This window comes from Synechococcus sp. H55.7, from assembly GCF_047462395.1.
Classification (GTDB): Bacteria; Cyanobacteriota; Cyanobacteriia; order Thermostichales; family Thermostichaceae; genus Thermostichus.
The window spans coordinates 1-53,872 of record NZ_JANSJD010000005.1; the positions used below are offsets into that span (position 1 = coordinate 1).

Below are 53,872 nucleotides of genomic sequence, written 5' to 3' on the forward strand. Positions count from 1 at the left end.
ATAAACACGAATCTGTCGCGCTTGAGCCAGTCATCGACGATGTCGAACCATCCTCGCTCCTGGCGTACGCGCCCTACCGCGATGGTCATCTCAACTTCTCCCAAAAAAGATCTAAATGAATGAGAACGCTAATGAAACTACAAAGTTTGCTTCCTTGAAGCAAGAGAAGAGCCTAGGTATAAAGACTCAACTCGCGGGTCTTTTGCCTCACCTTCTTTTAACGGCTCTTTGGCCAGAGCTACTCAGGAGCTCTTACAAGTAGGACTCCCAGTGCTCCAAGACCCTGTCCAGAACCGTTTCCAGTACTCAACAACGGCCCAATGAGCCATCTGAGAGCTACCGGACAAGCTTTACGGCTGTAGGCATTACAATCTAGCCTATGCCGGTAAAGACTTGTAAATTGCTTTCATTATAGAGGCGGGTGACGCGCCTCCATCAAGTCCGAGGTGGCCGGGATCTTCACAGACTGTAATCTTTGCGGTTTTTCTCTCCTGAGATATTGAGCGTGAGGGGCCGCCTCACCCCGGGGAAGGCCGAAGGCCCAAGATCCGATATCCTTAAAGGGCGAGGCAATCCACCTGAGAGGAATCTATGGCTAGTGAGATCTTCACCATTGCTGGGCTCTCCATTGTCCTGACCCTAGTGGGCGTGGCGCTCGGGTACGGGATCCTGCGCGTCACCCAGGGCGGGGCCGAGTAGGGATTTCCTCGCTTGGTGAAACATGAAAATCGGCATCGTTGGCGCCGGGGCAGTCGGGGGGCATTTGGCCGTCCGCCTGGCCCGAGCCGGTTTTCCAGTGAGTGTGGTGGCACGGGGATCCCACTTGCAGGCCATCCGCAGCCGAGGGTTGAAGCTGATCCGGCAGGGGGATCCCCCTGAGGCTTGGGTGGAGCGGCTGACAGCCAGCGACGACTTGGCTGAGCTGGGGCGGCAAGATGTGGTGATCGTTGCTGTCAAGGCCTACAGCTTGCCCCTGCTTGCCCCACAGTTGGGATCCCTGTGTGGCCCGGACACCCCCGTTGTGGTTGTTCAGAATGGCGTTCCCTGGTGGTACTTTTACCGGCATGGCGGCGAGTTTGAGGGGCGCTCCTTGACTTCGGTGGATCCGGGCGGGGTGATCGCCGCCCATCTGCCGATCGAGCGGGTGATCGGCTGTGTCGTGTACATCGCCGTGCAGTTGGCAGAGCCGGGGGTAGTTTTGCACACCGGCGGCGGGCGCTATATTCTGGGGGAGCCAGATGGATCGTTGTCGGAGCGGCTGCGCTCTCTGGCGGCCATCTTTGAGCAGGCGCAGCTTCCTGTAACTCTCACCTCCCAAATTCGGGTCGAGATCTGGCAAAAACTGTGGGGCAACGCCGCTTTCAACCCCATCAGCGCCCTCACCCGCGCGGCCCAAGACGAAATTGCCCAGTACCCGCCCACCCATGCGTTGGTTGAGTCGGTGATGCAGGAAACCGAGGCTGTGGCCCAAGCGCTGGGGATCCGGCTGCCGGTCTCTCTGGAAGAACGGCTCAAGGATGCAGCCCGCGTGGGATCCCATCGCACCTCGATGCTGCAGGATATTGAGCGGGGGCGACCGACGGAGATCGAGAGCATTGTCGGCGCCATCGCGGAGCTGGGGCGTTGGGCAGGGATCCCGACTCCCCATTTGGATACACTCTATGCTTGCGTTAAGCTGCTGGAGCGCTCGCTTCAGGCGGGGAAAGCGGCCCGTTCCCAGCCGCAGATCCCCCAGTAGCCCCTCAACTCTTGCGGACTATGCTGGAAAACGCCATTGTGCTCATCACCGGTGCCAGCAGCGGCATCGGGGCAGCCTGTGCCACGCTTTTTGCCCGTTCTGGGGCCAAGCTGATCCTGGTGGCCCGCCGTCAGGAGCGTCTGCAGGAGCTGGCTATGGAGTTGCAGCAGGCTTACGGCGCTTCCTCATACTTGCTGACTTTGGATGTGCGGGACAGGGCAGCCGTACAACAGGCGCTCCAGTCTTTGCCGCCGGTCTGGGCTGAGATCGACATCTTGATCAACAACGCCGGCCTCAGTCGCGGCTTGGACAAGCTCCACACCGGTGCTCTGCAAGATTGGGAGGAGATGATCGATACCAACATCAAGGGCTTGCTGTATGTTACCCGCGCCGTCTTGCCCGGCATGGTGGAGCGGGGCCGCGGCCATGTGGTGAACATCGGCTCCATTGCCGGTCGGCAGACCTATCCCGGCGGCGCCGTCTATTGTGCTTCCAAAGCCGCCGTGCGGGCCATCTCCGAGGGCCTGAAGCTGGATCTGCTGGGCACCCCCATTCGCGTCACCGAGATCCAGCCCGGCTTGGTGGAAACCGAGTTCAGCCAGGTGCGCTTCCACGGCGATCGCGAGCGGGCGGCAGCAGTCTATCGGGGCCTCACCCCCCTGACGGCGATGGATGTGGCCGAGGTGGTGCTGTTTGCCGTTACCCGTCCCCCCCACGTCAACCTCAGTGAGGTCTTGCTGGTGCCCACCGACCAGGCCAGCACGACAATGGTGCATCGCCGATAAGGATGCGAAGATCCCGATCCCTTCGCTTGTTCGGTATTCACCCCCCCATCCCTGGGCGACAATGGCGGCAAAGGGGGTGGGCCCATGGGAGTGGAAAGCGGGATCCTCATTGGGTTGGGCATCGGCCTACTCGGCACGCTGATTTTGCTCTGGCAGAGTCGGCGCCGCTTCGTCCGCCAATTGCAACAGTTGGGATCCCTGCTGCACGTGCCCCTGCCTCTGAGTTCGCCAGAACAGATGCTCAGCCGGCTCAGCCGCCACCTGCGCCAACAAGAACTGGAGTGGGCCAGCCAAAAACGACACCTGCAAGACTGGCAGTATCTCAGCCACCACCTGCCCTGGGGATACCTGCGGGTGGACGAGAACAACGTGGTCCTGGAGTGTAACCCTGCCGCTCAACGCCTGCTGCACATTGGCCAGTGGCAGCCGGGCGTCAAGCTCCTGCTGGAGTGGGTGCGCTCCTATGAGTTGGATCAGCTCATCGAAGCCACCCGCCGCCAGGGGGCCAACACGCCCATCCAGAGCCGCGAATGGATCTTCTACCCTTCCGGCGGCGAGAATAAACCGGTTCCGCTGCGGGCTTGGGGGCTGCCACTGCCGCAGGGGCAGGTTGCCATCTTTTTGGAAGACCGGCTGGAAGCTACCCTGCTAGCCCAACAACGGGATCGCTGGGCCTCGGATGTGGCCCACGAGCTGAAAACCCCCCTCACCTCGATTCGTCTGCTGGCCGAAACTTTACAAAGCCGGGTCGACACCGCGCAAGCGGTTTGGGTGGAACGATTGCTGAACGAGACGCTGCGCCTCAGCCAGTTGGTACAAGACTTGTTGGAACTGAGCGCCCTTAACTTGGGGGCCGGATCCCGCTCCCAATGGCGCTGGGTGGATCTGGCAGCCTTAGTGCGCGAAGCCTGGCAGAGCTTAGAACCGCTGGCCAAGCCCCGTCACCAGGAACTGCACCTGAGCAGCCCCTCCCAGCTCTATCTCTGGGGAGATGAACAGCGCCTCTACCGCCTCATCCTCAACCTCTTGGACAACGCCGTCAAATATGGCGCGCCCGACTCCCCTGTCCACGTGCTGCTCTTGGAACAGGGATCCCAGGTGCGGCTGGAGGTGTACGACCACGGCCCTGGCCTGCCGGAGGATCAATTTGAGCTGGTCTTTCAACCCTTTTACCGCACCGATGCGGCGCGGGCCCGCAGCAAAGGCGGCACCGGCCTGGGGCTGGCGATCGTGCGGCAAATTGTGGAACTTCACGGCGGCACAATCCGCCTGCGCAATCACCCACAAGCAGGTGGGCTGTGGGTGCAGGTGGAACTGCCCCGGAAACGCGCCGATGCCCTGTGAAAGCTGCCCAGAAGCGCTCCCGTCAACATCGCCAAACCCTTCGGCCTGAGAATTGCCGCAGATTTTCCTGCGGCGGGACTATCCATCTTGGAGGGGATCCCCTACAATTGGGGTAGGTAATCTTTACAGTTCATCCTACAGGCATTCGGAATGGGCGCCGACTATCATTCCGCTGATTTGTTGTCGGAGCGGGAACTGCAGGTCATCGAGTTGATTGCTGCAGGGCTGACCAATCAGGACATTGCGGAGCGCTTAGAGATTAGCAAACGTACCGTTGACAATCACATCAGCAACATTTTGAGTAAAACCCGAACTGCAAATCGGGTGGCTTTGGTACGCTGGGCTCTGCAATGGGGAAAGATTTGCCTGGACCAGGTCAATTGCTGCACCCTAGTGGATGACAAAATTGCCTAGCCCCATCTTGCTTTGCCAGTAGCCAGATGCCCAACGTAGAGTCTTAATCAGGGGATTTTTTTGCGTTTTGCACCGCGATTGCTTCTGGGAGCGGGGGTGAGGGGAAGAAAGAGGCTGCCGAGAGCCCTTGGGAAGTCTTCCAGTTTGGCTAGAGGTAGCTACATTTTGAGTTGTGTAGGTTGAGTTGTCATCCGTGAGCATCCCTGAGCTGAAACGTTACGCTGTTCGCTACGATTCCATGCCCCTGATGGTTTATCGGGAAGTGGCTGCCCATTTGGCCTGTGTTTCAGGGGTAGAAACGGAGCTGGAGTGGAAAAAAGACTCCAGCTTTCGCTACCAAGACAGCCAAGTAGAGGCGTTGCATATTTGTCAAAAACCCGGTGCCGACCCAGAGCAAATTAAGCGCATTCTCGACCACTACGGAACGTGGCAGTATAGCCCCTTAGAAGAATAGCCCTTTCTGCAATTAAATAAAAAAGGGAGCCCCAGGGGTGGGGATCCCTTGACGATTCCTCTGCAAGTTCTGGGACAGAAGCCGTTCAGCCAGTAGCCTGGCTTTGGTCAGACAGATGCAATCTACGGGCCAAACCCAGTCTTGCCAGCACCCAAATGGCCCAGTAGGTCATGTCGATCTCCCACCAACGCAAGCCTGCTTTCACGCGCTTCGGGTCGGCGTGATGGTTGTTGTGCCAGCCTTCACCATAGGTTAAGATGGCCGCCCACCAAAGGTTACGGGCATTGTCGTCGCTCTCGAAAGTTCGGTAACCCCAGAGGTGGCTGGCAGAGTTGATCAACCAGGTGCAGTGCAGCAGCAACACCGTCCGCACAAAGATGCCATAGATGACGAACGACCAACCCCCCAGCAAGTAGAGCACGGCAGCCAGCGGCAATTGCAGCAGCAGCCCATACTTGTCCAGCCAACGATAAAAAGGATCCCGAGCCAAATCCGGCGCAAAAGCAGAATACTTCTCACGGTTAAAAAACTCTTCCCGTTGGTAAATGAGCCAGAGCATGTGGCTCCACCAAAAGCCTTTGCGAGCAGAGTAGGGATCTCGCTCTTCGTCTTCAGTAAAAGCGTGATGCTGACGATGGCCGCCCACCCAGAAAATCGGCCCCCCTTGGATGGCGAGAGCGCCGAAGGTAGCAAAGACATATTCCAGCCACTTGGGCACTTGGAAACTGCGATGGCTAAGAAGACGATGATACCCTAGGCAGATGCCCAAGCTGCCGAAGCACCAGTGAAGCAATAGAGCCACTCCCAGGGCCGGCCAGGAAAAGTAAAAAATGCCGCCCACCAAAGCGAGGGCGTGAAAAACAATGAAAAAGAGAACAAATTCCCAGGCAAACCGGAAAGACTTTTGGGGCTCAGGCTGAGTGAGCGAAGCAGAACGGTCAGGATTATCCAGCGATTGGGAAGGAAGGGAAACGGCCATGAACCAGCAAAACCTCAGAAAAAGAGAAAGGGCAGCGCAGAATCAAATACCTCCTCACAAAGTTGCTTCTCATGCAAAGACCACCGAATCCCTGACTCAGCTCACAAGGAGCTCACAACCCTGAAAGGCAAACCGGGATCCCTGAAGGCCCGCCCAAGCAAGCCCCAGCAGTGAAAGCGGCTACAAGAGAGCAGAAAAGCAGCAGGTTTGATCTCGCCTGAGGCTAAGCTTAACGATATTTCACCTCGAATGCAAGCGCTACTTGCAGGCTGCTGCCGTTCTCTAGGGTTTTCTCCTAACTCCTTACCCCATCACCCACCATGGCACGTTCTTCCTCTCGGCAAAGGCTGCTAGACGCGGCTCGGGAGCTGTTTGTTCGTCAGGGCATTACCCAGACCACCACCCGTCAAATCGCAGACCTAGCCGGCGTTAATGAAGTCACCCTATTTCGGCACTTTGGCAGCAAGCAGGGGCTGCTCTTGGCCGTGTTTGGTGAGCTGGGGGTCTTTTCCGGCATTGCCGATCTTCCTCTCCAGGGGGATCCCGCCTCATTCCAAGGCTCTGGGCTGCAGGCCATTCTGCTGCGCTATGTCCACACCTGTTTTCGGGCGCTGGCCGATAATCCTGAGCTGGTGCGCTCTTTGGTTGGAGAAGCAGGCTTTTATTCCGAGGAGCATCGCCGCGCTCTGAGGCTCGGCTTTTCTCAGGCGCAGGAACAGCTAACACAATACTTGCAACAGTTCCCCGGCTCTGAGTTCCAATCGGTCGAGCCCGAGCGCCTTCACCGAGCCGCTGGGGTTTTACACCTGATGATTTTGGGGGCAGCCGTGTTGGCCGTCACCGCCGGCCTGCCCTCGAGCGGCGAGGAGAAGTTGTCCCATGGCCGCTCATCAAACGCTGAAAGCGAACCAATCCCAGACCTACTCCAAGCCTGCGTAGAGCTGTGGATGGCAGGCTTGACCGACGTGAAAAAGGCAGAGAGCTAGCCTCCTCTCATGCGGCTTTAGGACTCCGTCCTGCTATCGCGAGTGGCGGGACGAAAACAGGCGATGGGCACCAAAAAGAGGGGAAAAGAGAGGAGGTTGTAAGCCGGGTTCTGTAGTGGGGCGTTCTTTCAAAACTTTCAAGAACTAACCCGCACTGGCGATCATCCATCTGGGAGTGATGTTGCCATCACCCTCTAGCGGCTCACCACCATCGAGAGCACCCTTCCCCAGCGTCTACTGGGTACCGTGATCTCGATGCAGCCGACAGGGGCGAAGAACAGCCATGATCCTGCGGCTGCGGCCTTGCTTTCCACCGGGGTTTACCGAGCCAACGCCTCTCGACGTTGCTGGTGGGCTCTTACCCCACCTTTGCACCCTTACCTGTGCTGGGATCCCAGCCATCGGCGGTATGTTTCTGTGGCACTGTCCTCGCGGTTACCCGCACTGGGAGTTTCCCCAGCGGTGTGTTCTTCTGAAAGCCCGGACTTTCCTCATCCCGCTGTCTGGTGGCGACAGCAAAGACGCGATCGCCTGCCCCTCCTCTCTCTTCACCTCGATCCTACTGCATTTCCCAAACCCGGAGATCACCTCCATCACCACAGCCGCCGCGCTTTCGGTGCCATGCCAAACAAGCAGATTGAGGATCTGGATGGCAGCAGCTCTCATACCTGAGGTAACACAGCGGCAGAGCGAGCAAGCTCTGTAAAAGAACTCCCCTCTCCCTTGGGGAGAGGGGCTGGGGGTGAGGGGGGTGGAGAGCCTTAGTAGCGATGCACCAGCTTATTGATGGGCTTGAAGATATCCGCTTCAAACCCTTTGCCCTTGAGCATGCGGTTCCAGTACAGCCAGGGCAACAGGTGCACCTTGGCCAGGTACATGGAGTAGCGCTCTCGTGTTGGATCCAGGGGGAAAGAGGGAGCTAGCTTTGCGTCATAGGCAAACTCCGCCATGATCAGGGAGTTGTAGCCGGTGATCAGGGGGCAGCAGGTGTAGCCGTCGTAGCGGGCCGGCAGCGGCTTGGACTGCATGGCCGCCAAGAGGTTTTCTGCCAGCACCGGCGCCTGCTTGCGGGCTGCGGCTGCCGTCTTGGAAGTCGGCAGGGAAGAGGCATCCCCCAAAGAGAATACGTTGGGGTAGCGGGGGTGTTGCAGCGTCCACTTGTCCACCTCCACCCAGCCACCAGGTCCCGCGAGGGGGCTGCGCTTGACAAAGTCCGGGGCGCTCATGGGCGGAGCCACGTGGATCATGTCGTAGTGCAGGCTTACCTCTTCCTTGCCCTTGTCGGTGGTTACCTCAAAGATGGCCTCTTGCGCCTCGGGCCGGATGGCCTTGAGGTTGTGCCTGAACTTTACCTGGATCCCGCGGCGCTCCACCACTTTCTCCAGGGCGGCGCTGTATTCCGGCACCGCGAAGAGGGTGGGAGTGGCAGTACAAAAGATAACTTTGGTGTTGACCCCAACGCCGCTTTTGCTCTTAAAGACGTCGTCGGCCATGTACATGATTTTCTGGGGCGCGCCGCCGCACTTGATGGGAGTGGCGGGGTAGGTGAAGATGGCCGTGCCCCCCTGGAAGTTGCGGATGGTCTCCCAGGTGTAGGGGGCATAGTCTTTGGAGTAATTGCTGGTCACGCCGCCCTTGCCCAATGCTTCCGGCAGACCCTCGATCAGGTGCCAGTCAATTTGGATCCCGGGGGCCATGATGAGGTAGTCGTATTCGATAACTTGGCCGGCCTCGGTGATGACGCGGTTGTGATCCGGATCCAGCTCGGCCACCCGCGCTTGAATCCACTTGGCTCCCCTGGGGATGACGGTTTTTTCATCGCGAACAAACTTGGCCAGCGGCGCAATGCCCCCGCCCACCAGCGTCCAGCCGGGCTGGTAGTAGTGCTTGTCGGAGGGCTCGATGATGGCAATGTCGAGGTTGCGCTGGCGCTCCAGCAACTGGGCTGCTGCACTGATGCCGGCTGCCCCTCCCCCGACGACGACAATCTGATGGTGAATAACTGTAGGAGAACTCCCAGAAGCAGCCCCCTGCACCTCGGAGCGCGCGCCGTTTTGCGGCACTGCTGCTGACTGGGCTTGCAACTCCCTTGGCTTTGTAGTCGGTACTACCATAACTCCCTCAAAACAGAAACAAAAAAAGCTACCGCTAGACTCAATTGGCCATATTAAAAAACAGCAAAAGAGCCAGCTCACCTGTCCAGGAGCCCGGACAGTTCAGCCGAAGCCCTTTGGCTCCCTACAAGCTCTAGCTAATCATTCTACCTAATAAGAATATGTTCATCCTTTCTATCTATTGAGAATTTTAAGCAAATCTTAGCCGGCTGCCTAAACGTTGTTGACGCTTGTCTTGGTAAAGAGCCCCCCGAAGGACACCTTGCCGGGAAGGGCCCATGGCATTGGTTAGGCTATCAGAGATAAGGAGGGCAGGCAGCCCATCCAACCCTCGCGGTGTTGTAACTCAAGATTCCGAACATGGCCGAATCTTCATCCCCTGAGCTGCTCCCGGCCCTTGCCTGGCATGCCCTGCCGGAGGAGCAAGCCATCCAGGAACTCCTCGGAGAGGAGATGTCTTTGGCGGGGCTGTTGGAAAAGGGCCTCTCTCAAGCTGAAGTGGAGAAGAGGCAGCAGCAATACGGCCCCAATGAGCTGAAAGCCAAAGCTGCAACGCCGGCCTGGGTCAAATTTCTGCAGCAGTTTAACCAGTCGCTGCTCTATATCCTGATGGTGGCTGGGGCGGTCAAGGCGTTCCTGGGATCCTGGCGCAACGCCATCGTGATCTGGGCGGTGGTGGTGATCAACGCCCTCATCAGCTACATCCAAGAGTCTAAGGCGGAGGAGGCGATCGCCGCTCTGGCCAAGTCGGTGGTGACTGAAGTCACGGTGATGCGGGAGGGGCAGAAAGTGCGGCTGCCCTCGCGGGAGCTGGTACCGGGGGATGTGGTGCTCTTGAGCTCGGGAGACAGGGTGCCCGCCGACCTGCGCCTGCTGAGTGCGCGCAACTTGCAGGTGGACGAATCGGCCCTCACGGGAGAATCGGTGCCGGTGGAAAAACGGCTGGGATCCCTCCCTGAAGACACGCCTTTGGCCGACCGCCAGAACATGGCCTACGCCGGCAGCTTCGTTACTTTTGGCCAAGGGGCGGGGGTGGTGGTGGCCATCGGCAACCAGACCCAAACGGGCCGCATTTCCAAGTTGATCGAAGAGGGGGAATCCCTGCAAACTCCCCTGACGCGCAAGTTTGAGGCGTTCAGCCTGACCTTGCTGAAAATTATCCTCACCTTGGCTGCGCTCACCTTTTTGGTGGGCCTGGTGCAGGGCCAAGCGGCAGTGAGTGTCTTTGAGGCGGCAGTGGCGCTGGCGGTGAGCGCCATCCCCGAAGGCTTGCCGGCGGTAGTTACCGTAACCCTGGCCATTGGGGTCTCCCGCATGGCCCGCCGCCATGCCATCATCCGCAAGTTGCCGGCGGTAGAAACCCTGGGCAGCGCCACGGTGATTTGCTCGGACAAAACCGGCACCCTCACGGAAAACCAGATGACGGTGCAGGCCATCTACGCCGGATCCCAGCTCTACCGGGTCGCCGGCAGTGGCTACAGCCCCCAGGGCCAGATCCTATCCCAGGAAGCCAATTCCCCTGTCGAAGTGCGCCAATGGCCCTCGCTGGAGGCCTGTCTACTGGCCGGCTGCCTCTGCAACGACACCCGCCTCCAACCCAAGGACAACGGCCAGTGGGAAGTGGTAGGGGATCCCACTGAGGCGGCTCTGCTCGTGGCGGCGCAGAAGGGGGGTCTGGATCGAGACGATCTGCAGTGCCGCCGCCCTCGCCTGGACAGCATCCCCTTTGAATCCGAGTTTCAGTACATGGCCACCCTGCACCGGTTGGGGCCGGAGAAGCACTGTATCTACGTCAAGGGATCCGTAGAAGCTCTCTTGCCCCGCTGCGGCAGCCAGATGGGATCCCAGGGGGAGATCCAGCCCTTGGAAGCAGAGCGGATTCGCCAGCAGGTGGAGGCCTTGGCGCGGCAGGGGCTGCGGGTTCTGGCCTTTGCCCAAAAAGCCGTACCCCCTAGCCAAACGCAGGTGGATCACTCAGATCTGCAGGAAGGGCTGATTTTCTTGGGCTTGCAGGGGATGATTGACCCGCCGCGGCCGGAGGCCATTGCCGCCGTACGCTCCTGCCAGACTGCCGGGATCCAAGTCAAGATGATCACCGGCGACCATGTGCTCACGGCCCAAGCCATTGCTGAGCAGATGGGCCTGGGCGGCGGCAAACCGGTAAAAGCCTACAGCGGTCGGGATCTGGAGCAGCTTGGCCCAGAGGAGTTTGTAACCGCCGCCAACCAGGGATCCGTCTTTGCGCGGGTGGTGCCGGAGCAAAAGCTGCGCCTGGTGGAAGCTCTGCAGTCGCGGGGTCAGATCGTAGCCATGACCGGCGATGGGGTCAACGACGCCCCGGCCTTGAAGCAGGCAGATGTGGGCATTGCCATGGGGAGGGGCGGCACGGAAGTGGCCAAAGCCGCCGCCGACATGATCTTGACCGACGACAATTTCGCCTCCATCGAGGCCGCCGTCGAAGAGGGGCGCACCGTTTACAACAACCTGCTCAAGGCCATTGCCTTCATCCTGCCGGTGAACGGGGGGGAGTCGATGACCATTCTCCTCAGCGTCCTCCTCAACCGGGAGCTGCCCATTTTGGCCGTTCAAGTGCTGTGGCTGAACATGATCAACTCCATCACCATGACGGTGCCCCTCTCCTTCGAGCCCAGCACGGGGCGGGAGATGACCCAGCCGCCGCGGGATCCCGATGCCAACTTGCTTTCTCCTCGGCTGCTGCAGCGCATCCTGCTGGTGTCGGTCTTCAACTGGATCTTGATCTTCGGGGTTTTTGAGTACATTGAACAAACCACCGGCAATATCGACCTGGCCCGCAGCATGGCCATTCAGGCGCTGGTGATCGGGCGTATTTTCTACTTGCTCAGCCTCAGCCAAGCCATTCCCACCCTGTTGGGCCGCGGACGGGCCAGCCAGTTGGACCACCACGAACGCCTGATGGATACGGCGGCTGTTGGCATCGGCATTGGGGCGGCCATCCTGCTGCAGATCCTCTTCAGCCAGTGGGGCGTGATGAACATCATTTTCGACACGGCACCTTTGTCTTGGGATCAGTGGGGCTTCTGTCTGCTGGTCAGCCTGCCGATGATCGTGGTCTCAGCGGTGGCCAATCGAGTGGATCCCGAGTGAGCCGCATTGGCAACTCGCACCCCCATCTGAAAGGGCGCGTCGGCGGCGTGGAGCGCCTGAGGAGTATCTGAGTTGGGTTTGAAATAACCCTTTGCCTGGATGTTGCCGACTTCCCCCAGGAGCTGAAAAGGCCCACCGAGCTAGGTCTGATGGCATGCTGCTCTTGGCCATCTTTCCGACCCATTTTTGCAAGACAATAAGAGCCGCCGCGCCGATCTCTGCAGTGGGAAATCGTGCTCATTTTCTACCGGAAGTCACAGAAGCTGTGCTCAGAGATTGGGGCGCTCGACGAATGAGAAAGAAAAGCCTCAAACTTTTGGTTGCAGGAGTACATCATAAGGCTATGATCTTAGGGGAAGGATGTAGGACATTAAAAAATGTCAGATATACCACCACAACCTTTAACCGGGAAGGCTCTCCTTCAGAAGGTCGAAGCGCTGGGGCATCTTCCGCGCCGGGAAACGGCAAAGCGCTGCGGCTACGTGACCGTGACCAAGAACAACAAGCTCCGCGTCAACTTAAATGAGTTTTATGACGCGGTGCTGGAGGCAAAAGGTCTGAGCCTCAGCCCAGGTTCCAGCCGCGACAAGCGCGGTCGCGAGCCCACCTTTCGCGTCAGCGTTCACAAAAATGGGCAGCTCATCATCGGGTCCGCCTACACCGAAAAGATGAATCTCAAGCCCGGCGATGAGTTTGAGATTCAGTTGGGCTACAAGCACATTCACCTCAAGCAAGTGTTAAACGGCCAGGTGATGGAGGACTCAACCTCAGACTCAACCTCAAAAGAAGAAGCTGCCCCCAAAAAGACACGGGGCCGCAGGAAAAAAACGGCAGGAGCCTGAACTTCTTCTGGAGTTGGGCGGAGGGAGTCCAGTTGAGAAACTGTCACTGCGGGGCTTTCTTCCCTCTTCACCCTCCCTAAGATGGGATCCAAAGCCTGGGTTTACCGACGGCGACAACCCTAGATTTGAGGATCCCTATGCAGCAGACCGTTCAACCTCCTCTCAAATTTCTGCCGCCGCGATTGACACCGTGGGTGGTTCGTTTTGCCCAAACGGGTTTGCCCTTGTGGTTGCGATGGGCCAAAGGGATCCCGCGCATTGAGGTAGAAGGGGGCGAGCGTTTGGCTCAGCTTTATCAGCAATTTGAGGCAGGCAAGATTCGCCTGTTGGTTGCCTTTCGCCACCCCACCCTCGACGATCCTCCCTGCTTGATGTACCTGTTTTCCCACCTTTTGCCTCGGGTGGCCCGGCAAGAGGGGATCCGCCTGCGGCAGCGGCCCCACGTCTTGTTTGTCTACGACCGTGGCCTGCCGCTGTGGCTGGGCTCGATTGCCCGTTGGGGATTGCCCCGGCTGGGCGGGATCCCGATTTTACGGGGCCGTCTGGATCGGGCAGGACTGAAGAGCTCTCGCGAGCAGTTTGTGTCGGGCCAGTACCCCCTGGCAGTCGCTCCCGAAGGAACGATCAACGGCATGAGTGGGCTGCTCAACCCGCTGGAGCCGGGAGTGGCCCAGATGGGTTTTTGGGCGGTAGAGGATCTGCACAAGGCGGGACGGCCAGAGGAGGTGCTGATCTTGCCGGTGGGCATTCGCTACTCCTACTTGAGGGATCCCAGCCCGGTGCTGGACAGGTTGCTCCACCGCATGGAGGCCGATTGCAAGCTCCCGGCCACCCGCTCGGCCCATGTCGGCAAGGGGTTTCTGATGGCCCGCCTGCTCCGCTTGGCCGAACATCTGATTCAGGTGATGGAGCGTTTTTACGAGCGCTTCTACGCCCCAGCTTTGCCCGACGCGGCGCGGGTTAACCTGAGAGGGGGAGGGGATCTGTTGGCACGTCTGCAAAGCCTATCAGATCTGGCCCTGCGCGTGGCCGAGCAGCACTTTGGCCTGCAGCCCCAGGGAGACTTGATCGAGCGGCGGCATCGCATCGAACAGGCAGGCTGGGCTTGGATCTACCGGGAAGATATTGCCGACATTGCTGCCCTTTCGGCTTTGGAGAAGGGGTTGGCCAATCGCGTCGCCTCGGAGGCCGGCTTCCACCTCTGGCACATGCGCCTGGTGGAGACCCTGATGGTGTTTGCTGTGCGTCCCCTGCCGGAGCAACCCAGTTTGGAGGAACTGGCCGAAACCGCCCTGCGGCTGTGGAACCTCTTGGCCTGGATCAAGGGGAAAAACCCCGTCGGTGCTGACCCCCCCAGGTTGGGGCCGCGGCTGGCCCGTTTCAGCATCGGGGATCCCCTCTCGGTTTCGGAGCGCTGGCCCGCCTACCAGGCCAACCGCCGGCAAGCCGTACAAGCCCTGACCCAGGATTTGCAAGCAGAGATGGAGCGGCTGCTGCACGGGATCCCGCGCTCCCCAGCGGCCATGGCTGCCCGCTGATCTCTCGGCTGGTTGACTTGAGGTGGGTTGAGCGGACTGGGAAGCCTTGGGCCAAAACGGATCCCAGCTCCCTCTTGAGAAGTGCACAGCTTCCTTCTCCAACAATTTCTCCGATGTTCTTTAAGAAGTTTTAGGGAAGCCAGACGAATTTTTGCGTTATCTGACAAGAAGGTGAGGAAGAAGGGGAAATTTTGGCTCCTGCGGTAGAAAGGTAGTGAGGCGAGTTGGCCTTGTCTATGTCCGATGAGCTGCTCCGCGCAATTCGTAGGCGCGACCTAGAGGCCGCCACCTCAGCCGTGCAGCACTTGCGCTCCCGACATCTCAGTGAGGCAGTGATTACCTCGATGGTGATGGTGGCCGTGGAGCGATTGGCCTGGGACGAGGGCGATCGGGCCGCCGCCAGTTGGCTGCTGCGCCGCTGCTCCAGAAGGCGCTGAAGGAATCCAGGCCGAGCGAACGCCTAGAGCACCTGCTGCTCGCGGAGAGCCTCGACCAGCAACGCCGCCAGGGAATCGAAGGAGGAGAAGCGCTCGTTGGGGGATCCCAGATTCGCAATGTGAAAACGGCGATCCCGACCATCGAACACCAGCTCCTCTGCCTTTTTGAAGAGGACGTTGTTGATCTGAAGGCCGTTGGTGAGCCGCAGCAGCGCAACGTATTCTTTGGGAACCAGTTGGCCAAGCTCCCGTTGCGCCTCTGTTTGCACTGCTCCCTGCGCGGATAAACCCAGTGAGCGGGCATTGGCTCAGCTCTGCTGGCGTGGCTAGGGTCTCGGCCAGTTCCACCAGATTTTTTTATTCTTGTTTATTCTTGATCGGCTCGTCAGGGTTCTTGTTCGGATCGTCAGGATGCTGACGATCTTCCTCAAAGAACATCAACCTCTGAAGACGAGCTGAGCGGTAGTCGGAGATGCGCAGCGCAAGGGAGCGCCACGCTCCTTGGCTGCCCAGGCTGGACTTCTCGTAAAGCAGAGCCGCGCTGGGAGCGAAGCCGAAGTCATGGGCATCTTTGATGGCAGCCAGATCGGCGCTCAAGAAGACAAACTGCCAGCCGTTTTTCTCTTTTTCTTTGATCATCTTTTCAATTTGCTCTTTGCGGAACTCGCGACTGGCGTTCTCTTGGCCATCGGTTACCACCACCATAAGCACCCTGGCAGGGCGATCTGCTTCGCCGAGTTTGCTGAGGCTGCTTTCCAGATCGTTGATGCCGCGACCTATGGCATCCAGCAAGGGAGTAGAGGCCCGGGGCACATAGGTCTCGCGGGTTAGCTCGGGAACTTCGGCGATGGGCTTGAAATAGTGGATGACCTCATAGGGATCCTGCGAGTCAAACTGAACCAAAGTGAGGGTGGCAAACCCCGGCTCTGACTTCTGCTGCTGAAGAAAAGCGTTGAATCCGCCAATCGTATCGTCGCGGATCGCCTCCATCGAGCCGGTGCGATCCAGGATAACGGCAATGTGGGTGTAGTCTTGTCTCATGGTCGCTTCCCTCCTGTAGAAAATCTAACTCCGGCTCAGGTGCAACAACCCGTTTGTAAAGGCTTATTCGCAACTAGCACATAAACATTAAAGTTCGTATTTAATCTCTTTGCATTTTCAAGCTAAACTTCTAGGCAATGGCCCCGTAACGACTTTGGAAAAACCAGGGAGTGGCTATGTCTTTTCGCGTAGGTTTACAACCTTTTGCCTTCGCTCTGCTAACAGCGCTGCTTGTCAATGCGGGGCCAGCCCGGGCCGATCTGCCAGGAACGGCGGATCCGCCGGGGCTCAAGCGCTTTGCCGGCTCCAGCATTGTGTTTCAATCGCGGGCCGACTACGACCGCCTCAAGTTTGCCCTTGAGAAAATCGTCTTCAGTGGCGCGATGGGAGCTGTGCAGCCGTATCGGTCTCAAACTGTTGAGGGGCGCCGCATCACAACCTATTACCGATTGCCGGAGCGGGTTGCCCCCCTAGAGGCGCTGCGCAACTACGAAACCGAACTGAAAGAGTCTGGTTTTGAGATCCTCTTCTCCGGCTTAGGGGAGGAGATCGAGACCCTCGGCTACAACAACCAGATTGCCCACGAGATCCTCGATATGAAGGGCACCTACGGCACGCCGGAAGAACGGGCGCAGTGGCCGTTCCAGAACGCGAGAGAAAACACTGCTGCCTATTTAGCCGCACGTGGCAAGTCGCCCGAAGGCGATGAGCGATTCGTAAGCGCCTACTTTGTGGTCAATACCGATGACTGGGAGGTCACGCGCGGCAGTGGACGGATCCCGACCGGGATTACCCTGGGGCGGGTGGATGTCATCGATGTCAAGACTCGCCAGCAGCGCCTGGAACTGGTGACCAGCAGCGAGCTGGATCAAGCCATCAGCCGCGATGGCCGGATCGCTCTCTACGGCATTCTCTTTGCCTATGACTCGGATCAAATCGAAGCGGCTGCCGAGCCCACCCTTGCCGAGATCGCCAAGCTGATGCGCGAGCGCGCCGACCTCAGCATCCTCGTGGTCGGCCATACCGATGCAACCGGCAGCTTCGACTACAATCTTGGCCTCTCGCGGCGTCGGGCCGAAGCTGTGGTCAACCGCTTGGTTCAGCTTGGCATTGAGCAGCGCCGACTCTATCCGGTTGGTGTGGGATTCTCCGCTCCTGTTGCCAGCAACGCCACTGACGAGGGCCGGGCAAAGAATCGTCGCGTGGAGTTGGTGGATCTGGCCGGCGGCAGGCTCCCCTAGGGGGGAGTTGCCGAGGGTTGGGGCAGGACAGGCATTGTTGAAAGTCTGGACACTGCGGCTGTGGCGAACTAGCTTAGAGGCAACTCTTTACTTCAAGCTAGTTCGTGGGGTGGGATCCATGCTGAGGCCCAGTCTTTTGTTCTCCGGATCGGCGCTTCTGGGTTTGCTGTCTTGGCTGTGTTTGGGCGGCGAATGTGGCTGGTTGGTCTCGTCTCGTCAAGAGTGGGGTTCTGCCACTGAAGTGTCTCTGGAAGCTGGGGAGCTCTCTCTGCCGTCATCTCTCTCTCTATTCTCTGCCCAGGTGGATGTTCGCCATGAGCTGGCGTGGCTAACCCAATCGATTGAACAGGAGCCGGGGAACGCGCAGCTCTATCTGCAGCGGGCTCGGTACTTCTGGGATCGGTTGCAGGGCGCTCCCTTGGCCTTGGCCGAGCCAGACCAGGCGACTGCTGTTGACCACCTGCTGAGCTTGGCGCTGCGGGATCTGGACATTGCCATTGCTTTGGATCCCTATTTGTCTGAAGCTTACTTGCTCAAGGCCAGGATTCAACACGAGTATTTTGGGGAGCTGGAGCAGGCTTTGGCAACGTTGTCCCCCCTGGATCGCATTGCCTATCGCAACCCCCAACTCCACTTGTTGCGCTCTCGCATCTGGGCGGAACAAGGACATCTGGAATCGGCGTTTGATGTGTCGCACCTGGCTATTGAACTGGCCGAGCAAAACCAAAGCCCTGCCGATCTTTTCGATGCCTATGTCCATCGCGGCCTGATGTGGGCCAGCATTTGCGACTTCAACTTGGCCGTTCAGGATTTCAGCCGAGCTATCGAGGTGCAGCCGCAGCAAGCCGAGGGCTACTACCACCGCGGCATGGCGCGCGCCTATCAGGGAAAGGATAGGGCCGGTGCCGCTGCCGATCTGGGCCGTGCTTTGACACTGTGGCAGGCTGCAGGCACGGGATCCCCAGAGTTGCTGGAATATGTAGAAGCAGTGCGGATGGAACTGTTGCGGTAGCTCCTGTAGCTGGCCGAAGTCCTCACTAGCAAGCCAAGCCTCTTGTTTGATTGCTCACTTTCAACGGCGACGAGCATCGAGGACAAACAGAGCACTGCCTACGACGAACAGGAGACTGGCGCCTATCCCAAGCAGGGCTTGGACAACCTTTGGGTTGAGAAGGGTTGGAGCTGCTGGATCCCACAGAGATGGGTCACTGCCCAGGTTTATCACCTCGCCCAGCGCAAACAGGCTGCTCCCCAGCAAAAACAACCAACTGGCCAGCTCGTAGGGGTGATTGCCTCTCATGTCTCCTCCGACTGCAAGCGCCCGTAGGCCTGGGCAGCGGCAGCCATTTCTGCAGCTTTTTTTGAGCGACCTTCACCGCGGCCCCAGCACCGTCCTTGCCCCCAGACTTCCATGGTGAACTGAGGCGGATGCTCCTGGGCGACCACCAGGCGATACTCCGGCAGACTGCCCCAAAGGCGTTGGGTGAGTTCTTGTAAGGCTGCTTTGGGGTTGCGTCGAGTGGGGTCTTGAAACCATTGCTCCACTCGCCGGCGCAAATAGGGATCCAGCCAGGGATGCAGCCTGGGCAGTGTGTAAATACCCCAACTGAGATAAAAAGCCCCCAGCAAAGCCTCGAAGGCATCCGCCAGCCGCCGACCCCGTCCGACCAGGTCGTTTTGGGAGCTGGATCCCACCTCCAGGTAACGATCTAGGCCGTGCAGGTCTGCCAGTTCCGCCAGGTGAGCATCGCTGATCAAGTCGGAGCGAATTGCGGTTAGCTCTCCCACCGACAAGTGGGGATAGGACTGAAACAAGAATTCTGTGGCCAGAATCCGCAGGACAGAATCCCCCAATAACTCCAGCCGATCGTTGTTCCGCCGGCTGTCCAGAGAAGGGTGGATCAGAGCCTGATCCAGCAGATCCCAGCGCAGTTGTGCCAACACAGCAGGATCCCTAAATCCAAGACGAGCCAGTAGGTGCTCCAAGGCACGGCGACGGGACGGGATCAACTCAACCATGGCCCACAACCCTTTTGACCGGGGTCATTCTGCTCAGGCAGAAAGCTGGCTATACTACAAAAGTAGTATAGACCTTGCGAGGGAGGATCCCTACATGCCCATCCGTGCCAATTCTCCCACTGCCACGACCCAGATGGAGGTAACCAGCATTCGGCTAGAGCGTGAGCTGAAGCAGCGACTGAAGGCGCTGGCCGGAAATCAGGGCTACCAGGCTCTAATACGGGAAATTCTTTGGAGTTATGTCCTGCGTCATTCTCAGGGAGCTGCCACCCTTAGCCCTGAGGATATTCGGGCCAGCTTCCCGGCCACAGCCCATCAAGCCCAATGCTGTGCTCTCACTGGCCAGGCTATTCAACCGCAGGAACCGATGCTGCTGGGGTGGACCAGCGATGGAAAGTTGGTTGCCCTCAGCTCTTCCTGCTTCTAACCTTCTTTGGGGGGTACCTCTCAAGCTGGCAGAGGGATCTGCCCCTTCAAGTGCCACGAATTTCTCGATATTTTCTGGCCCGTTCTTCGAAGGGATCAGGGGCTTTGGCTTTGGAGACTGCCTCCTCCAGTTGGGCCATCACCGTCTCTGCGGGCTCAGCAGAGCGGACGACATAAAACATGAGGTTGATGGCTTCGTTGGCCGTTAGTTTGAGGTTTTCTTTTCCCTTGGGCACCAGCGCGATCTTGCCATCTGTGGTCGGGATAGCGGTATGGGATCCCTTGGCCAGAATTTCCCCAGCTTTTTCCAGAGTAACCAGCATATCCGTAGCTCACCGCAGCGGGACACCTACCATCCTATCGAATGTCTTGGGGCAGGGGTTCCAGAAGGGTCTAAGCCATTTGGCGGATTAGGTGTGTTCCCATGAGTTGCCCCGCTCGGCCAACCAAGCGTACAAGTGAGGAAACAACTTTTGATTGGCCCCCGGGAAGGGAAATGCCGACAGATCCGCCGGGCTGACCCAGCGCACCTCGCTGCATTGCAGAGCTTGGGCTTCTCCGCCTAAGTAGCGACAGATAAAAGCGATCAAAGTAATGGTGAAATGGGTGTAGGCATGTTCGATGGTGGCTAAGGGCGCCACCACCTCGATATCGATACCGATTTCTTCTTTCACTTCTCGGACTACACACTCGGCAGCCGTTTCTCCCGGCTCAATTTTTCCTCCGGGAAACTCCCACAGCCCGCTGAGCATGGAGCTTTCCAGCCGTCGATCGATGAGGATTTCTGTTCCCCGCAGAACAATGGCAACGGCAATTTGCTTGTGAGGACGAGGGGTACGGGGTGCAGACATAGGCAATTGCTGGTGTTGACCTCGATTGTAGGCGGCGCAATCTCCTTGCCAAGGGCATTGGCCGCAGCGAGGCTTTCGGGGACGACAGACAGTCGCTCCCAAATCCATCAGGGCCTGGTTAAAAGTCCGCGGCTGCACGGGATCCAACAATTGCTCAGAAAGCTGCCACAACAGAGGCAGACACCGGGCCGGAGGCTGCTGCAAAGCCAGCAAGCGAGCCAACACCCGCTTGACGTTGCCATCCAAAATCGGCAAAGGCTGATCGAAGGCAGCGCTGAGAATGCCGCCAGCCGTGGTGCGCCCGATCCCCGGCAGCGCCAGCACCTGCTCCAGATCCCTGGGAAACTCGCCGTTGCCTTCCTGCACCAACATTTGGGCGGCTTTGTGCAAGTTCAGCGCCCGGCGGTAATAGCCCAGGCCCTCCCATAGCTTCAACACCTGCTGCTGGGGGGCTGCCGCCAAGTCCGGGATCTTGGGCAAGGCCTGCATCCAGCGCTGAAAGTAGGGGATGACCGTCGCCACCTGGGTCTGCTGCAACATCACCTCCGCAACCCAAATGGCATAGGGATCCCGACTGCGACGCCAAGGCAGATCCCGCCCGTGGTCGCGGTACCAGTGCTGCAGAGACTGCCGCAAGCGCTGCACGACAGCCTCATCCCAACCTTCTACCTCGTCTGGAAGGCTGACAGTGCAGGAAAGACTGCCCTTGGCTTGCGGAATAAGCTGAGATCTCAAGCCACGTAAGCAAAGTGCAGAGCCCACCAGATCAAGGCCGAGACCACCCCGGCCACAATTCCTGCCGAGATCAAAACAACAATTGGGCTGTCTGCCCCCTTGAACTTCATGATGCCGCGATTGTAGTCAGCCATCTGCGCCTCCCACCAGCTTTGGCGTTCGGGTTGTTATGGATGTCGATCGGGATCCGGGTCTGCCAGCTCTATCTCCAGAATAGCCAATCTGTCTGGGATCCGATCGGCTCGCAAAATCAGGGTTATTTCAAATCGGGAGCAAACTTCAAGAATCCCCCGCCTTTTTCCCCTTCCCGACCCACCTCACACAGCCTTGAGCGGGCGATCCCTGCCTCGGAAGAAAGCCTCCACCTCAGCTAGAAACCGCAGGAGCCCCGCGCTCTGGCGCAGCCGGTCGCGAAGCGGGACGGAGTCCTTGCGTTGGGAGGAATGCGAGTCCGCGGCAGTTTGTGCACTACAAGGCAGCAAGAGCAGGGATCCAGATTGTGGTGGTGCCGCCTGCCTACAGCTCGCAGACCTGCCACCGGTGTTTGTGGCTTGGGCAACAGGAAGAGAAGCATTTTCGTTGTGTGAACCCGGCCTGTGGCTGGGAAGGGGATGCGGATTTGAACGGTGCCAACGTGATTGCCCTTTTGGGGGTCGCTGTAAACCGGCCCAGGGGCCTGTGGTTGGCTTGCCAACTGCAGGGCTACCATTCGCGTCAGCGGCGCGTAGCGCTTAAGCCCGCTCCCTACCGCTTAGCGGTCGGAGCCGGGTAGTTTACTTCCAAGACAACTTCGGCAAGACGCCCTGAGAGGGTTTGCAAGGCAAGCTGGGCATCGGTAACCTTGGCAACTGTGTCGGCCACTCTGGTTACAGCTTCGGCCAACTGGACAAACCGCGTCTCGATCTCTTCATTCGTCATAGCCGGATCCGTCTAGCGGTGGCTAACCGATCGTAACTTTGGATCAGAGCGGGCTGTAATCCGGAAGAACTGGCTGGCCAACGTGAGTTGTCAACCCAGGGATCCAGCCTTACAAGCTAGCCAGTCAGCGCCAGCAACGTGGTGTAGATCCCCTGCAGCGAGGCGAGGGCTTGATGCCAGAGGGTGTGGGTCGGCGCCCACCTGTCCAGACCCATAGCCCCACACAGCAGCAGCAAATAGAGGTTGGCGAAGGTGAAAAGGGAGGCCGCCCGCTCCCGATTGTGGGGATCCTGCAGCAACTGCACCGCCTTCCAAACCAAGAGGGATCCCAGCAGCGCCGCCACACTCAAGTAAAAGGATCCCAGCACCCGCAAGGGGTAAACCAGCAACAAGCTGACCGGAAGTATCAGCAGCGCGTAGAGGAGAATCTGGGCGGCAGTCAACCTTTCTCCGGCCACCACCGGCAGCATCGGCACGCCGGCGCGGGCGTAGTCTTCCCGCTTCAGAATGGCCAAAGCCCAAAAGTGGGGCGGGGTCCACAAAAAGATGATGACAAACATCACCCAAGCAGCCCAGCTCAGCTCGCCCGTGGCCGCCGCCCAGCCCACCAAGGGCGGGATCGCTCCTGCCGCTCCCCCGATGACGATGTTCTGGGTGCTGGAACGCTTTAGCCAGTGGGTGTAGACTCCCACGTACACCAGGATCCCCAACATGGCCAAACCGGCGGCCAGCAGGTTGGTGAAATAGGCCAGCAAACCAAAGGAAGTCACGGCTAGGATCCCGGCAAACAGGAGAGCATGTCTCGCCTGAATGCGACCGGAAGGCAAAGGGCGATGGCGAGTTCGCTCCATCATGCGATCGATATCGGCGTCATACACCATGTTGATGACGTTGGCCGCTGCCGCTGCCATCCCGCCCCCCACGAGGGTGACGCCAAACTTCAGGGGATCGCTGTTACCCGCCATCCACATCGCGCCGGCCGTGGTCATCAGCAAGAGGGCGATGATCTTCGGCTTCACCAACTGGCTATAGCTGCGCAAAACCTGGGATACCGTTCGGTGATGGCAGACTTGGGAAGGGATCCGTGTCGGTGCGGCTCGGTAACGGTCTTGGAAAACATCCTGCATGGAAATCACTCACCGGTCATTTCTGCGGTCATGGCCATCCACCGGGCTTCTTCCCGCTGAGTTCGCATTTGCCAGGCCAGAACCGTAAAGCTCAGCAAACAGGCCAGCAAAGCTGCACCGATCATCTGATGGGCCACCGTCAGCGGCTCCACCTGCAGCCGGTAGCGATAGGTCAAGATGCCGATCCCCACCTGGGCCAACAGCAGGCCGACAGACCCGTGACCCAAGAACTTGAGGAGCCGCGGGATCCGCTTGCGCCTTAGCCCGGTGGCCACCGCCACTGCCAACACCCCAAGGGTAGCCGGAGCCACGCCCAGCAAGTGGCTGTTCATCACCCCGCACAGCTCGCCAGCAGCAAAGCACTGGTGCAAAGCCCATTGAGAAGCCACCAGGGCGCCAAGAAGGCTCTGAACATAGATCAGCAGCACCGCCCCCAAGCCCAGCCAAGGCAGGTAGCCGATAGAAAATGGCCCTTCACCTGGCTGCCCCCGCAGGACAGAGCCCTCAGAACCGGATCTTGTCAAGGCCAGCAATCCCAGGGTGAGCAGCGTGGCAAAGAACAGCAGGCCCGTGCCCAAGTGGGCCGTTACAATGTCAAAGCGCAGCAGCTCCGTCACCGTCAGCCCACCCAGGATCCCTTGCACCAAGACCAGAACAAAAGCCCAGCTCAAGCCCCAGGGCAGCCAAGTAGGCAATGCCCGGCGCTTCAGCCAGGCAAACCCCATCAGAACCAGGGTAGCCAAGCCTATCGCAGAAGCCACCATGCGGTGAAACCATTCCAAAAAGACTTGTAGGTTCATCTGCTGAACAGGCACAAGCTCCCCATAGCAAAGGGGCCAATCCGGACAAGACAGCCCAGCGTTCATGACTCGGGTGGCACTGCCCAGCCCCATCAACAGCCAAGTGGCCACTGCCAGCCCCAGCAGAGCTTGCCCCATGCGCAGGGAAAGCCTGTCAGAAGGCACGGGATCCCGCCGGGAAGAAGGCTGGAATTGAGAGATCGAAGAATCCATCGCAGTTGAGGGCAGAAGATCAAGCCAACAGTTCAAGCAGGCTGTACGGCAGGGATGGGTCGAGCCGACAAAGCCTGGCCGGTTCGGTCTCAACAAGAATGCAAGTTACCCGGCATCCAACCCTAGTCACGAATCTTAAATGCGGTTTTGCGGCTGGCGAAGGCTTTTTAAGAATTTCTTTCTGGAGGCGCACATGCTTCAGCTAGAAACTGCAGGAGCCCCGCCCTGTACCCGTAGGGTCAGGGGCGGGAGGAATGCGGACGATGGATAATCGTGACATGGCCCAAGTCCTGACTATCTCCTGCAAGCTCAAGGTGTCTGCTTCGCAAGCCGTGAAGCTAGAGGCAACCTTGTCGGCTTTTGCACAAGCACTCCTCGCGCCAGCGGGCCGTAGGCCTTACTGGGTCAACCAAAACACACCAGAGAAGGTGGTCAACCCAGTCAAGCTCCAATCTCTCTGCTACCGCGCAATTCGTACCCGCTTTGGGCTATCCAGCAACCTGGCACAACAGGTATGCAGAAGGTTGGCCGCTGCCCGCAAGGTTGCCCAGCAAAAGAATCGTCCGGTCAAAGCGTTCAAGGGCGGCTTTGTTACCTACGATGCCCGCATCTTTTCTTTTCGGGAGAAGGACTGGACGGTATCGCTGACCACCGTTGAGGGGCGGGAACGCTTTGAATTGGCAATGGGCAACTACCAGCAGGGCGTGTTGGCAGGCACCAATCCCAAAGCGGCCACGCTCATCAAGCGCAAAGATGGTTCTTACTACATCCAGATTGGCGTGGAGCACGACCCACCGGAGCCACGAGACACCACCGGGGCGATTGGTGTGGACTTGGGTAGGAGAGATATTGCCCATACTTCTGAGGGGGATAACTGGAATGGACAGCAGTTGAACCAGGTCAGAGACCACTACTCCCGGTTGAGAGCGGCTCTGCAACGCAAAGCCAGTAGGGGCACACGCAGCACTCGGCGCAGGTGTCGGGAGCTGCTGCAACGGCTGTCTGGTCGGGAGAGGCGCTTTCAAACTTGGGTGAACCATCGCATCTCCAAGTCCATTGTTGCTAGGGCACAGGCGACCCACAGCTTTATTGCCTTGGAAGACCTGACTGGAATTAGAGAACGTACCAACCAACAGCCGCCCAGCAAGACGGAGCGGCGGCGGTCAAACAGTTGGGCGTTCTACCAGTTGCGGCAGTTTGTGCAGTACAAGGCCGCCAGAGCAGGAATCCAGGTTGTGGTGGTGCCGCCTGCCTACAGCTCGCAGACCTGCCATCAGTGTTTGTGGATTGGGCAACGGGAAGGGAAGCATTTTCGTTGTGTGAACCCGGCCTGTGGCTGGGAAGGGGATGCGGATTTGAACGGTGCCAACGTGATTGCCCTTTTGGGGGCCGCTGTAAACCGGCCTAGAGGCCCGTGGTTGGCTTGCCAACTGCAGGGCTACCAGAAGCCCGCTCCGTACCGCTTAGCGGTCGGAGCCGGGTAGTTTACGCATCCCTGGGAAATTAGGCCAACCCAGTCTTTTGCCCCTGCCGTCAAATCTCTGTGCCGGAACGGTTTTCCAGAGGGTTTGTCAAACGTGCCCATAGGTCGCCTGGTCGGCCAAGACCTCTGCTAAGGTGCAGAAAGGTTGGGTTCCTCCGCACCGGCATTCGTGAGGTTAAGCTCATGTCCTCTGTGCTGTGGCAAGCCATTGGGTACGCCGGCGGGATCTCGTTGGGGATCCTGACGCTGGTTGCCCTCATTAACTTTCTTTGGCAGCGCCTGGAGCAGCAGGCGGAGAAGGCTGCCGCCCAGCCAGCCGAGCCGACCTCGGCCCCAGAACCTGGCAGTACCTCAGAGGGATCGGCATCAACATGAGCGACAGGGTTCGCGTTCACGTTTGGGTACGCGGGCGAGTGCAGGGGGTGGGGTTTCGCGCCTACACCGAAGCGATGGCCCGCAACGCCGGTGTTGGCGGCTGGGTGCGCAACTTGCGGGATGGGCGCGTGGAGGCCGTTTTTGAGGGATCCCCGGCGGCGGTGGAGGCAATGCTGCGCTGGTGCCAGCAAGGCAGCCCCGGCTCGCAGGTGGAGGCCGTTGAACAGCGTTGCGAGCTGCCCAAGGGCCTCTCCACCTTCGAGATCCGTCCCACCGTTTGAGAGGGAAACCGGCGACATCCCACTAGAATGGGGAAACAGCATTCTCTTTCCGAAGCTATGACGGTTGCTGCCCCTGCCAAAGTGGAATACGAAGCTGTGATTGGGTTGGAGGTGCACTGCCAGCTCAGCACCCGCTCCAAGATCTTCTCCAGCAGCGCGACGGCCTTTGGCGCTCCCCCCAACACCCAAATTGATCCCATCTGCATGGGCCTGCCCGGCACGCTGCCGGTACTCAACGAGAAGGTGCTGGAATACGCGGTCAAGGCCGGCTTGGCCCTCAATTGCACCATCGCCCCCTACAGCAAGTTCGACCGCAAGCAGTACTTCTACCCCGACCTGCCCAAAAACTACCAAATTTCCCAGTACGACCTGCCCATTGCCACCCAGGGCTGGGTCGAGATCCAGCTCAGCGATGGCCGCAGCAAGCGCATCGGCATCACCCGTCTGCACATGGAAGAAGACGCGGGCAAATTGGTGCACGCTGGCAGCGATCGGCTCTCAGGATCCAGCTATTCCCTGGTGGATTTCAACCGGGCGGGAGTTCCCCTCATCGAGATCGTCAGCGAGCCGGATATCCGCACCGGGGAAGAAGCAGCCGAGTATGTGCAGGAGCTGCGCCGCATCCTGCGCTACGCCGGGCTGTGCGACGGCAACCTGCAGGAGGGATCCCTGCGCTGCGACGTCAACATCTCGGTGCGCCCGCTGGGGAGCCAGACCTTCGGCACGAAGGTGGAAATCAAAAACATGAACTCCTTCAACGCCATCCAGCGGGCCATCGAGTACGAGTTCAACCGCCAAGTCAAAGCCGTGGAAGCAGGCAAGCCCATCGTGCAGGAAACCCGCCTCTGGGAAGAAAACAGCCAGCGCACCATCAGCATGCGCAAGAAAGAGGGATCCAGCGACTACCGCTATTTTCCTGAGCCGGATCTGCCGCCCATCCGCGTCACCGAAGCGCAAAAAGCCCGCTGGCAGGCGGAGCTGCCGGAATTGCCCGGCGTGAAGCGGCGGCGCTACCAAGAGGTGTACGGACTTTCGGTGTACGACTCCCGCTACCTCAGCGACGAACGCAACACCGCCGAGTACTTTGAGGCCGTGGTTGCCGCTGGCGCCGACCCGAAGGCAGCCGCCAACTGGATGATGAGCGACATCGCCAGCTACCTCAACACCCACAAGCTGGACTACCCGGACATCGCCCTGAAGCCGGAAACCCTGGCCGAGCTAATCGGCCTCATCGAGCAGGGCGTCATTTCCAGCAAAATTGCCAAGGAGATCCTGCCGGAGCTGCTGGAAAAAGGCGGTTCGGCCCGCGCCCTGGTGGAGGCCAAGGGCCTGACCCAAATCTCCGATGGCAGCCTCTTGGAGCAGATGATCGCCGAGGTGCTGGCGGAAAACCCCGAGCAACTTGAGCAGTATCGGGGGGGCAAAACCAAGCTCTTCGGCTACTTTGTCGGGCAATTGATGAAAAAAACCGAGGGGCGGGCGGATCCCAAGTTGGCCAACGAGCTGCTCCGGCAGCACCTGGACGGCTAACTCCAGGCCTCGGTGAGGGAATAGCCCAGCTCCTGGATCATGCGCCGCAGCAGGGGCAAACTGAGCCCAATGACGTTGCCAGGACACCCCTCGATCCGCTCCACGAACAGGCTGCCCCGACCGTCGATGGCAAAGCAGCCAGCACAATTGAGCGGCTCGCCGGTGGCCACGTAGGCGCGGATCTCTTCGTCGCTGGGCTTGGCAAAAAACACCCGTGTGACCGCATAGTGGACGAGGCGGCGGCTCTGCCTCGTATCAATCAAGGCATGGCCCGTGTAGAGCTCTCCCACTTCGCCCCGCATTTGCCGCAGGCGCCGTTCCGCTTCCAGAGCATTGGCCGGCTTGCCCAGGATCTCGCCACCTAGGTAGAGCACCGAGTCGGCCCCGATAACCAAGACGGGCTGCCGTTGTTGGGCCGCCACCACTTCGGCTTTGGCCGAGGCCAGCTTCTGCACCAGCTCCACCGGATCCGAGCTTTGGATTTGGCTTTCGTCAAAATAGCTGGGTTGAACGCGAAAAGGGATCCGGGCAGCTTCTAACAATTGGCGGCGGGCAGGAGATTGCGAAGCCAGGACAATGGGAGGCAACATCGATTCAATACTCAACTCAAGCCTAGACGTTTGCAGGAGCGAAGTTCGCTCCACTTACCAGTTTCCATTACCCTAGTCAAGGTACGCCCAATAGGCGCTGAAAGGAAACTCTCTCGATCTCTCCCAGCTGGATCCCGTTTGTGACCACCCTACCCTCCCAGGCCCCCCCTCAAGCCGAGCTTGTCCCTGCTGGCCTCCTCCAGCGGTATTGGGGGGATCAAGACACTCCTGAAAGCCGCTGGGTGAACTGGCTGGTGGCGGGGTTGGTTCTTTGTTCGTCTGCCTTTTTTGTGGTACAGACCTACCCCATTTCTCCCCAGGTGCGCCTTGGGCTGGAGCGGTTGGATCGCCTCATCCTCGGCCTGTTTGTGGTGGAGTATCTGCTGCGCTGGGCAGCGGCTCCGCAAAAGCTGCGCTACCTCTTTAGTCTCTATTCGCTGATTGACTTGCTGGCGATTTTGCCTTTTTTTGCCGGGCTGACGGATATTCGCTTTATCCGCCTCTTGCGCTGGTTCCGCATCTTGCGGCTGCTGCGCCTGGTGGAGGGCAAGACCCTATTTGGTCAGGTAATCTCCGCTGACACCCGCATCTTGTTGCGCATCCTTTTTACTCTCTTTGCGATTGTCTTTGTCTACTCTGGCCTCATCTACCAGGTGGAACATCCGGTCAATCCCGGCGCTTTTGCCACCTTTTTGGATGCTTTCTACTTTTCTGTTGTCACCATGACCACGGTGGGGTTTGGGGATCTCACCCCCACCTCTGAGCTGGGCCGGCTGTTGACGGTGCTGATGATCTTGACCGGTGTTGCCCTGATCCCTTGGCAGGTGGGAGAGCTGATCAAGCAACTGGTGAAAAGCAGCACCTCGGTGCAGTGGACCTGCCCAGGCTGTGGCCTCTCCCAGCACGATGAGGATGCCCAGTTTTGTAAGCGCTGTGGCACGCCGCTCTATCCCACGGATTGAGGCCGTTGGCCAATGGGGGGCAAAGACAGGATAGGCTAGGACAGATTGGGCGGAGGATCGGCGATGTGGGCCCACCCTGAGCTAACCATCCCCGGCAAGTTAAATGTGAAGGCGGGAGTGGCGATGCTGGTCGCCGCCATCGCTCTCGGCTGGATCCTCGGCCAGGTTCAGCCGCTGCTGCCCGCTCCGCAAGATTTGCCAGGGATCCCTGCCGAGCCCCTTTCCTGGCAAGAGGTGCCCAAACAAAAGTACGCCTGGCACATCTGCTACGCCTTTTTGGGCAATATGGGGCTGATCAACATCGGCGGCGGGCTGGCCCTGGTGACGCTGGGATCCCGCTTCACAGCCGGGCACCTGTTTTCCCAGATTCTTCTTTTGGGGGGAATGCTGCACCCTGCCTCTTGGGCCTTGGTGGCCCTGACGGGGCTAGAGGAGTGGGGCTGGCTGGGCAACGTTGGGGCGGCGGCAGTGGCGATGGTGGTGCTGGCCCTGTTCGTTCACCTGATCTGGGCCACCTATCGCGCGGCGAAAGCCATCCGAAGGCTGACTCGATCCCGCACCCGCCGTTAGTCCAATTGGGGAAGGCTGCCGATAGGATCCAGGTGCTCAGAGGCATTGGGCAAGAGTTAAGAGGATTCTTGCGGCACTTCTGCGCTTTGATCCGAGCCAACAACCCCAGGCCGGCCCTTTCGGATCCCTTGCACCACGGTCACTGTGAGCAGATGGGAGAGCAAACCCACCGGCCCAGCAAACAAGCACAAAAGCAGAGAGTGAGTTGTCCAAACTCGCTTTTCCCAGCCTTCCAAGAAGATCCAGCGGCCCACAAATAGATCCATCACAATGTAGTGAACCCATCCCGTCGCCATGACCGAGGGCTGGCTGAATAGAGAAGTCAGGCTGTTCAGAGATAGCTGAGGATTGGAAAACTCCTGGAGAGCATTGGCGTTAAATCCGGTAACCAGAAGATAGAGATAAACTGTTGCCAAAAGGGCAATGGGCAAAAGCGACTCCATCACCCTACGGGTCACTTTCCAGCCCGGCAGCAGGATCATCAAAGCCCAAAAAGGCAAAGCAAACCAATTGGCCGCGTTGAAGAGGGTCTCCAGCATATCCAGCAACTCCTGACGCTTGGAAAATGTCTTCACATGTTTGCAACGATGGTGTTGTTGAGCTCCATTTTGAAAACCCAGGCTCTGGAGCGGACAAAAAGGCGGGGCACTCTTGAACCTTGCCTTGAGCCCAGACGGGTCACAGCCGGGCAGACACTGCTTTCCCCAAAGCCAGAGGGATCCCAGCTTCTATTCCGGCTGGCGCAGTCTGGCAGTTGCAATGGCACTGATCGCACGGCCACTGTCGGTGGCGGAAGCAATGCGGGAAATCCGGGATCCCGTATCGGCCATGGCCCAGAAGCTGCCGATGCTTTTGGCCGTAGAGGTGCCCAGGGGAAATTCCACTGCATTAGAGTCCGGGGATTGCTCCTGAGAAGAGATCAACACTGCTGCTTCCCCACCTTGCCCAGCTACTGCTGGAGTGGAAGGTTCCGGCGTGGGCTGAGAGGCTTCTGCTGGGCGGGGAGAAGGTGGCTGCAGCGGCATCTCGCCAGGGAGGGTTTGGGGGGCCTTGCCAGGGGGTACGGGGGGAGCTTGGCCGGCGATCTTTCCCCAGAAAGCTTGGAGGAGTTGCCACATGGCTAAGTTGGCTCCTGAGCGAAAGGGCAGTGAGGAATGGTGCTATCCTGCCATGCTCTGACCTGAGAATCCACTCCCTCTGCAAGCCTTGCTAGAGCAAAGTCATAATGAGTATGATTAAGGAGCTTACCTAGGGAGAAAATTCACCATGGCGCACATTCGCGAGATTCCCCTGGCCAAAATTCGTCGCCCCTTGCCGCGGCAGACGGATCCGGAGAAAGTGCGGGCGCTGATGGCTTCCATCGAAGCAATCGGGCTGCAGGAGCCGATCGAAGTTTTGGAAGTGGAGGGAGAATACTATGGGTTCTCCGGCTGCCACCGCTACGAGGCATTTGTCCGCTTGGGCAAGGAGCGGATCCCCTGTCGGGTGCGCAAGGCGCCGCGTTCTGTTTTGCAGCTACACCTGGCCTGAAAGAGAGTCCGGCTCCTCTTGGGCGCTGTAGCCTCGCTCATAGGCAAAGCGCACCAGTTGCGAGCGATTTTCCAGAGAAAGCTTGCTGAGGATGTTGGTCAGGTGAGTTTGCACAGTGCGCGGGCTGATGAACAGCTTCTCGCCGATTTGCTTGTTGGTGAGGCCGCGGATCACTTCCCGGAACACCCGCTCCTCAGCAGGGGTAAGGGGAAGATCTGCCAAGGTGGGACGGGGGGCAGTTTCGGCTTTGGCCTGGGTTTGCTGCTGGATCAGGCGCAGAATCTCCAACTGGGTGCGGCGGGATCGTTCGATTTGCGCCTCGATCTTGGCCACCAGCTCCAGCGGCTCGAAGGGCTTGATGATGTAGTCGTCGGCTCCCCACTCGTAGCCCTGAACGCGGTCGTCCAACTCGCTGCGAGAGGAGAGAAAGATAAAGGGGACGAGTTCGCCGCCCCGCTGTTGCCGCAGTTGCCGGCAAAACTCGAAGCCATCCATTTCCGGCATCACCACATCCGACACCACCACATCCGGCTGCTCTTGGGCAAACAGGCGCAGCCCTTCTACACCCGAAGTGCCCGTACAAACCCGATAGCCGTGCTGAGTCAAGTGGCGGCTCAGCACCTTTAAAGAGAGGGGATCGTCATCTACGACCAATACGCGCTTCATGATGACTAGCGGGAGAGGCTGTTGAGGAATGACTAAAGAGATGATCTGAGGGCGCTATTCACCTCTTGCCGCAAGTTTAAGTCCAGATAGGATGCTGGCGATCAACTAACCCCTGCCCCATAATAGTCGTTCCAGAAGCAGTCTTGCTGCCGGCTCAGGCGGACTGGGAAATAGGTTTGTTTAGGCTCCCATCCCGGAGTAGCGTTGCAAACCCTTGCGCCACAGCCAGCGGTTGACCAGCCAAAACAGCCCCAGCCAGGCCAGGCCCATGGCAAAACCGCGCGGGATATCTTGTGGGATCCCCACCCAGAGGCCGGCGGGAAAATGCACCAAGTAGGGAAAGGGCGTCCAGGCCAAGACCTGGCGCACCGCCGGTGGAAACACCTCCAGAGGGGCGATCACCCCCGACAAAAACAGGTACACCAAGAAATGAAGCTGCTCCAGAGCCGATATCCGCTCCACCCAAAAGGCCAGCAGCGCCAGGGTGTACTGCATAAGAAAGCGCAGGGCAAAAGCCAACAGAATGGCCAGGGATCCCAGTGCCACCTGTTGCCAAGACGGGATCCAAAAAGCACGGGGGTAGAGCAGAAAAAAGAGGGCAATCAAAGCCACGGTAAAGGGGAGGCGGGCCAGGCGCTCCATCAGGTGGCTGGCGACGTGGTGCCAAGCGGGATCCAGAGGCTGCAACAGACGCGGCGATAACTTGCCTTCGACGACCTCCCGCTCAAAGTCCCAGATCACCCAGGTGATGCTGAACTGGCGCACCAGGAACACGGCCAGAAAATAGCGGCTGAACTCCAGGGAAGAGAGCGAGAAATCTCCTGAACGGGCGGCTTCGCTCCAGAGCCCCATCATGATCAAGGGCAGGGATCCGGCCAACACCCACAGGATCAGCTCCGCCCGGTACTCCAGCATGTAGGCGTAGTAGGCGGCAAAGAGCGCCCTCAGCTTGCGAAAAAAGGCGTTCATTGAGGCTCTGAAGGGGCAAGCGGACATAGAGTGGGCAACAGGCCGGCCAGATTGACCACCGCTCCCACCACGACAATGGCGGGCGGTGCTACAGGCGAGGGCTGACCGGCTAAAGTCTCCAAACGGAGCAGATGAATCTCTTGCTCCGGCGTGGTGCCCCAGCGGATCAGGGCAACGGGGGTGTCGGGAGCTCTGCCGCCGGCCAACAATTCGGCGGCGATGTGGCCGAGGTTGTGCATACCCATGTAGATCACCAAGGTTTCTACGGCCTCGGCTAGGGCGCGCCAATTGACCTGGGGGCGGTATTTCCCTACTGCCTCATGGCCGGTTACGAAGGCAACCGAGGAGCTGAGGTCGCGATGGGTGAGTGGGATCCCAGCATAGGCGCTGGCGGCCATGCCCGCCGTAATTCCCGGCACCACTTCCACCGGGATCCCGGCCTGCACCAGGGCCAGCATCTCCTCGCCCCCCCGCCCGAAGATGAAGGGATCCCCGCCCTTGAGGCGCACCACCACGGCTGCCGTCTGGGCTTTCTCGATCAGCAAGGCCGTGATCTGCTCCTGCGGGAGGGTATGGGCGCCGCAGTGTTTGCCGGCGTAGATTCGTTCTGCTGTGGGTGGGATCAGATCCAAAATGGGGGATCCCACCAGGGCATCGTAGATGACCACGTCCGCATGGGCGAGCAGCGCTTTGCCCTTGACCGTCAGCAGTCCCGGATCCCCAGGCCCTGCCCCCACCAGATACACTTTGCCCATCTCAAATCCCAATAGCTTGTCGGAAATATCTATTCTGCTGGAACAGGACAGTTTTGACCAACCAACCCTACTTCCCGGTCAGACAGGCCGTCTGCAGGGTCTCCTGGATGGCCTGTACCACCTGGGGATCCCGCCAGAGGGGCGGCTCCACCGTAATCTGCAGCAAGGGCCATTCTCGCTGTAGCCGCTGAGCTTGTTCTTGTAAAGCGCGCAGCAGACCGCCCGGAAAAAGAAAAAACGGCAGCACCCGCAGGCGATACTGGCTCAGACGCAGGCAATGGATTACAGCCGCTTCCAGTGTCGGGGGCTGGGCGGCAAAAGCCAGGTGGATGGGAATTCCGGGCAGGCGCTGTTCCAGAGCTTGGATCCCGGCCTGGAGCTGGGCGGCAAATCCCGGCAGGCGGCTGCCATGGCCAAATAGGATCCAGCCGTGGGTCAGTTCCCCCAACCGCTGCGCCGCAACCACGCGAGCCGCCACCAAATCGATCAGGGCTGGGTGCTGGCCGATGGGGGGCGTCAGCAGCAACTGCAGGCGCGGCCAGCGAGCTTGAACCTGCTCCACCGCAGCCGGCAAATCCTCCTCCACATGGGATCCCCCGCCCATAAACAGCGACAGCAGCACCACCGGCCCATCGACTCTATCCAGACAGGAGGCCAATTGTCTGTGAATCTGCTCTGCCAAGGTCAGGGGCTGACCTTCCAACTGGGCCAGCTCCACCGGCTGAGGAGACAGCCGCTGCCGCACCCGGGCCAGCAAATCCGCCGCCGCCTGTTGGTATTCCGGATCCCGGCTGCCGTGACAAACCAAAAACACCAGTGGAGCTAAGGACATGGCAGAAGTCAGGGATCCAGAGGCAACTGTTCTATTTTGCTACTTAGAAAGGTTCCGGCAACGTCTCGCGCCGGATCTGCGCGTATGATTTGATAAAGTACACATCCTTTTTTCAGACTCGTCGGCCCTTTCCCAGGATTTCATGTCATTTGAGAATCGTTCCACCACCCCCGAACTGTTGATCCATGTTTTGCGGGAAGGGTTGACCGAATCTATCCATCATTGCCAAGCGGTCGTGGCCGATAGCCGCGGGCGCTCCCTGGCCATGGCCGGCAACAGCACCACCCCTGTTTTTGCCCGTTCTGCGCTCAAACCTTTCCAAGCGCTGGCCATGCTCTCCACCGGCATCCGCGAGCGCTACCGCCTCAGCGAGAAGGATATCGCCATTATGTGCGGATCCCATCAGGGCACCACGGCCCATGCGCGGCAGGTGTTCAGCATGCTCTGGCGCGCCGACCTGTCTCCCGAGCTGCTGGTCTGCCCCACCCCACCCGGCAAGCCCAGCCCCCTGTGCCACAACTGCTCCGGCAAGCATGCTGGCATGCTGCTAGCAAGCCGCGCCCAGAACTGGACCCTGCCGGACTACGCCCAGCGGCAACACCCCGTTCAGGCCCTGGTGCGGGCTAAGTTGGCGGATCTATTGCAGATGCCTTCGGAAGAGTTTTTGTTTGCCCGCGATGACTGCGGCGTGCCTACCTACCAACTGCAACTGAACCATTTGGCCTCTCTATTTGCCCAACTGACTGCCGGCGAGCGGCCCGACTTGGAGGCCATCGCCCGCGCCATGACCCACCACCCGGAAATGGTGGCCGGACAGGGATGTTTCGATACAGAATTGATGCGGGCTACCCAGGGAGAGCTGGTCAGCAAGTCCGGCGCCGAAGGGATCCAGTGCATTGGGCGCGTCGGAGAGGGGATGGGCCTGGCCATCAAGGTACAGGATGGGGCCGCGCGGGCCAAATATGCCTTGGCTTTGCATCTGCTGCAGCGCATGGGCTGGATCCAACCTGCCGCTGCCGAAATGCTAGGGGAGCGCTTCCTCGCCGTCGGCCCCTACACCCGCCTGGAGGTGGAAGGGGAGCTGCGCATGCCCTGAGCCCTCAGCGCTGAAAGGGATTTTGGTAGGGGTTGGGGCCTTGGCCCTTGTTGCGGTACTTGGGATTGATGGTCAAGGTGCCGGAGCCCAGGCCCCGCTGCGCCAAAAACTCCAGGTTGCGGCGGCGCATGATGGTGTCGTAGTCATCCTTAACGCGATCTTCCAGGATAGCCACCTGCTGCAGCGCGCTCAGCAAAATGGCAGCCGCCTGTTCGGGGCTGTAGCCATTTTGGGAGGCATAGCGCACGGCAAACTCGTCGGCTGCCACCTGGGCCTTCTGGCCTTTCTCTGCTTTACGCAGCAGAAACACCGCCGATGCCGCCAAGCCGGCTGCCAGGCCCACGCCGAGGTTATCCCCCATTTGTAGCTCCACCAAAATGCCCATGCTGCCGGCCCCGATCAAGGCGGGATACAGCAACAGGGCCGACCAGTTATCCCCCAAGGCCAGCTCGGTGGCCATCACCGCTTCCCGTAGAAAATAAATCTTTTGTTGGTCAGGGTTCAGCTTTTGCCAGCGGCTGAGGTCGATGGCGAAGCGGGTGTACTTTTGCCAGGGAAAGCGCCAGAGCGGCTGCACAACCCGAGATTGGTCAGGGGTGCCGATCTCGATCTGCACCTCGGGTCGGATCTCCACCGGGAGAAACTGGATCAGGCGGTCAAAGTCGGAAATGGTGTACATGCTGGCAGGGTGCGGTTATGAGGAGCGGTTGGAGATCATTACTCATACATAGTAAGGGATCCTAGCCTTCCTTGCAGGCTAGCTCCAAGGGAAGCCTTTTGGCGGGAGGGCCGGGGCAGCTGTCGTCCTAGTTTGAGGAGGGATCCCGGCTGGGGTGTTTGAGATCCGTCAAATCGTTGAGGCGGCGCAGGATCCCCCATCCTTGCAGGGCTTCCAGCAGGGCTTCCCGCACAACGGCTACCGTCTCTTGGTCGAGGGCCAGCCGCAGATAATCCACTGCCAGACGGGTTTGCTCGGGCTCCAGGTGACCCATTAAACTCTGCAAGCGGCGAACCCCTGCCAGCCGTTTGAAGGCGTCGGGAGAGGCAATGTCGCTGAGATGGCGCTCCAGTTGAGAACGCTGCCGCTCTTGTCGGCGGCTGAGCCACTCCCCAAACAGCAACGATAACAACGCCAGCGTGGCCAATCCCTGCAAAATAGCGCCGGTGGCCAGCCAACGCTGGTTGGATTCCGCCCAGATGGAAACGAGGGTGTAGGTGCCGAAGGTGGCGGCTGCCCCCGCGCCAACCGCCAGCAAAAGCGAGCGATCCGCCTGTCGCAACCAGGCTTGCCACTCCTGCCAGCGGCGGCTGAACTCGGGGCTGCGCACCCCGTAGAGCCCCAACATGACCGAGGTGCCCACTCCCAGAGAGAGGGCCAGCCGCCCATTCCAAAAGGCCAGCCCCGCCAAGGCCAAGCCCGACAGGGCCAAAACCCGCCATTGCGGCCCCGCTAGGATCCACAGCGCCACTTGGGATCCCGTCTCCATTGCCCCACGCCCCACCCGCTGCAGATACTCTGGCCAGGATCCCTGGCCGGTAGAGGGGCGACCCGATTGATGTTTCACCGCTGGCTACTCCCAAAACTTTGTCCCATCCGGCCTTCTGTAAGGTGGCAAGATGTAGACGCTTTTTTCTAACTACTAATAACTAATAAATTATGCTGGTTGCGTTTCGCCGAGACGACCGAGATAGATTTTCCACCCTTGGGTTTGCAACTGGGCATTTTTCTGCTGTACCGTCTGTTTGAGGCTTTCCCGGTAAGCGATCACCCGCCGCAGCAGGTCGGCATCCCCACTGGCCAAGATCTGCACCGCCAACAGACCCGCATTGTGGCCGTTGCCAATGGCCACCGTGGCCACCGGGATCCCTTTGGGCATTTGCACAATTGAGTACAGCGAGTCTATCCCCTGCAGAGGTTGGCTGAGCACCGGCACCCCGATCACCGGCAGGGGGGTGAGGGAGGCCACCATTCCCGGCAGATGGGCTGCCCCGCCTGCCCCGGCGATGATGACGCGGATCCCTTGGGTATGGGCGCGGCGGGCAAACTCCACCATCGCCTCCGGGGTACGGTGGGCACTGAGGATCTGCATCTGGTAAGGGATCCCAAACTCCTCGCACACCTGGGCGGCGGGTGCAAGGGTGGGCAGATCGGAGTCGCTGCCCATTAGGATGGCCACGAGAGGGGAGGGTTCCATAGGCTGCTGGCCCGGTGTAGCCGATCCATCATCGCATAGCCCAACCCCGTCGAGAGGGGTGGGGGTTCTGCCAACAGGAGCGTGGCATCCCCTTCATCCAGACGGCGCAAACTGGCAAAGAGGGCGCGGGCGGCTGTGTTGGGATCCGAGCCCAAGCATTCCACACTGAAAAGAACTCCTGGCCAGTGGCGGGAGAGGTGGTTTAGCAAAGCCTGGGGATCCGCGGCAAAACTGAGGATGCCCAGGTGGGAATGACCGGTCGCCAGGTGCTGTATCTGTTGCCAATCGCCGGGCTGAAGCTGGGCAAAGGCGGTGGGCAAAAGCCAGAGGGGCTTGCCAGGGGCATAGTGGCTGCTCAGCCGTCCCGGCGCCTCCGGCACTCCAGGGGCCTGTTCCGGGGCCAAGTGGATGGGTAGGCCCAGGTGGGCCTCCAGGGCTTCCAGCGGGATCCCCCCTGGGCGCAGCAGCGTCGGGATCCCTTCCGGGCTGAGCTTAAGCACGGTGGATTCCAGGCCCACGGCACACGCTCCCCCATCCAAGATGTAGGGGATCCGCCCGCCCAGCTCTGCAGCAACCGCTTGGGCTGAGGTGGGGCTGATGCGACCAAAGCGGTTGGCACTGGGAGCGGCCAGAGGGGTTTGTACTGCCTGCAGCAAGGCTTGAGCCACCGGGTGAGCGGGCACCCGCAGGGCAACGGTGGGCAACCCACTGCTCACCAGATCCGGCACAGTGGGGCACTTGGGCAGCACCAGGGTCAGAGGCCCCGGCCAAAAGGTGTCGATCAGGGATCCCAGCCGGGCGCGGGCGGTGGGAGTAAAAGCCGATACATCCACCAGCCATCCCTGCAATTCTTCTAGGGTCACCCCAGCCGGTAGATGTAGGATCAGGGGATCGAAGCGGGGGCGCTCCTTGGCGGCAAAAATACTCGCCACCGCCTGCTCATCCAAGCCATTGCCTGCCAAGCCATAGACCGTCTCCGTGGGCATGGCCACCAACTGGCCCTGTCGCAAGGCGGCAGCCGCTACGGCAATGTGTTCAGAGGTGGGAGAGAGAATTTCCGTTTCCATCCATGAGTTGGATTGGGGGCAAGGGCTAGGACAGATCCATTTTGTTGCTACTTTCAACGCTCACACGAGCCCGATCCAAAGCTGCCATCACTGCCCCCATGGCTCCAGAGCCCAAGAAGCCGGCAGTAGCCGCAGGGTTAGCCAGACCAGCTCTTGCCGAGAGCTCCGGCGGGGGGAACGGGATCCTCAGCGCCTGCAGCCGCTCAACCAGTCGCTCCAACAGCTTTATGGTTCAGCTCCTCAGCCCACTGCGGCAGGTACCCGGAAAAATCCTGTTTTTTGACAAACCGAAAAGGCCCCGACAGGGATCCCCAGATCACTTGATCGGTCTGGGGATCCCGCCCTTGGTCTAAGCTGTGAAAGTAGTCGGCCCCGATCTCAAATTCGCTGTACAGGTAGGTGGTTCTGCCTTTGCGTTCGACAATACAGCCTTTGCCGGGCACGCTGCGGCCCCGATAGCAGGATCCCGTCCATTCCACCTGAGTAATGCAGCCGGGCAAGAGTTCCAACTCGGCTGCTGTCAGGCTGGCCAATTTCTGCAACTCTCGACCGGCACACTTGTAGGAGTCAGGAGCCGTCAGCGCATAATTTTGAATCCGGATCCCTTCTGAGGTCTCGAAGAGGTGGATCACCCGCTGCCGGTAGGGCTGTTCAGGGTAAATATCGTACAGTTGCTCCACATAAAACCCCACCCCCTGCAACACCGACCAAGGCAAGGGGCATTGGTACACATGAATATTGGCGAACCAGACGGGCTCGGCGATCGCCTGTTGTAGGTTATTGAAGTGGCCTGCCATCCAGGTGGCCAGTCGAGCCAGTTGTGGGGAGACGGACATAGGTTTAGATGGGTTTAATGGGTTCAAAAGATGCAGATCGAGGGCTCTCTTTCGCGTCAGCGGGACGTAGTCCTTACTGTTTCGGATCCTCTACAACACGCTCTACAGAAATACACTCTAGTACTTTTGGGCAAGAGGGAACCACCTCATCGACGCGCTGGTGGGAAGGGGGTCGGGTCACGGGAACAGGCTAGAGTGGAGGAGCCAGACCACCTTTTGAGAGCTCGTTTGAGATGGACTGATGTCGGCCCTACCCACTCCTCTGCTGGGGCAATCCTTATCTGCCCTGAAAGACTGGGCAGTTGCCCAAGGACAGCCGGCCTATCGCGGGCAACAACTGCACACTTGGATCTACCAAAAAGGGATCCGCTCCCTGGAACAGGTGACGGTGTTTCCCAAAGCTTGGCGGGAGGCGGTGCAAAACTACCCGGTGGGGCGCTCGCGCATCGTGCAACGGACAGAGGCCCGCGATGGCACTGTGAAGTTTCTGCTGGGGCTGGCGGATGGGCAGTTGATCGAAACGGTCGGGATCCCAACGGCCAAGCGTCTGACGGTCTGTGTCTCTTCTCAGGTGGGCTGCCCCATGGCTTGCGATTTCTGTGCCACCGGCAAGATGGGCTACCGGCGCAACCTGGAGCTGCACGAGATTTTGGATCAGGTGCTGACGGTGCAGGAAGATTTTGGCCGTCGTGTCAGCCACGTGGTTTTTATGGGCATGGGGGAACCGCTGCTCAACCGCGATACGGTGGTGCAAGCCATCCGCAGCCTAAACCAAGATATCGGCATCGGCCAACGGCACATCACCCTCTCGACGGTGGGTGTACCTCGGCAAATTGCCTGGCTGGCGCAGCAGGATCTGCAAATTACTCTGGCGGTCAGCCTGCATGCCCCCAATCAAGAGCTGCGGCAGCGGTTGATCCCTGCGGCAACCCACTACCCTTTGGAGGCTCTGATCCAGGATTGCCGCGACTACATGCGGCGCACCGGGCGGCGAGTCAGCTTTGAATATACCCTGCTGTCTGGGGTGAACGATCTGCCCATTCATGCCCGCCAACTGGCGCACTTGTTGCAGCAGGCCAGCCGGTCAGGGGTGCAACTGCACGTGAACTTGATCCCCTACAACCCCATCTCGGAAGCCGACTATCAACGCCCCCATCCCGCACGAGTCGAGGCGTTTGTCCGCCAGCTTGAAGAGCACCAGGTGCAGGCCAGTGTGCGCCAAACCCGTGGCTTGGATGGCAATGCCGCCTGCGGCCAACTGCGGGGATCCTTTCTGCGCTCTTTGCCACGGGATTTGCCGGGCAACGCTTGCGCGAGTACATCAACTGAGTCCACAGGCGCGCTTTAACCAGGCGGCATCCTGTTCTGACAAGGTGGCGTGGTGGATGGCATAGACCTGCCGGTGATACTCATCAAGCCAAGCCCGTTGCGCCTCGTCTAAGAGATCCCAGTCGATCAGGCGCCCATCAAAAGGGATCCAAGTCAGGGAACGAAAGCCCATCCAGCCCTCCGGCTCCGGGATGGGGATCACCTCGTAGAGATTCTCCAGGCGGATCCCACCCCAGCCCGGCTGGTAGTAGCCCGGCTCGATGCTGGTGATCATACCCACCTTGAAGGGGGTGCTGGCGCGGCGGTGGATCCCGTTGGGCCCCTCGTGGACGTTCAAGAAGGCGCCGACGCCGTGGCCGGTGCCGTGGCCGTAGTCCAGCCCTGCCTGCCAGAGGCTGGAGCGGGCAATGCCGTCCAAGGAGACGCCGTAGGTATCGGGGGGAAAGATCTGGCGGGCGCACTGGATGTGGGCTTTCAGCACCTCGGTATAGCGCCGCTGGCACAGGGGATCCGCCGGTTGCGAGCCAATCCAGATGGTGCGGGTAGCGTCGGTGGTGCCCCCCAGGTAGTGGGATCCCGAATCCAACAAAAACAACTCGCCTGGCTGCAAGAACTTCTGGGGATCGGGGGTGCCGTAGTGGACAATGGAGCTGTTGGCGCCGGCCCCGGCGATGGTGTTAAAGCTCAGGCCCACCCAATCCCCTTCCTCGCGGTAGTGGGCCTCCATAACAGCAGCCACATCGGCTTCGCTGATGGGGATCCCCGCTTGAATTTGCCGGTCAATCCAGGCCAGGGTGCGGATCTTGGCCCGGCTGGCCTTGCGGTTGGCCAGCCGCATCTGCTCCAGCTCGGTGGGGTTTTTTACCGCCTTGAGGAGATCCACGGGGTGATCCAGCTCGCGACAGGGGATCCCTTGCAGCAGCTCTTGCGTGCCCTGAGTGGTTTGCTTGGGATCCAATCCCACCGGCCCGTAGCCCTTGGCCCACTGGGGCAGCTGTTCTGGGTAAGCCTCGTAAGGCCAGAGCTCGACCTCGGCTTCCACCAGCATTTGCCGAGCCGAGGGCGTGAGGCGCTCCAGGTCAGTAAGCAGGGCAGCCCTCTCCAGGCCGACCAGCGCGTAGGCGCAGAATACCGGGTTGTAGGGGATGTCAGAGCCGCGCAGGTTAAACAGCCAAGCCACCTGATCCAGTTTGGTTAGGGGCAACAATCCCACCCGCTTGCGGCGCATCTCCTGGCGCACCTGGGCCAGCTTGTCGCTGGCAGTAGCCCCGCAGAGGTGGACAGGGACAGGATAGATGGGCTGATCGGAAAGGGCCTGACGGGATCCCAGCTTGTCCACGGGGTTTTCCGCCACTGGAATCAGCAGCACCCCCCCGGCTTGGGCGTGGGTCTGCAACTGCCGGTAGCTGGCCACTGACACCGTGAAGGGATCCACTCCTAGGCGAAAGCCGGATCCCAGCTCTTCTACGATCTCCATCAGGCTGGGCTGATCCGGCAGGCCGCCTTTGATGACGGTAAACAGGTTGGGATCCACTTCCCGCTCCGCCTGCTCGTGGTAGCGGGGATCCACCCACAGCCAGGCCCTGTCCCGGCTGATCAGAGCATCCCCCACCGAGCCGGTAAAGCCTGTAATCCACTGCCGCCGCTTGCGATGTTCCAGCAAATACTCATTGAGGTGCTCATCAGCCGAGGGCACCCAAAAACCATCTAGATTTTGTTCCTGCAAAAGCTGGCGCAGCTGCTGCAAACGGGTGACAATCTCCGAACGGGGCAGGGTTTGGAGCATGGCAAGGACAAGAGGGAGATCTGGGCCGATGGCCCTAGAGACCAATATAGTTCTCTTTACCCTGGGAAAGCAGACGGGACATAGAGGAAGCGGCTACTGGGGCCGCTGCTCAACTCCAAAGCAGGAGCCAAGGGCTTCCGCGCCGCGTTTTTCAGCGATCGGGTGCAACCCTTGCCGCACTGCTTCTCCCAACCAGCACCGAAACGGCTGGCTACCTCGTTATTGAACGCCGTCGCGAACGCACCGCTCTAACTCCCCTCTCCCGGAGGGAGAGGGGTCGGGGGTGAGGGTCGTCCCTGAGGGAGAGGGGTTGGGGGTGAGGGTCGTCCCTGAGGGAGAGGGGTCGGGGGTGAGGGCTAGGATTCGGGAAAGCCGGCCTCTCGCCAAGCGCGGATGCCGCCGTCCATGGAGATCACGCGGCGGTAGCCCATCTTTTGCAGGTTGTCGGCTGCTAGCGCCGAGCGAAAGCCGCCACCACAATAGAGGACAATTTCTGCTTCTTTGTCTGGGATCACCTTCTCGATATCCCGCTCGATGATGCCTTTGCTTAAGTGAATGGCGCCGACAATGTGGCCGGCCTGCCACTCCGACTCTTCCCGCACGTCAACCAAGTAGAAGGGATCCCCTTGCAGTTGTTTTTGCCTCACCTGTTCAACGGTGAGCTCTTGGATGCGGCTTTTGGCCTCGTTAACCAAAGCCAGGAAAGCAGGGGAGTGGTGGGACGCCATGCACACCTCGCAGAGAACCCAGCTCCCAGGATAAACCCAGGCCCAATCCAGTGAGGCAACGCCAAACCTCAAAATCGCTCCCCCCATGGCCAACCTGGACTCGGAAACCTCAAAACCTCGATCCTCAGCAAGCTAAACTAAGGGCAGATTTGCCGCCGGAGGCCCCCAGTTTGAGCTCTCGATTCACCCTTTCCCAACTGCTTGGGTTCCTTGCTCTGACTTTGAGCTGGGGGATCCCTTTCCCAAGCAAGGCACCGGCCCAGGCTGCCCCCATGCCTCTGGAAAGCGGGCTCCAAAAACAGGTCTCCGCCCCGGCACCGGCTCCCCTGGTGGAGTGGCTGAAGGAGCAAATGGACGCTGCCAACCGCCGCGACTTGCCGGGGGTGATGGCCGGCTACAGCCCCGACTTCCGCCACCGCGACGGCCTGGATCGGCAGGGAGTGGAAGAGGCCATTGGCAAGCTATGGGAGGCCCATCCCCAGTTGACCTACTCGGCGGAAATTGTCTCTTGGCGGCAGGTGGGCCCTGAGATCGTGGCCGAGATCGCCAGCCAAGTGCAGGGATCCCAAGCTTCAGCGCGGGGGGAGTTTCAGGTAAAGGCTTCCGCCCTGGTGCGTAACCGCTACCGCCCGGATGCGGCCAATCCAGGACAACTGCTGCTCGTAGACCAAGAAGTACTGCGGGAGGCCAGCACCCTCACCTCCGGCTCAGCACCTCCCACCGTCACCTTCGAGTTGCCGGAGGTGGTCAAGCCGGGATCCACCTACTCGCTGCAGGCCATTGTGGCAGAACCCCTCACCCAGTCCTTGCTGCTGGGCGCTGTCGATGAGCGGCCCGTGGCCGCGGCCAGCTACCTGGATCTGACCTCGTTTGCCCTCGAACCTCTGCAGGCGGGCGGGCTCTTCCTGCAGGCGGATGCCCCTCCAGAAGCAGGGGCTGAGTGGATCTCAGTGATGCTGGTCAACCAAAGTGGCCTTGTCGTCGAGAGCCGGCGTCTTACCATTCAACCCTGAGGGAGCCGACGTCTCTCAAGGGAGCCTTGTAGGACATATCGACTCCAAGCCCTTGCGGTCGTCGAAAACCTACAAAAAACTATCCGCTCTCTCCCACCGCCTAGGAGATAACAGGCGATCCGGGAGAGAGCGGCCTAGCGGGCCTTCAACTGGAACCTGACTGCCGGGAGGAACTCCAAGCGAGCCAGAACGCGAAGACTCCTCAGCAAGCTAAGGATCTGAGTTCAGGCCGTTAGAGAACAGCCCCGGCGCACAGCCGGCTGAACCCAACTTGACGACCCTTACAACTACTACTGTCTGGCATCCGCAGGAACCTCCCTTACTCAACAACATCCTGAGGCTAGCACAAATCTTTACCAAGGTGGCGGGCCGGATCCCTTCTCCCCAAGAGGGCTCCAACAAGGGGGAAGTCAGGAGGCAGCGCTGAGGAGAGAGCAACAGCGTAGGATAGAAGGACGCCCTTTAGCCTGCTCAAATTGCCGTGGACTACAAAAGTACCCTCAACCTGCCGCAAACTCAGTTTCCCATGCGGGCGGAGGCCGCCAAGAGGGAGCCCGCCATCCAAGCCTTTTGGCAGGAAGAACAGATCTATCAGCGTCTGTCGGAAACCAATCCCGGGGATCCCTTTGTGTTGCACGATGGGCCGCCCTATGCCAATGGCGACATCCACATGGGCACCACCCTCAACAAGATTCTCAAAGACATTGTGAACAAGTACCACATTCTGCGGGGGCGCAAGGTGCGCTATGTGCCCGGCTGGGATTGCCACGGCCTGCCCATTGAGCTAAAGGTGTTGCAAAGCCTCTCCCCCCAGGAGCGGGAAAGCCTCACCCCCCTGCAACTGCGGCAAAAGGCCAGAGAGTACGCCCTGCACTACGTCAACGTGCAGCGGGCCAGCTTTCAGCGGCTGGGGGTATGGGGATCCTGGGATCGGCCCTACCTGACCCTCTCGCCGGAGTACGAGGCAGCCCAGATCGAGGTGTTTGGCCAGATGGCCCTCAAAGGCTACATCTACCGCGGCCTCAAGCCCGTCCACTGGAGCCCCAGCTCGCAGACGGCCCTGGCGGAAGCAGAGCTGGAATATCCCGACAACCACGTCTCCCCCAGCATCTACGTGGCTTTTCCTCTGCAAAGCCTCAGCCCGGCAGCGCAGCCGGTTTTGGAGCCTTTTCTGCCGGGCTTGCGGGTGGCCATCTGGACCACTACCCCGTGGACGATCCCGGCCAACCTGGCCCTCTGTTTCAACCCCAAGCTCACCTATGCGGTGGTGGAGTCTCCCCGCTTCGGCCTGCTGTTGATTGCTGCCGATCTGCGGCAGCGGCTGGAGAAAGTTCTGGAGACCCCCTTAGAGGTCAAGGCCACGCTGCCGGGATCTGCCCTGGAATACTGCCAGGGACGCCACCCCCTCTCTGACCGTGCCAGTCTCTGTGTTTTGGGGGACTACGTCACCACTGAGTCCGGCACCGGCATTGTCCACACGGCGCCAGGCCACGGGGAAGACGACTTCAAAACCGGCCAAAAGTACGGCCTGCCCATCCTCAGCCCTGTGGACGAGCAGGGGAGATTCACCGCCGAGGCCGGATCCCAGTTTGTCGGGCTGGATGTGCTCTCCAAAAAGCCGGAGACCAGCGGCAACCTGGCCGTGATCAAAGCCTTGCAGGCTGCCGGCGCCCTGCTCAAGGAAGAACCCTACAACCACAAATATCCCTACGACTGGCGCACCAAGGAGCCGACCATCTTCCGGGCCACGGAGCAGTGGTTTGCGTCTGTAGCCGGCTTCCGAGAGCTGGCCCTACAGTCCATCAAAACCGTGAACTGGATCCCGCCGGAAGGGGAAAACCGCATCACCGCCATGGTCAAAGAGCGCTCCGACTGGTGTATCTCCCGCCAGCGGGCTTGGGGTGTGCCCATCCCTGTTTTCTACGACGAAGAGACGGGCGAGGTTCTGCTCACGGCCGAGACCCTCGAGCACATCAAAGCCATCTTTGCCCAGGAGGGATCCGACGCCTGGTGGAAGCGGCCGGTGGAAGAGCTGTTGCCGGAGCAGTACCGCCGCAATGGCCGCACCTACCGCAAGGGCACAGACACCATGGATGTCTGGTTTGACTCCGGCTCCTCCTGGGCGGCGGTGGCCAAGGCCCAGGGGCTGGGCTACCCGGTGGATCTCTACCTGGAAGGTTCCGACCAGCACCGGGGCTGGTTCCAGTCCAGCTTGCTGACTTCCGTGGCCGTCAATGGCTGTGCCCCCTACAAAGCAGTGCTCACCCACGGCTTTGTGCTGGACGAAAAGGGCCAAAAAATGAGCAAATCCCTGGGCAACGTCATCGATCCCCTGGTGCTCATCAACGGCGGCAGCAACCCCCAGACGGATCCCGCCTATGGCGCCGATGTGCTGCGGCTGTGGGTCTCCAGTGTGGACTACTCCGGCGATGTGCCGATAGGCAAGACCATCCTTGGGCAGATGGCGGACATATACCGCAAGATCCGCAACACGGCCCGCTTTCTGCTGAGCAACCTTTATGATTTCAACCCAGCGCAGGATGCTGTTCCTTTTGAAGCGTTGACGGAGTTGGATCGCTACATCTTGCACCGCCTGCAGGAGGTGGGAGAGGAAATCACCGCATCTTTTGAAAGCTACCAGTTCTATCGCTTTTTCCAGGCGGTTCAGAACTTCTGCGTGGTGGATCTCTCCAACTTCTACTTGGATATCGGCAAGGATCGCCTCTACATCAGCCATGCCCGCAGCCGGCGGCGGCGGCAATGCCAGACGGTGCTGTCGCTGTTGCTGGAGAACTTGGCCAAGGCCATCGCCCCCGTGCTCTCCCACCTCGCAGAAGAGATCTGGAGCCACCTGCCCTACCCCAGACCTACCCGCTCGGTGTTTGAAGGGGGCTGGATGCAGCTGCCAGAGCACTGGCGGGATCCCCAGTTGGCGGCCACCTGGGAAAAGCTGCGGGCGGTGCGGCAGGAGGTGAACAAAGCCCTAGAGCAAGCCCGCACCGACAAGGTCATCGGCGCTTCCACCGAGGCCAAACTGATCTTGAAGGTGGCGGATCCCCATCTGTACTCCCTCTTGGAAGAGCGGGCGGCAGAGCTGCGCTACTTGTTCATCACTTCCCAAGTCGAGCTGGTCAAGGCCGACCCTGGAGAGGAAGACCTGCAGGTTGCCGTTCAGCCGGCGGACGGGAAAAAATGCGTGCGCTGCTGGAACTATTCCACCCGCGTGGGCGAGTTTGCCGAACACCCAGAGCTGTGCGAGCGCTGTGTAGCCGCCTTAGCTGGGGAGTTTTAATGCCGGGGTGGGTTGGCTGCAAGCGTGCTCGATATGCGTGTACAACACCTTGCCGCGCAGGGGCTTCTCTAGCCAGGGAGTGGCGTGGGATCGGGAGTGGAGGGTGGCGGCAGAAACCGTCCACGGGTGGGCGGGATCAAACAGCACCCAGTTGCTGTGGGGGGTGAGGGTGGGCGGATCTAAGTTGAGGCAGCGGGCCGGGTACAAGCTAAGGGCCGACCACAGTTGCAGGGGGGTCAGGGATCCGGTTGCCACCAGATGCTGCCACAGCAGCGGCAGAGCCAGCTCCAGGCCCATCGCCCCTGGCGGAGCATCGGCAAAGGGCAGGGTTTTCTCTTCATAGGTGTAGGGGTGGTGATCTGTGGCGATCCCCAGGCTGCCGGAGCGGATCCCGGCGACGAGAGCCGCGCGGTCGGCGGCGCTGGGAAGGGGGGGCAAAAGACGCAGGTGGGGATCGTAGCGGTGCTCCCGGACGGCTTCTTCGGACAAGATCAGGTGCATCCAGGAGGTGCTGGCGGTCAGCGGCAATCCTTCGGCTTGGGCTTGCTGGATCATCTCCAGGCTGCGGGCTTGGCTCAGGCGCATGATGTGCACCGGCGGGGGGGAAGGAACAGTTCTGATCACCTCCAACAGGCGGGCCAGAGCGGCTGTTTCGGCACTGGCAGGGATCCCTTTCAGCCCCAGGCGCAGCGCCCAGATCCCTTCGTAGAGGCTGCCTTGCCCGGCCAAGCTGGGATCCCAGGCCCAAAGCAGCAGGGGCTTGTTCTCCAGCCGCAGATATTCTAGAGCCCGCCGCAGCAGCGCCAAGGAGCGCAGCGGCTGAACCTCCGCAAAGCCAACCGCTCCTGCTTGCGCCAGTTCTCCCCATGGGGTCGGGGTTTCTCCTTGGCCGCCCACGCTCAGGGCAGCTAAGGGCAGCCAGCGGGGATCCCCAGGTTGGCGGGGGTAGCGGTTCAGGTGCTCTGGGCGATCCAGCACCGGAAACCAGCCGGTTCCGGGCGGGGGGGCGGGCAGAAGCGCCACCTGGGCGAAGCCTCCCGCCAAAGCCGCTGTAGCCAAAGAGGCCAGGGTCTCGCGGCTGTGGGATAGACCGTTGCCAACCATCTCGCCGCTGTGGGCGTACAGATCCAGCAAACCCGGCCCTAGAACCCAACCGGAGCCATCAAGGGTGGGGATCTCGGCAGGGATCCCTGCCGGCTCGCTGGCCCGGAGGCGACCTTCCTGCAACCACACGTCGGTCACTTCCTCCCGCTGGCGCAAGGGATCCAGCAGGCGCACTGCTCGGAGGCGCACGTCTTTTCCCAGCAGCTCAGGGGGGAACAGAGAGGGCCCCATCTTCACAAAGCTCCGGCGGTGGTGCAGTCCAGGATCTGGCCGGACAGGTGGGTGGTGAGGTTCAACACCTTTAAAACCGGGGCGCCTTCTTTACCTTCTGGGTAGTCGATCACCGTAATGGCACCGTTCCCCTGCTTGAAGATCCAAAAGGCTTGTGGGGAAAGGTCGAACAACTGACAGATGATGGCCTTGTTGATGGCGTCGTGGGCAACAACTACCGCTGTGCCTTGGGGAAATTGGGCGGCGGTGATGGCCAAAAGCTCCTGCCAGGCCGAGCGAGTCCGCGCCCACACCTGGTCAAGGTTTTCCCCGTTGGGCATTTGCACACTGGCGGGATCCCGCTGCCAGCGCTCCAGCGCGCCGGGGTATTCGGCTTCCACTTCGCTCTGCAGCTTGCCCTCCCAGTCGCCGTGGCAGATCTCCTGCAAGTCGGGCATGGGGCGCAAGATCAGGTTGCTGTGGTTGCTGCAGATGGCGTCGGCTGTGGCCCAGGGGCGCTTCAGGGGGCTGGAGAAGGCCAGTTGCAGGGGTTGAGTGGCCAAAAATTCTGCCACCTTGGCTGCCTGTTCTTCCCCGGTGGCATTGAGGGGAATGTCCCGCTGCCCCTGAAAACGGCGCTCCCGGTTCCATTGGGTTTCCCCATGCCGCACCAGCAAGATGCGGATCCCCTGCTTGCGCTTGGGCAGAGCTGGGCCGAGGTGAGCAGTGATGTTCAAAGATTCCAGTTGCGGCGGCCCCTGCAGGCCCTCAGGGAAATTGAGCACGCTGATGGCGCAGTTATCCTGCCCCAGACGGTGATAGTGGTGTGGCCCCAGGCCAATGGCGGTGCTGACCAAGGCGCGATTGATGCCGCTGTGGCCCACAACGAGGATATTGAGGGTCTGGCTTGGGGCGGACTCTGCTCGGGCAGCAGATTGCAAGTGCTCGGCCAGCATTTGCCAAAACTCCCGCGCCTGCTGCCAGAGATCCCGCACCGGAAAGCGCCCCTGCAGCTCCAGGCTGTCGGGATGGTGCCGCCACAGATGGTAGTCTTCGGGGTATTTCTCCTTCACCTCGGCAAAGGTCAGCCCTTCCCAAGCCGTCAGGTCGATCTCTCGCAGTTGCTCGGTAATCTGCAGAGGGATCCCTTCTCGCTCTTTCAGGATGATGCGAGCGGTATCGAGGGCGCGAGAAAGGGGACTGCAATAGGCGTAATCCAACGGGATCCCGGCCAGGGCTGCGGCGACGCGCTGCGCCTGTACTGCTCCGCTGGGGGCCAGACGAGAGAGATCGGAGCGGCCTTGAATGCGATTTTCCAGGTTAAAGGTGCTCTCACCATGGCGCACGATCAAGATGCGCAGGGCAGGCTGAGCCATCGCTTGCACTTTACCCACTCATGAACACCTTCTAGAGTATCTCCATTGGGCGGTGCTTGCCTTGGCCAATTACCGGTTGGGTTGCAGACTGAGGGTTGTTTCGGTTGGCTGCCGCTTATCGTGAGGGCATCTTGGCCACCTTGGAGGAGAGCTACCATGCTGCGTTCCCATTGGCAGAGGTTTTGGCTGGAATGGACATTGGCCACGTTGTTGGGGCAGGGGGCCGGCCTGGTGCTCTTTGCCTTGGTCGTGGTGATGTTGAGTCAGTTTTTCCGTCCGCCGCTGCTGCTCTTGGGCCTGGTGCTGGGTTTTTCGCGCGGGCTGGGGGTGGGGATCGGCCAGGGGCTGGCGCTGGGATCCCGGATTTTGCTCTCGACGGAGCAGGCTGTGGCCTGGGTGGGCGCAACTGCTCTGGGCTGGGCTGTGGCTGACGCAACAAATGGGCAATGCTTGGCTGGGGGTGGTGGTGGCAGGAGCGATTTTGGGCTTGGCGCAATGGCTGGCCCTGTGCTCAGGTGACGGCGTGGCTGTGGATGGCCACGTGGATCACGGCCTTCGGGCTGGGCCAGTTGGCAGAGCAGGTGCTGGGGAACTGGCCAGAAAACGTTTGGGCGGCAGTGGCCTTGCTGCTGATCCGGAGCACCCTAGATGGAGCGGTGACGGGCAATAACTTGGCCTGGATGTTGCAGAATCGGCCAGAAGCATCTTCGTCAGATCCCGGCTGAGGCCAGGAGAGACAAGCAACTCTCCCCTCACAGGTAAGATGGTTAGGCGGTGCTGGAATGCTGCCGTCAGGCTGGAGAGGGGATATGGGACAACGGCAACTCCTGCGGGGGATCTTGATCGGGTTGGGCCTTCTGGCCGCCATGCTGGTGTGGGTTGTCGTGTGGCTGCTCACCCGCAGCCCGGTGGCTTTGTTGCTGGCCCACCCGGAACTGCCGCCGATTGTGGGTTTGGCCCCCCGTTCTACCGAGGCTTTGCTGCTGTTGGCCGTTCCCCTCGACGAGGTGCAAGCGTTTTGGCAAGCTGCAACCCCTGCTCCCCAACGACGCGCCGCCCGTCAGCAATGGCAAAAGTTTTTCTCCGCCGAAGGCCCGGGTTGGCTGGGATCTGTACTGGCCGGGGCAGCTCTGGATTTTGAGCGGGAGGTGCGGCCCTGGCTGGGAAAAAGCACGCTCTTGGCCAGCTTGCCGGAGGGGGGGACTTTGGTGGCCCTGGAGACGCGGGATCGGGCAGTCTCTCAATTTGAGCTGAACCTGTTGTGGGAACGGCAGAGTTTGGCGGGGATACCGGTGCAGGTGGACACTTACAAGGGCATTCAGGTGGTGTCCAGCCCGATTCCGGGCCTGGAGGGGTTCTCGGCGGCTGTTTTTGGCGAGCAGTACGTGTTGTTGGCGGAGCAGCCGGCGGCCATTCGCGCTGCCATCGATGCTTGGCAATTGCCGCAGTTGTCTCTGGTGGCTCAGCCCCTGTTTCAGCAGGTGATCGAGCCGCTGCAGGAGGCGCATGTGGGTTGGGCCTTCTGGCAAAACCCGGAAGCGGTTGCTCCGGACGGGCTGACGTTGCAGGCAGTGGGGCTGGGACTGGGGGTGAACTTCCGGGGCTTGGTGGCCGAAAGTGCTGCCCTCTGGCGTGCGCCTGCTGAGTTCTCCTTGCCGGCGGCAGAAGCTTTTCGTCCGGAGATCATTCAGCATCTGCCTGACGAGACCTTGGCGCTGGTTTCTGGAGCTCACCTGGCCTCGGTTTGGCAGAGCTTGGGGCAGATCCGGCCTCTGAGCCCCCTGGGGTGGCGGGTGGATCCCGGCCAATGGCTGCAGCGCTTACAATCTCAGGTGAAGCTGGACTGGCAACGTCTGTTGCCGGAACGGGGGGAGTTTGCCTTTGCCCTTTTGCCCGGCGACCGGGATCCGGCCTGGCTGTGGGTGGGTAAGATGCCGGACGAGCCGGGTTCCGACCTGGATGAGCGGGCGCGCGCCCAAGGCTGGCAGGTGGTTTCTCTCCCGATGCAGCGCGGCACCGCCACCGCTTGGGCTCAACCCAAGCCTTTGCAGCCCAGCCGCTCCGCCTCTGGAGCGGAGATCCCTGGCGGTGGGCCGCCGGAGGTCAGCGGGGAAGAAGGAGCCCTGTCAGAGGCTCTCCCCCAAACGCCGCCAGGGATCCCGTTGCTGGCGCAGGTGTATCACGCCGACCACAAAGGCTATTCCTACCTGGCCTCTTCCTTGGCGGCTTTGGAGGCGGCCCTCGCGGATCCCCCCTTAGCTGCCGACCGCGCCTGGCGCAAGGTGGTGGCTCCTCTGCCCCACCGCAATCTGGGCTATGGATATGGATCGCTGGGGTTGCTGCTGGAAAGCACGCTACTTAAGGGATCCCGCTGGTCGTCCACGCGCTTTGCCTTTGCCACCACAGCCCTGACGGTTTCTGAGGCTCCCTACCCGGAGCGGGGCCGCCAGATCACCCAAATGGGCAAGCTGGTTTGGCAGTGGTATTGAGGGTCAGACTATCCAGGGATCCCGGCAGTTGGCGGGGATGTACTTGCCCAGATAGACCTGGTTGCCGGCTTCGTTCCACTCGACAAAGTCGAAGATTTGGGTGAGCAGAAACATTCCCCGGCCCGATTCTTCGGTTTCCAAGATGCCGCGCTGGCAGCGGCTGAGCTTGCATTGGGGACGAAAGCCAGGTCCTTGATCCCGCACCAGCCATTGGTAAAACGGCTCTGAGCTGGCGTACTCGATGATCACTTTCTTGTTGGGATCGAGGCCATTACCGTGGCGGACGGCATTGATGATCGCTTCCTGTAAGCCCAGGCGCACCTCTGCCCGCCAAGGGGGAGGAACTTTTGAGATCAACAGATCGAGAACCGGTTGGGTGTAAAGGGTGGAGGGAAAGCTGATAACGCTCCAGGAGCAATGGGCGGGTTTGAGGGAAAGGGCAATCACGGAGGCAGTCTTCCCGGGGCACAGCGCTCTTCACCCATTCTAGCAATCCCATCAGTGTCAACCCCAGCAGAGGGGTGACCAGATCTCGGCAAGGGATCTTTTGCCGTACCATCTTGAGTAACGAGTCTCTTCGCGGTTACGCCCAATCGGCTATGGCAATCAAAGTTGGGGACAAGGTTAAAGTTCGCTGTGTCCGGGATCGCGGGCAAGAAAATGTCAGCGCTCTGGTGGGC

58 protein-coding genes, 1 other RNA gene and 1 pseudogene (1 of these 60 cut by a window edge) are annotated in these 53,872 nt (G+C 60.1%); 30 read left to right on the top strand and 30 right to left on the bottom strand.

Features of this window, described 5'->3' with window-relative positions; all coding sequences use genetic code 11:
• Positions 1-591 precede the first annotated feature (591 nt).
• The 6 genes from NW851_RS03300 (at position 592) to NW851_RS03325 (ending at position 4,735) form a co-directional block, all read left to right on the top strand.
• Positions 592-699 carry a PetM family cytochrome b6-f complex subunit 7 gene (locus NW851_RS03300; protein WP_414334413.1) on the top strand — a complete coding sequence of 36 codons (108 nt, stop codon included), beginning with the start codon at positions 592-594 and terminating at the stop codon, positions 697-699.
• Positions 700-721: 22 nt separating this feature from the next.
• The gene (locus tag NW851_RS03305; protein ID WP_414337040.1) at positions 722-1,738 is read left to right on the top strand and encodes a ketopantoate reductase family protein; all 1,017 of its coding nucleotides are present in this window, start codon (positions 722-724) and stop codon (positions 1,736-1,738) included.
• 20 nt (positions 1,739-1,758) lie between these two features.
• A complete protein-coding gene (locus NW851_RS03310) occupies positions 1,759-2,523 on the top strand; it encodes an SDR family oxidoreductase (protein WP_414334417.1) in 765 nt (254 codons plus the stop codon).
• Between the two features lie 84 nt (positions 2,524-2,607).
• Positions 2,608-3,867, top strand: coding sequence for a sensor histidine kinase (locus NW851_RS03315; protein WP_414337043.1), 1,260 nt, complete (start codon positions 2,608-2,610; stop codon positions 3,865-3,867).
• A gap of 150 nt (positions 3,868-4,017) precedes the next feature.
• Complete coding sequence (locus tag NW851_RS03320) at positions 4,018-4,281, top strand: helix-turn-helix domain-containing protein (protein ID WP_414334421.1); 264 nt, start codon at positions 4,018-4,020, stop codon at positions 4,279-4,281.
• A 193-nt stretch (positions 4,282-4,474) separates the two neighbouring features.
• Complete coding sequence (locus NW851_RS03325; protein ID WP_414334448.1) at positions 4,475-4,735, top strand: hypothetical protein; 261 nt, start codon at positions 4,475-4,477, stop codon at positions 4,733-4,735.
• An 85-nt stretch (positions 4,736-4,820) separates the two neighbouring features.
• Here NW851_RS03325 and NW851_RS03330 read toward each other — a convergent pair whose 3' ends face one another.
• On the bottom strand, positions 4,821-5,714 hold the full coding sequence (locus tag NW851_RS03330; protein ID WP_414334423.1) for an acyl-CoA desaturase: 894 nt from the start codon (positions 5,712-5,714) through the stop codon (positions 4,821-4,823).
• Between the two features lie 320 nt (positions 5,715-6,034).
• Here NW851_RS03330 and NW851_RS03335 point away from each other — a divergent pair, with 320 nt between their 5' ends.
• Complete coding sequence (locus NW851_RS03335; RefSeq protein WP_414334425.1) at positions 6,035-6,700, top strand: TetR/AcrR family transcriptional regulator; 666 nt, start codon at positions 6,035-6,037, stop codon at positions 6,698-6,700.
• 83 nt (positions 6,701-6,783) lie between these two features.
• On the opposite strand, the gene rnpB is transcribed toward NW851_RS03335, so the two are convergent.
• Positions 6,784-7,245: RNase P RNA component class A (rnpB, locus tag NW851_RS03340), an RNA gene on the bottom strand.
• A 216-nt stretch (positions 7,246-7,461) separates the two neighbouring features.
• The gene (locus tag NW851_RS03345; protein WP_414337045.1) at positions 7,462-8,814 is read right to left on the bottom strand and encodes an FAD/NAD(P)-binding oxidoreductase; all 1,353 of its coding nucleotides are present in this window, start codon (positions 8,812-8,814) and stop codon (positions 7,462-7,464) included.
• A gap of 360 nt (positions 8,815-9,174) precedes the next feature.
• Here NW851_RS03345 and NW851_RS03350 point away from each other — a divergent pair, with 360 nt between their 5' ends.
• From NW851_RS03350 to NW851_RS03365, 4 genes are all read left to right on the top strand, one after another.
• Positions 9,175-11,940, top strand: a complete 2,766-nt coding sequence (locus NW851_RS03350) for a cation-transporting P-type ATPase (protein WP_414337047.1) — start codon at positions 9,175-9,177, stop codon at positions 11,938-11,940.
• A 377-nt stretch (positions 11,941-12,317) separates the two neighbouring features.
• A complete protein-coding gene (locus tag NW851_RS03355) occupies positions 12,318-12,782 on the top strand; it encodes an AbrB family transcriptional regulator (protein WP_414334431.1) in 465 nt (154 codons plus the stop codon).
• A 137-nt stretch (positions 12,783-12,919) separates the two neighbouring features.
• Entirely contained in the window at positions 12,920-14,320 is a 1,401-nt protein-coding gene (locus NW851_RS03360) for a 1-acyl-sn-glycerol-3-phosphate acyltransferase (RefSeq protein ID WP_414337049.1), read from the top strand.
• Positions 14,321-14,556: 236 nt separating this feature from the next.
• On the top strand, positions 14,557-14,757 hold the full coding sequence (locus NW851_RS03365; protein WP_414337050.1) for a hypothetical protein: 201 nt from the start codon (positions 14,557-14,559) through the stop codon (positions 14,755-14,757).
• Between the two features lie 23 nt (positions 14,758-14,780).
• On the opposite strand, the gene NW851_RS03370 is transcribed toward NW851_RS03365, so the two are convergent.
• Both NW851_RS03370 and NW851_RS03375 read right to left on the bottom strand, forming a co-directional pair.
• Complete coding sequence (locus NW851_RS03370) at positions 14,781-15,026, bottom strand: hypothetical protein (protein ID WP_414334435.1); 246 nt, start codon at positions 15,024-15,026, stop codon at positions 14,781-14,783.
• A gap of 88 nt (positions 15,027-15,114) precedes the next feature.
• Complete coding sequence (locus tag NW851_RS03375) at positions 15,115-15,798, bottom strand: hypothetical protein (RefSeq protein WP_414337052.1); 684 nt, start codon at positions 15,796-15,798, stop codon at positions 15,115-15,117.
• A gap of 176 nt (positions 15,799-15,974) precedes the next feature.
• On the opposite strand from NW851_RS03375, the gene NW851_RS03380 reads away from it, so the two are divergent.
• Complete coding sequence (locus NW851_RS03380; RefSeq protein ID WP_414337053.1) at positions 15,975-17,039, top strand: OmpA family protein; 1,065 nt, start codon at positions 15,975-15,977, stop codon at positions 17,037-17,039.
• Positions 17,040-17,157: 118 nt separating this feature from the next.
• The gene (locus tag NW851_RS03385; protein WP_414337055.1) at positions 17,158-18,051 is read left to right on the top strand and encodes a hypothetical protein; all 894 of its coding nucleotides are present in this window, start codon (positions 17,158-17,160) and stop codon (positions 18,049-18,051) included.
• Between the two features lie 60 nt (positions 18,052-18,111).
• Here NW851_RS03385 and NW851_RS03390 read toward each other — a convergent pair whose 3' ends face one another.
• Together NW851_RS03390 and rnc are read right to left on the bottom strand one after the other, a co-directional pair.
• Positions 18,112-18,339, bottom strand: a complete 228-nt coding sequence (locus NW851_RS03390) for a hypothetical protein (RefSeq protein ID WP_414334439.1) — start codon at positions 18,337-18,339, stop codon at positions 18,112-18,114.
• Positions 18,336-19,058 carry a ribonuclease III gene (gene rnc / locus NW851_RS03395; protein ID WP_414334440.1) on the bottom strand — a complete coding sequence of 241 codons (723 nt, stop codon included), beginning with the start codon at positions 19,056-19,058 and terminating at the stop codon, positions 18,336-18,338. Before rnc ends, NW851_RS03390 begins: the two co-directional genes overlap by 4 nt.
• A gap of 94 nt (positions 19,059-19,152) precedes the next feature.
• Here rnc and NW851_RS03400 point away from each other — a divergent pair, with 94 nt between their 5' ends.
• Positions 19,153-19,485 (top strand): hypothetical protein, encoded by a 333-nt coding sequence (locus NW851_RS03400; RefSeq protein ID WP_414334441.1) that lies wholly within the window; start codon positions 19,153-19,155, stop codon positions 19,483-19,485.
• Positions 19,486-19,531: 46 nt separating this feature from the next.
• On the opposite strand, the gene NW851_RS03405 is transcribed toward NW851_RS03400, so the two are convergent.
• The 3 genes from NW851_RS03405 to NW851_RS03415 form a co-directional block, all read right to left on the bottom strand.
• The gene (locus NW851_RS03405; protein WP_414334442.1) at positions 19,532-19,807 is read right to left on the bottom strand and encodes a hypothetical protein; all 276 of its coding nucleotides are present in this window, start codon (positions 19,805-19,807) and stop codon (positions 19,532-19,534) included.
• Between the two features lie 87 nt (positions 19,808-19,894).
• Positions 19,895-20,980, bottom strand: coding sequence for an A/G-specific adenine glycosylase (mutY, locus tag NW851_RS03410; protein WP_414334444.1), 1,086 nt, complete (start codon positions 20,978-20,980; stop codon positions 19,895-19,897).
• Between the two features lie 86 nt (positions 20,981-21,066).
• Complete coding sequence (locus tag NW851_RS03415) at positions 21,067-21,204, bottom strand: hypothetical protein (protein ID WP_414334446.1); 138 nt, start codon at positions 21,202-21,204, stop codon at positions 21,067-21,069.
• Between the two features lie 320 nt (positions 21,205-21,524).
• Here NW851_RS03415 and NW851_RS03420 point away from each other — a divergent pair.
• Positions 21,525-21,842 (top strand): annotated as a pseudogene (locus tag NW851_RS03420) (zinc ribbon domain-containing protein); the annotation flags it as partial.
• Here the strand turns inward: NW851_RS03420 and NW851_RS03425 are convergent.
• From NW851_RS03425 to NW851_RS03435, 3 genes are all read right to left on the bottom strand, one after another.
• Complete coding sequence (locus NW851_RS03425; RefSeq protein WP_414337057.1) at positions 21,815-21,988, bottom strand: hypothetical protein; 174 nt, start codon at positions 21,986-21,988, stop codon at positions 21,815-21,817. The pseudogene NW851_RS03420 and the gene NW851_RS03425 overlap by 28 nt on opposite strands.
• A 116-nt stretch (positions 21,989-22,104) precedes the next feature.
• The gene (locus NW851_RS03430; protein WP_414336149.1) at positions 22,105-23,115 is read right to left on the bottom strand and encodes a heme o synthase; all 1,011 of its coding nucleotides are present in this window, start codon (positions 23,113-23,115) and stop codon (positions 22,105-22,107) included.
• Between the two features lie 5 nt (positions 23,116-23,120).
• Positions 23,121-24,128 carry a COX15/CtaA family protein gene (locus NW851_RS03435; protein ID WP_414336147.1) on the bottom strand — a complete coding sequence of 336 codons (1,008 nt, stop codon included), beginning with the start codon at positions 24,126-24,128 and terminating at the stop codon, positions 23,121-23,123.
• A gap of 278 nt (positions 24,129-24,406) precedes the next feature.
• Here NW851_RS03435 and NW851_RS03440 point away from each other — a divergent pair, with 278 nt between their 5' ends.
• From NW851_RS03440 to gatB, 4 genes are all read left to right on the top strand, one after another.
• On the top strand, positions 24,407-25,612 hold the full coding sequence (locus NW851_RS03440; protein WP_414337119.1) for an RNA-guided endonuclease InsQ/TnpB family protein: 1,206 nt from the start codon (positions 24,407-24,409) through the stop codon (positions 25,610-25,612).
• A gap of 182 nt (positions 25,613-25,794) precedes the next feature.
• The gene (locus NW851_RS03445; protein WP_414336008.1) at positions 25,795-25,986 is read left to right on the top strand and encodes a hypothetical protein; all 192 of its coding nucleotides are present in this window, start codon (positions 25,795-25,797) and stop codon (positions 25,984-25,986) included.
• Positions 25,983-26,267 (top strand): acylphosphatase, encoded by a 285-nt coding sequence (locus tag NW851_RS03450; protein ID WP_414336007.1) that lies wholly within the window; start codon positions 25,983-25,985, stop codon positions 26,265-26,267. Before NW851_RS03445 ends, NW851_RS03450 begins: the two co-directional genes overlap by 4 nt.
• A 57-nt stretch (positions 26,268-26,324) precedes the next feature.
• Positions 26,325-27,797, top strand: coding sequence for an Asp-tRNA(Asn)/Glu-tRNA(Gln) amidotransferase subunit GatB (gene gatB / locus NW851_RS03455; RefSeq protein ID WP_414337059.1), 1,473 nt, complete (start codon positions 26,325-26,327; stop codon positions 27,795-27,797).
• Here the strand turns inward: gatB and NW851_RS03460 are convergent.
• Positions 27,794-28,387, bottom strand: coding sequence for a Maf family protein (locus NW851_RS03460; protein ID WP_414336004.1), 594 nt, complete (start codon positions 28,385-28,387; stop codon positions 27,794-27,796). The genes gatB and NW851_RS03460 overlap by 4 nt on opposite strands.
• A 140-nt stretch (positions 28,388-28,527) precedes the next feature.
• Here NW851_RS03460 and NW851_RS03465 point away from each other — a divergent pair, with 140 nt between their 5' ends.
• Together NW851_RS03465 and NW851_RS03470 are read left to right on the top strand one after the other, a co-directional pair.
• Entirely contained in the window at positions 28,528-29,349 is an 822-nt protein-coding gene (locus tag NW851_RS03465; RefSeq protein ID WP_414337061.1) for an ion transporter, read from the top strand.
• 63 nt (positions 29,350-29,412) lie between these two features.
• The gene (locus tag NW851_RS03470; RefSeq protein ID WP_414336002.1) at positions 29,413-29,919 is read left to right on the top strand and encodes a hypothetical protein; all 507 of its coding nucleotides are present in this window, start codon (positions 29,413-29,415) and stop codon (positions 29,917-29,919) included.
• Positions 29,920-29,975: 56 nt separating this feature from the next.
• On the opposite strand, the gene NW851_RS03475 is transcribed toward NW851_RS03470, so the two are convergent.
• Positions 29,976-30,494, bottom strand: a complete 519-nt coding sequence (locus NW851_RS03475; RefSeq protein WP_414337063.1) for an ABA4-like family protein — start codon at positions 30,492-30,494, stop codon at positions 29,976-29,978.
• A gap of 153 nt (positions 30,495-30,647) precedes the next feature.
• Positions 30,648-31,037, bottom strand: coding sequence for a hypothetical protein (locus NW851_RS03480; protein WP_414332459.1), 390 nt, complete (start codon positions 31,035-31,037; stop codon positions 30,648-30,650).
• Positions 31,038-31,185: 148 nt separating this feature from the next.
• Between NW851_RS03480 and NW851_RS03485 the strand changes: the two genes are divergently transcribed.
• Complete coding sequence (locus NW851_RS03485; RefSeq protein ID WP_414337065.1) at positions 31,186-31,449, top strand: ParB N-terminal domain-containing protein; 264 nt, start codon at positions 31,186-31,188, stop codon at positions 31,447-31,449.
• On the opposite strand, the gene NW851_RS03490 is transcribed toward NW851_RS03485, so the two are convergent.
• From NW851_RS03490 to NW851_RS03505, 4 genes are all read right to left on the bottom strand, one after another.
• On the bottom strand, positions 31,435-32,115 hold the full coding sequence (locus NW851_RS03490; RefSeq protein ID WP_414332463.1) for a response regulator transcription factor: 681 nt from the start codon (positions 32,113-32,115) through the stop codon (positions 31,435-31,437). The two genes, NW851_RS03485 and NW851_RS03490, sit on opposite strands and share 15 nt — an antisense overlap.
• A 180-nt stretch (positions 32,116-32,295) precedes the next feature.
• Complete coding sequence (locus NW851_RS03495) at positions 32,296-33,084, bottom strand: ABC transporter permease (RefSeq protein WP_414337067.1); 789 nt, start codon at positions 33,082-33,084, stop codon at positions 32,296-32,298.
• The gene (gene cobA, locus NW851_RS03500; RefSeq protein WP_414337069.1) at positions 33,081-33,839 is read right to left on the bottom strand and encodes a uroporphyrinogen-III C-methyltransferase; all 759 of its coding nucleotides are present in this window, start codon (positions 33,837-33,839) and stop codon (positions 33,081-33,083) included. Before cobA ends, NW851_RS03495 begins: the two co-directional genes overlap by 4 nt.
• 67 nt (positions 33,840-33,906) lie before the next feature.
• A complete protein-coding gene (locus NW851_RS03505; protein ID WP_414332469.1) occupies positions 33,907-34,671 on the bottom strand; it encodes a sirohydrochlorin chelatase in 765 nt (254 codons plus the stop codon).
• Between the two features lie 142 nt (positions 34,672-34,813).
• Between NW851_RS03505 and NW851_RS03510 the strand changes: the two genes are divergently transcribed.
• Positions 34,814-35,767, top strand: a complete 954-nt coding sequence (locus NW851_RS03510; RefSeq protein WP_414332471.1) for an asparaginase — start codon at positions 34,814-34,816, stop codon at positions 35,765-35,767.
• 4 nt (positions 35,768-35,771) lie between these two features.
• Here the strand turns inward: NW851_RS03510 and NW851_RS03515 are convergent, their stop codons facing one another.
• The 5 genes from NW851_RS03515 to NW851_RS03535 form a co-directional block, all read right to left on the bottom strand.
• Positions 35,772-36,446 carry a DUF3318 domain-containing protein gene (locus NW851_RS03515; RefSeq protein WP_414337071.1) on the bottom strand — a complete coding sequence of 225 codons (675 nt, stop codon included), beginning with the start codon at positions 36,444-36,446 and terminating at the stop codon, positions 35,772-35,774.
• A gap of 127 nt (positions 36,447-36,573) precedes the next feature.
• Positions 36,574-37,332 (bottom strand): hypothetical protein, encoded by a 759-nt coding sequence (locus NW851_RS03520; RefSeq protein ID WP_414337072.1) that lies wholly within the window; start codon positions 37,330-37,332, stop codon positions 36,574-36,576.
• A 90-nt stretch (positions 37,333-37,422) separates the two neighbouring features.
• Positions 37,423-37,962 carry a 5-(carboxyamino)imidazole ribonucleotide mutase gene (gene purE, locus NW851_RS03525; protein WP_414332477.1) on the bottom strand — a complete coding sequence of 180 codons (540 nt, stop codon included), beginning with the start codon at positions 37,960-37,962 and terminating at the stop codon, positions 37,423-37,425.
• Entirely contained in the window at positions 37,932-39,029 is a 1,098-nt protein-coding gene (locus tag NW851_RS03530; RefSeq protein WP_414337073.1) for an L-threonylcarbamoyladenylate synthase, read from the bottom strand. The genes purE and NW851_RS03530 overlap by 31 nt, the downstream gene beginning before the upstream one ends.
• A gap of 203 nt (positions 39,030-39,232) precedes the next feature.
• Positions 39,233-39,865 carry a chromophore lyase CpcT/CpeT gene (locus NW851_RS03535; protein ID WP_414332481.1) on the bottom strand — a complete coding sequence of 211 codons (633 nt, stop codon included), beginning with the start codon at positions 39,863-39,865 and terminating at the stop codon, positions 39,233-39,235.
• 241 nt (positions 39,866-40,106) lie between these two features.
• Here NW851_RS03535 and rlmN point away from each other — a divergent pair, with 241 nt between their 5' ends.
• Positions 40,107-41,213, top strand: coding sequence for a 23S rRNA (adenine(2503)-C(2))-methyltransferase RlmN (rlmN, locus tag NW851_RS03540; RefSeq protein WP_414332483.1), 1,107 nt, complete (start codon positions 40,107-40,109; stop codon positions 41,211-41,213).
• Here rlmN and NW851_RS03545 read toward each other — a convergent pair.
• Entirely contained in the window at positions 41,187-42,980 is a 1,794-nt protein-coding gene (locus NW851_RS03545) for an aminopeptidase P family protein (protein ID WP_414337074.1), read from the bottom strand. The two genes, rlmN and NW851_RS03545, sit on opposite strands and share 27 nt — an antisense overlap.
• A 356-nt stretch (positions 42,981-43,336) precedes the next feature.
• Positions 43,337-43,708: a rhodanese-like domain-containing protein gene (locus NW851_RS03550; RefSeq protein WP_414332487.1), complete on the bottom strand. Its 372-nt coding sequence runs from the start codon at positions 43,706-43,708 to the stop codon at positions 43,337-43,339.
• Between the two features lie 272 nt (positions 43,709-43,980).
• Here NW851_RS03550 and NW851_RS03555 point away from each other — a divergent pair, with 272 nt between their 5' ends.
• Both NW851_RS03555 and ileS read left to right on the top strand, forming a co-directional pair.
• A complete protein-coding gene (locus NW851_RS03555; protein ID WP_414332489.1) occupies positions 43,981-44,721 on the top strand; it encodes a hypothetical protein in 741 nt (246 codons plus the stop codon).
• A 526-nt stretch (positions 44,722-45,247) separates the two neighbouring features.
• Positions 45,248-48,013: an isoleucine--tRNA ligase gene (gene ileS, locus NW851_RS03560; RefSeq protein ID WP_414337120.1), complete on the top strand. Its 2,766-nt coding sequence runs from the start codon at positions 45,248-45,250 to the stop codon at positions 48,011-48,013.
• On the opposite strand, the gene NW851_RS03565 is transcribed toward ileS, so the two are convergent.
• The gene (locus NW851_RS03565; protein WP_414332491.1) at positions 47,996-49,348 is read right to left on the bottom strand and encodes a dihydroorotase; all 1,353 of its coding nucleotides are present in this window, start codon (positions 49,346-49,348) and stop codon (positions 47,996-47,998) included. The genes ileS and NW851_RS03565 overlap by 18 nt on opposite strands.
• A 2-nt stretch (positions 49,349-49,350) precedes the next feature.
• Complete coding sequence (locus NW851_RS03570; protein ID WP_414332493.1) at positions 49,351-50,703, bottom strand: histidine phosphatase family protein; 1,353 nt, start codon at positions 50,701-50,703, stop codon at positions 49,351-49,353.
• Positions 50,704-50,859: 156 nt separating this feature from the next.
• Between NW851_RS03570 and NW851_RS03575 the strand changes: the two genes are divergently transcribed.
• Genes NW851_RS03575 through NW851_RS03585 form a run of 3 tightly spaced genes read left to right on the top strand, consistent with a single transcriptional unit; the run spans position 50,860 to position 53,192 of the window.
• Complete coding sequence (locus tag NW851_RS03575) at positions 50,860-51,222, top strand: hypothetical protein (protein WP_414337075.1); 363 nt, start codon at positions 50,860-50,862, stop codon at positions 51,220-51,222.
• Between the two features lie 14 nt (positions 51,223-51,236).
• Positions 51,237-51,428 (top strand): hypothetical protein, encoded by a 192-nt coding sequence (locus NW851_RS03580; RefSeq protein WP_414337076.1) that lies wholly within the window; start codon positions 51,237-51,239, stop codon positions 51,426-51,428.
• A 57-nt stretch (positions 51,429-51,485) separates the two neighbouring features.
• The gene (locus NW851_RS03585; protein WP_414337077.1) at positions 51,486-53,192 is read left to right on the top strand and encodes a DUF3352 domain-containing protein; all 1,707 of its coding nucleotides are present in this window, start codon (positions 51,486-51,488) and stop codon (positions 53,190-53,192) included.
• A gap of 3 nt (positions 53,193-53,195) precedes the next feature.
• On the opposite strand, the gene NW851_RS03590 is transcribed toward NW851_RS03585, so the two are convergent.
• Entirely contained in the window at positions 53,196-53,639 is a 444-nt protein-coding gene (locus NW851_RS03590) for an ATP-binding protein (protein WP_414332501.1), read from the bottom strand.
• A 152-nt stretch (positions 53,640-53,791) separates the two neighbouring features.
• Between NW851_RS03590 and NW851_RS03595 the strand changes: the two genes are divergently transcribed.
• A protein-coding gene (locus NW851_RS03595; protein WP_414332503.1) for a cytochrome b6f subunit family protein crosses the window boundary here: on the top strand, positions 53,792-53,872 show its beginning. It continues 117 nt past the right edge of the window; only the first 81 of its 198 coding nucleotides appear in the window; the start codon lies at positions 53,792-53,794; its stop codon lies beyond the right edge, outside the window.

Bases quoted from the DNA above. Each gene is read 5' to 3' on its own strand.
- NW851_RS03440 (WP_414337119.1), top strand. From the start codon at position 24,407: ATGGCCCAAGTCCTGACTATCTCCTGCAAGCTCAAGGTGTCTGCTTCG.
- NW851_RS03430 (WP_414336149.1), bottom strand. From the start codon at position 23,115: ATGCAGGATGTTTTCCAAGACCGTTACCGAGCCGCACCGACACGGATC.
- NW851_RS03580 (WP_414337076.1), top strand. From the start codon at position 51,237: ATGGCCACGTGGATCACGGCCTTCGGGCTGGGCCAGTTGGCAGAGCAG.
- purE (WP_414332477.1), bottom strand. From the start codon at position 37,962: ATGGAACCCTCCCCTCTCGTGGCCATCCTAATGGGCAGCGACTCCGAT.
- NW851_RS03380 (WP_414337053.1), top strand. From the start codon at position 15,975: ATGTCTTTTCGCGTAGGTTTACAACCTTTTGCCTTCGCTCTGCTAACA.
- NW851_RS03350 (WP_414337047.1), top strand. From the start codon at position 9,175: ATGGCCGAATCTTCATCCCCTGAGCTGCTCCCGGCCCTTGCCTGGCAT.
- NW851_RS03425 (WP_414337057.1), bottom strand. From the start codon at position 21,988: ATGACGAATGAAGAGATCGAGACGCGGTTTGTCCAGTTGGCCGAAGCT.
- NW851_RS03535 (WP_414332481.1), bottom strand. From the start codon at position 39,865: ATGTCCGTCTCCCCACAACTGGCTCGACTGGCCACCTGGATGGCAGGC.
- NW851_RS03385 (WP_414337055.1), top strand. From the start codon at position 17,158: ATGCTGAGGCCCAGTCTTTTGTTCTCCGGATCGGCGCTTCTGGGTTTG.
- NW851_RS03355 (WP_414334431.1), top strand. From the start codon at position 12,318: ATGTCAGATATACCACCACAACCTTTAACCGGGAAGGCTCTCCTTCAG.
- NW851_RS03570 (WP_414332493.1), bottom strand. From the start codon at position 50,703: ATGGCTCAGCCTGCCCTGCGCATCTTGATCGTGCGCCATGGTGAGAGC.
- NW851_RS03360 (WP_414337049.1), top strand. From the start codon at position 12,920: ATGCAGCAGACCGTTCAACCTCCTCTCAAATTTCTGCCGCCGCGATTG.
- NW851_RS03480 (WP_414332459.1), bottom strand. From the start codon at position 31,037: ATGTGGCAACTCCTCCAAGCTTTCTGGGGAAAGATCGCCGGCCAAGCT.
- NW851_RS03575 (WP_414337075.1), top strand. From the start codon at position 50,860: ATGCTGCGTTCCCATTGGCAGAGGTTTTGGCTGGAATGGACATTGGCC.
- NW851_RS03450 (WP_414336007.1), top strand. From the start codon at position 25,983: ATGAGCGACAGGGTTCGCGTTCACGTTTGGGTACGCGGGCGAGTGCAG.
- NW851_RS03485 (WP_414337065.1), top strand. From the start codon at position 31,186: ATGGCGCACATTCGCGAGATTCCCCTGGCCAAAATTCGTCGCCCCTTG.
- NW851_RS03300 (WP_414334413.1), top strand. From the start codon at position 592: ATGGCTAGTGAGATCTTCACCATTGCTGGGCTCTCCATTGTCCTGACC.
- NW851_RS03515 (WP_414337071.1), bottom strand. From the start codon at position 36,446: ATGTACACCATTTCCGACTTTGACCGCCTGATCCAGTTTCTCCCGGTG.
- NW851_RS03445 (WP_414336008.1), top strand. From the start codon at position 25,795: ATGTCCTCTGTGCTGTGGCAAGCCATTGGGTACGCCGGCGGGATCTCG.
- NW851_RS03405 (WP_414334442.1), bottom strand. From the start codon at position 19,807: ATGCTGGTTACTCTGGAAAAAGCTGGGGAAATTCTGGCCAAGGGATCC.
- rlmN (WP_414332483.1), top strand. From the start codon at position 40,107: ATGTCGGCCCTACCCACTCCTCTGCTGGGGCAATCCTTATCTGCCCTG.
- NW851_RS03555 (WP_414332489.1), top strand. From the start codon at position 43,981: ATGCCTCTGGAAAGCGGGCTCCAAAAACAGGTCTCCGCCCCGGCACCG.
- NW851_RS03545 (WP_414337074.1), bottom strand. From the start codon at position 42,980: ATGCTCCAAACCCTGCCCCGTTCGGAGATTGTCACCCGTTTGCAGCAG.
- NW851_RS03310 (WP_414334417.1), top strand. From the start codon at position 1,759: ATGCTGGAAAACGCCATTGTGCTCATCACCGGTGCCAGCAGCGGCATC.
- NW851_RS03305 (WP_414337040.1), top strand. From the start codon at position 722: ATGAAAATCGGCATCGTTGGCGCCGGGGCAGTCGGGGGGCATTTGGCC.
- NW851_RS03390 (WP_414334439.1), bottom strand. From the start codon at position 18,339: ATGAGAGGCAATCACCCCTACGAGCTGGCCAGTTGGTTGTTTTTGCTG.
- NW851_RS03400 (WP_414334441.1), top strand. From the start codon at position 19,153: ATGCCCATCCGTGCCAATTCTCCCACTGCCACGACCCAGATGGAGGTA.
- cobA (WP_414337069.1), bottom strand. From the start codon at position 33,839: ATGGGCAAAGTGTATCTGGTGGGGGCAGGGCCTGGGGATCCGGGACTG.
- ileS (WP_414337120.1), top strand. From the start codon at position 45,248: ATGCGGGCGGAGGCCGCCAAGAGGGAGCCCGCCATCCAAGCCTTTTGG.
- NW851_RS03460 (WP_414336004.1), bottom strand. From the start codon at position 28,387: ATGTTGCCTCCCATTGTCCTGGCTTCGCAATCTCCTGCCCGCCGCCAA.
- NW851_RS03530 (WP_414337073.1), bottom strand. From the start codon at position 39,029: ATGGAAACGGAAATTCTCTCTCCCACCTCTGAACACATTGCCGTAGCG.
- NW851_RS03335 (WP_414334425.1), top strand. From the start codon at position 6,035: ATGGCACGTTCTTCCTCTCGGCAAAGGCTGCTAGACGCGGCTCGGGAG.
- NW851_RS03415 (WP_414334446.1), bottom strand. From the start codon at position 21,204: ATGGCTGACTACAATCGCGGCATCATGAAGTTCAAGGGGGCAGACAGC.
- NW851_RS03315 (WP_414337043.1), top strand. From the start codon at position 2,608: ATGGGAGTGGAAAGCGGGATCCTCATTGGGTTGGGCATCGGCCTACTC.
- NW851_RS03375 (WP_414337052.1), bottom strand. From the start codon at position 15,798: ATGAGACAAGACTACACCCACATTGCCGTTATCCTGGATCGCACCGGC.
- NW851_RS03565 (WP_414332491.1), bottom strand. From the start codon at position 49,348: ATGGGGCCCTCTCTGTTCCCCCCTGAGCTGCTGGGAAAAGACGTGCGC.
- rnc (WP_414334440.1), bottom strand. From the start codon at position 19,058: ATGGTTGAGTTGATCCCGTCCCGTCGCCGTGCCTTGGAGCACCTACTG.
- NW851_RS03495 (WP_414337067.1), bottom strand. From the start codon at position 33,084: ATGAACGCCTTTTTTCGCAAGCTGAGGGCGCTCTTTGCCGCCTACTAC.
- NW851_RS03550 (WP_414332487.1), bottom strand. From the start codon at position 43,708: ATGGCGTCCCACCACTCCCCTGCTTTCCTGGCTTTGGTTAACGAGGCC.
- NW851_RS03470 (WP_414336002.1), top strand. From the start codon at position 29,413: ATGTGGGCCCACCCTGAGCTAACCATCCCCGGCAAGTTAAATGTGAAG.
- gatB (WP_414337059.1), top strand. From the start codon at position 26,325: ATGACGGTTGCTGCCCCTGCCAAAGTGGAATACGAAGCTGTGATTGGG.
- NW851_RS03585 (WP_414337077.1), top strand. From the start codon at position 51,486: ATGCTGCCGTCAGGCTGGAGAGGGGATATGGGACAACGGCAACTCCTG.
- NW851_RS03510 (WP_414332471.1), top strand. From the start codon at position 34,814: ATGTCATTTGAGAATCGTTCCACCACCCCCGAACTGTTGATCCATGTT.
- NW851_RS03435 (WP_414336147.1), bottom strand. From the start codon at position 24,128: ATGGATTCTTCGATCTCTCAATTCCAGCCTTCTTCCCGGCGGGATCCC.
- NW851_RS03490 (WP_414332463.1), bottom strand. From the start codon at position 32,115: ATGAAGCGCGTATTGGTCGTAGATGACGATCCCCTCTCTTTAAAGGTG.
- NW851_RS03345 (WP_414337045.1), bottom strand. From the start codon at position 8,814: ATGGTAGTACCGACTACAAAGCCAAGGGAGTTGCAAGCCCAGTCAGCA.
- NW851_RS03320 (WP_414334421.1), top strand. From the start codon at position 4,018: ATGGGCGCCGACTATCATTCCGCTGATTTGTTGTCGGAGCGGGAACTG.
- NW851_RS03365 (WP_414337050.1), top strand. From the start codon at position 14,557: ATGTCCGATGAGCTGCTCCGCGCAATTCGTAGGCGCGACCTAGAGGCC.
- NW851_RS03505 (WP_414332469.1), bottom strand. From the start codon at position 34,671: ATGTCCTTAGCTCCACTGGTGTTTTTGGTTTGTCACGGCAGCCGGGAT.
- NW851_RS03330 (WP_414334423.1), bottom strand. From the start codon at position 5,714: ATGGCCGTTTCCCTTCCTTCCCAATCGCTGGATAATCCTGACCGTTCT.